The following is a 49,832-nucleotide window of genomic DNA, read 5'->3' on the forward strand; positions in this document are numbered from 1 at the left end:
GAGCTGCGCCGCGCGGTGGCGACCCGCCACCGCGCGGCGCAGCTCCGGCGCTTCTGCAGTCCCGTCATTCGCGCTCGTCGGAGGGTGGACTACACTGTGGTCCCGGCTGCTGCCCGGTTGGGCAGGACCCTGCAGGCGAGACCGCCCGCACGTAGACACCTGCCTGAGGAGAGCGCGACATGCCGGCAATCGTCCTGATCGGAGCCCAGTGGGGCGACGAGGGCAAGGGCAAAGCTACCGATCTACTCGGCGGACGTCTGCAGTGGGTCGTGCGCTACCAGGGCGGCAACAACGCCGGTCACACGGTCGTGCTGCCCAACGGCGACAAGTTCGCCCTGCACCTGATCCCGTCGGGCATCCTGACGCCCGGCGTCAACAACGTCATCGGCAACGGTGTCGTGGTGGATCCGGGTGTGCTGCTCACCGAGCTCGAAGGCCTCGAGAAGCGCGACGTCGACACGTCCCGTCTGCTGCTCTCGGCCGATGCGCACCTGATCATGCCGTACCACGTGGCCATCGACAAGGTCACCGAACGCTTCCTCGGCAAGAAGAAGATCGGCACCACCGGACGCGGTATCGGCCCCTGCTACCAGGACAAGATCGCCCGTGTGGGCGTGCGGGTCGCCGATGTGCTCGACGAGAAGATCCTCACCCAGAAGGTCGAGGCCGCACTGGAATTCAAGAACCAGGTGCTCGTCAAGATCTACAACCGCAAGGCGCTCGACCCGCAGCAGGTGGTCGACGAGGTCCTCACCCAGGCCGAGGGTTTCAAGCACCGCATCACCGACACGCGCCTCGAACTGAACAAGGCGCTCGAGCGCGGCGACACGATCCTCCTCGAGGGATCGCAGGGCACGCTGCTCGACGTCGACCACGGCACCTATCCGTACGTGACGTCGTCCAACCCCACCGCCGGCGGCGCCGCTGTCGGTTCGGGTATCGGCCCGGCGAAGATCTCGACGGTGCTGGGCATCCTCAAGGCCTACACCACCCGCGTCGGCTCCGGCCCGTTCCCGACCGAGCTGTTCGACGACCACGGCGCCTACCTGGCAAAGCAGGGTGGCGAGGTCGGTGTCACCACAGGTCGCGCCCGCCGCACGGGATGGTTCGACGCCGTCATCGCCCGCTACGCGACCCGCGTCAACGGCATCACCGACTACTTCCTCACCAAGCTCGACGTGCTGTCGGGTCTCGACACCGTGCCGATCTGCGTCGGCTACGAGGTCGACGGTGTGCGTATCGACGAGATGCCGATGACGCAGACCGACGTGCACCACGCCAAGCCGATCTACGAGGAGATGCCGGGCTGGTGGGAGGACATCACCCACGCCCGCACCTTCGAGGAACTGCCGAAGAACGCGCAGAACTACGTGCTGCGTCTCGAGGAGCTCTCCGGCGCCTACATCTCCTGCATCGGTGTCGGACCGGGCCGCGACGAGACGATCGTCCGCCGCGACGTCATCCGCTGATCCCACCGGCCCGATCGGGGCCCGGGCCGGTTGCGTGATACTGGACCGGTGATCACACGCGCGATAGGGGCGGCCTCGCTCGTCCGCGATCTCGGCAACTGGCAGGACTCGGGTGGTTCCAGATCTGCCTACCGGGCGCTCGCGGACAGCATCCGTCTGCTCGTGCACGACGGTCGCGTCCCGCTCGGTGTCGCCCTGCCCAGCGAGCGGGAACTCGCCGCCGCGCTGTCGGTGAGCCGCACCACCGTCGCGTCCGCCTATGCAGCGCTGCGGGAAGAGGGTTATCTGCGCAGCCGCCAGGGCGCCCGCAGCACGGTCGCCGTGCCCGCTCGCCGGGGCTCCGAGAACACCGGCTCCCGGATGCCGATCGGCCCGGCGATCGAACTGAGCAACGCCTCACTGCCCGCGCCGGCCGCGGAGATCGAGGCGGCGTATGCGGCGGCGCTGCGGTCGATGTCGACCTATCTCGACTCGCACGGCATGGAACCGATCGGGGTGTCGGTGCTGCGCGAGGTCATCGCCCGTCGCTACCGCGAGCGTGGACTGCCCACCTCGCCGGACCAGATCATGGTGACCTCCGGGGCGCAGCATGCGATGCGCCTGCTGCTCGGTGTGCTCGACGATCCCGGCGACCGGGTGGTCGTCGACCACCCCACCTATCCCAATGCGCTCGAAGCGATCCGCCGGTACGGCGCGCGCCCGGTGCCGGTTCCGGTGCGTCCGGAGAACGGCCCGCACGGCGGCTGGGATCTCGACGGTGTCGCCAGTGCCGTCCGGCAGACCGCAGCCCGCACCGCCTTTCTCGTCCCCGACTTCCACAACCCCACGGGCCTGTGCCTCGACGAGGACGGCCGCATCGAACTGGCCCGCATCATGCGCGACACGCGGACGACGCTCGTCGTCGACGAGTCGATGGTCGATCTGTGGCTCGACGCACCGCCGCCGCCTCCCGTCGCAGCCGTGCCCGCCGGTGCGTCGGTGGTGACGGTGGGCTCGACGGCGAAGTCGCTGTGGGGTGGCCTGCGGGTGGGATGGATCCGCGCCGACCGCGACACGATCGTCCGGCTGGCCGGGGCACGGACCGCGGTCGACCTGGGCACGCCCGTCATGGAACAGCTCGCGGCGGCGCATCTGCTCTCGGACGTCGACGAACTGCTCGAACGGCGGCGCGCCGCGTTGAGGGAACGACGTGGTGCGCTGTGCGACGCCCTGGACCGGCGGTTGCCCGAGTGGGAGTACACGCCGGGTCAGGGCGGGATGTCGCTGTGGGCGCGCATGCCCGAGCCGGTGTCCACCTCGCTGGCCGCGGCCGCGCCGTCCCACGGTGTGCTGCTCTCCGCCGGCCCGCGTTTCGGTGTGCAGGGCGCGTTCGAGCACTTCGTGCGCCTGCCGTACACACAGGACGTCAAGGTCCTCGCCGACGCCGTCGAGGCGATGGCCGCCGCCTACGATCAGGTCGCCTCCGGGCGCACGCCCGACGAGGCGCGGCTCGTAGTCTGACCCTGCCTCTCAGGGCATCTCGATCAGCTCGCGCAGCGCCGCCGACACCTCGCGGGGTCGTTCCAGAGGACCGCAGTGCCCGCTGTCGAAGGTGCGCAGTTCGAGCAGGTTCGGCAGGCGCTCGGCGATCCACTCGGACCGGCCCGGCGGTGAGATCCGGTCGTGGCTGCCCGCGATCACCAGCGTGGGTGCGGTGATCGCGGAGGGATCGACGGTGTCGATCATGTTCACCAGCAGCCGGCCGTAGCCACCGCGACCGCGTGCCGAGGTGCGGCCGAGCATGCGGTCGACGTCGGCGGTGATCGTCGCGGCCGCTCCCGTCCCGACGGCGACGCGGGAGAGCAGGTGCCTGCGCAAGGGCATCCGCTGGGGGAGCGGCATCCGTGCCAGCGGAACGACGGTCTGCGCGACACGGCGTCGCACCTTCGTCAGACTCTGCGGTCCGCGTAGGAACTGTACGTTGTCGAAGATCTCGCCCGGTGTGGTGTTGACCAGACCGACGGCCGAGACCCGTGCGTCGATGTCGCGCGGATACCGCTCGGCCCAGGCCATCACGGCGATGCCGCCCATGGAGTGCCCGGCGACCACGACGGGTCGGCCGTCGGGTGCGGCCGTGCCCAGCACGGCGTGGAGATCGTCGGCGAGATGGTCCATCGTGTACGCCCGGGCGGGGGCGGCCTGGCTGCGTCCGTGACCGCGGTGATCGAAGGCGACCACCCGGTAGTCGTCGCTCAGATCGCGAATCTGGTTGCGCCAGAAGCCGAGTTCGCACAGGATGCCGTGCGCGAGGACGATCGTCGGGGCGTCGGCGGGCCCGTAGGCCTCGGTGTGGATGCGGGTGCCGTCCTTGCTGCGGACGCCGAGCACCTCCGGGACGTGGCCCGGGACCGCGGTGCGTACTCGTGCTCGTGCCGTGGCCGTCGATCGATGGATCGCGGCTCCCACCCCATCACTCATGACGGTGTTGATAGCACACCGATCCCGGCGCGATCGGTGCCTTTCCCGCGGATGGGACGGGCCCGGAACCGTATCGGTAGAACACCGTTACGATCCCGGGCCCGAACGGGACGATCAGACCCAGAGGGTGTCGATGTCGGTGGCCTCGGCCGCCGGACCGACCGGCTCGCCGGCGGGGGTGCGGGAGAAGCGCGGCGCCGGTGCGTGCTGCACGACCCCGTCGATCTCGATCAGCGACCCGCGTGCGACGAGATGCTCGTTCTTCTCCGCCTCGGCCCAGGTGAGGACCGGGGAGACGCAGGCGTCGGTGCCGAGGAAGATCTCGGTCCACTCGTCGCGGGTCTTCGACAGGAACTTGTCGGTGAAGATCTTCTTCATCTCCGCCCAGCGGGAGGTGTCGAGCTGGTGCGGCAGGTCGGCCGGATCGAGCTCGAGTCCCTGCAGCAGCAGCGCGTAGAACTGCGGCTCGATGGAACCGACGGCCATGTACTTGCCGTCCTTGGTCTCGTAGACCTCGTAGAACGGTGCGCCGGTGTCGAGCATGTTGACGCCGCGCTCGTCCGACCACGCGCCGCGACCGCGGAACGCCCACATCATGTGCGACAGCGCGAGGGCGCCGTCGACCATCGCCGCGTCCACGACCTGGCCCTTGCCGGAGGTCTGACGCTCGACGAGGGCGGAGAGGATGCCGAACACGAGGAACATCGAACCGCCACCGAAGTCGCCGACCATGTTCAGCGGCGGCACCGGACGCTCGCCCTGGCGGCCGATGGCGTGCAGGACGCCGGTGAGGGAGATGTAGTTGATGTCGTGACCGGCGGCGTTGGCGAGCGGGCCCTCCTGGCCCCAACCGGTCATGCGGCCGTAGACGATGCGCGGGTTGCGCTCGAGGACCACGTCCGGTCCGAGGCCGAGCCGTTCGGTGACGCCGGGACGGAAGCCCTCGATGAGGACGTCGGCGCGCTCGAGCAGGGTCAGGACCTTCTCGATGTCGGCGGGATCCTTGAGGTTTGCCTCGACGATGCGACGGTTGCGCTGAATCGGATCGCGCTGTCCCTCCTGCGGGATCTCGCCGGGGCGCTGCACGATGACGACATCGGCGCCGAGATCGGCGAGCAGGGTCGCGGCGTGCGGGCCGGGACCGAGACCCTTGAACTCGACGACGCGGACACCCGCGAGCGGACCCTTCTTCTCAACAGCTTCAGCGGACACTCGACGAACCTCACTCCGATACGTAGGGACTGTCGCAACGGAGAGTACCTTAGCGAGCGTTCAGAATATGGTTCCGGTCACGCGGAGCGGATCACTCCTCGTACAGGTCCGCCTCGCTCAGCCCGGTCGCCTCGAAGGCCTCCGCGAGATCGGTGTGCCGCACGACGGTGACCACCTGGTCGTCGACCACCCGGAAGGCGATCGCCTCCTCGCGAGGACCCGGATCGGACGCCCAGGTCGCCGTCTCCTCGACCACCACGATGCCCCGGTGGACGAACAGGCGGCCCGGCTGCAATGTGACGCCCGCCGTCGTCGCCCACTCGCGCAGCTCGTCGAGTCCTTGGTCGGGATCGTCGTCGGGGGTGGGCAGCACGATGTCGTCGCTCGACAACTGCACGAGCGTGTCGATGTCGTTGCTGTTCACGGCGTCGTGCCAGGCCAGGACCGTGGCGATCTCCGAGGTGCTCATGATCGAGAGCCTAGTCGCCGGATCGCGGAGGTGGGGGCGTGAATCCGCCGAATCCACTGTCGCGCTCGGGCGCTCCGGCGCACAGTGGATGTATGACGATCACCGGCCAACTCGTGAGCTTCATCCCGAGCACCGACCTCGACGTCTCGGAGATGTTCTACGTCGACACCCTGCGCTTCCGGAAGCTCTCCCGCGACCCGTTCGCGCTCGTCCTCGACGGAGGCGACGGAGCACCGGTCCGGGTGACCCTCGTGCAGTCGCGCGAGGAGACCGGCTACACCGTGCTGGGCTGGCGGGTATCCGATCTGGACGGCACCGTCGAACGACTGCGCGAGCACGGCGTGGAGTTCATCCGCTACAACGGCATGGACCAGGACGACCACGATGCGTGGACCGCGCCCGACGGCATGCGGGTCGCGTGGTTCCGCGACCCGCACGGCAACGTCCTGTCGTTGCTCGAACACCGCACCTGACGCGGCCTCAGCTCGCGAAGGCACCCCACAGGAAGCCGGCGAACAGCACCGCGAAGCCACCCATCTCACCGACGATCAGCGCGGCCATCGCCAGGCCCGTCCCACGCACAGGATGCGCGAACTGATTCGTGGTGTCGCGCAGCGCGCCGTGCACGGCATAGCTCGCGATCGCGCCGACGAAGAACACCACGATCACCGCGGCCGCGGTGAGGTTCACCGCGGTGGGCCATGCGCTGAGCTCGACGAACACCGCGACCAGCAGCGTCGCGAAGGAGTACATCAGCGCCGACCGGTGGGCGATGTCGACGTACGGGTGCGCGAGGTGGTCGTCGGATGTCGCCATCTGCCGGTACTTCCACACGCCGAGACCGAGCGCGAGGAGGAAGACCGCCCCCGCGGCCGTCAGTGTCAGTTCGGTGTCGACTCCCAGGACCATCGCGCCAGTATGGACGCATCACCTCAGCTGCAGCCGCTGGTGTTCCCACAGGACGGACACGCGTGGCACGACCCGGCCCGCTGCATCTTCACTCCGCACTGCATGCAGTACGGCGCGTCCGGATTCGACGACGACGGAGCGGCGAGACCACCCGGGGAGGACGTGCTCGCACTGCTCGTGTTGTGAGGCGCGGGCGCCGGCGGATCGGGCTCACGCACCGGCGGCGTGCTCGTGTACGGCGTGAGCGTCGGGGTGTCGGGCACCGAACGTTCGGCGACGGTGAGGATGCCCAGCTCCGCTCGCTCGTCGGGCTCGAGATAGTCGACCGCCAGTCGCCGGAAGATGTAGTCGAGGATCGACGTGGCGATCCGCAGATCCGGATCGTCGGTGATCCCGGCCGGTTCGAAACGCGTACTCGTGAAGGCCCGGACGAAGGTGCGCAGCGGAACCCCGTACTGCAGACCGTAACTGACCGACATCGAGAAGGCATCCATGATGCCGGCCAATGTCGAGCCCTGCTTGGACACGCGCAGGAACATCTCGCCGGGACGCCCGTCGTCGTACTCGCCGATCGTGAAGAAGCCCTTGCAGTCGGCCACCCGGAACTCGAACGTCCGCGAGTTGCGGGTGCGCGGGAGTCGCTCACGACGAGGCGCCGCGGAGGGGGTCGCCGCGTCTGCGACGGCAGGACGCGACGACGTCGACAACGGTTGTCCCAGTTTGCAGTTGTCACGGTAGATCGCGAGCGCCTTCACTCCCAGGCGCCACGCGTCGACGTACATGTCGGCGATGTCGTCGACGGTCGCGGACTCGGGCAGGTTCACCGTCTTGGAGATCGCACCCGACAGGAAGGGCTGCACTGCCGCCATCATCGCGACGTGGCCACGCGGCGAGATGACGTTGTCGCCCATCGAGGTCGCGAACACCGGCGCGTGTTCGTCGCGCACGTGCGGCGCACCGGCGAGGTCGTGGTGCAGATCGAGGTGCGCCACGATGTCGGCGACCTCCGACGGGCCGTAACCCAGACGCGACAGTGCACGCGGCACACTGCGATTGACGATCGTGAGGCTACCGCCGCCGACGAGCTTCTTGGTCTTCACCAACGCCAGATCCGGTTCGATCCCGGTGGTGTCGCAGTCCATCGCGAGCCCGATCGTGCCGGTCGGTGCGAGCACACTGACCTGGCTGTTGCGCACACCGTGGGCGGTGCCGTCGGCCACTGCGCGATCCCATGCCTGTCGCGCCGCATCGAGCACGTCGGCCGGCGCGAGGTCGGAGTCGATGTCGTCGAGCGCACCACGGTGCTTGCCCAACACGTCGAGCATCGGCGCGCGGTTCTCGTCGAACCCTTCGAAGGGGCCGAGGCGCCGTGCCATGTCCGCCGACACGGCGTAGGCGTGCCCGGTCATCAGGGCGGTGATCGCCGCAGCCGTCGCGCGCCCGGCCTCGCTGTCGTAGGGCAGACCCGAAGCCATGAGCAGCGCACCGAGATTGGCGTAACCGAGCCCGAGCTGCCGGAACCGCCGCGACGTCTCACCGATCCGCTCGGTGGGGTAGTCGGCGCGGCCGACGAGGATCTCCTGCGCGGTGAGCATCACCGCCACGGCGTGACGGAAACCGTCGACGTCGAAGGTGCCGTCCTCGCGCAGGAAGGTGAGCAGGTTCAGGCTCGCGAGGTTGCACGCCGAATCGTCGAGATGCATGTACTCCGAGCAGGGATTCGACGCGTTGATCCGGCCGGTCGCCGAGGCGGTGTGCCAGGCGTTGATCGTCGTGTCGTACTGGATACCCGGGTCGGCGCACTCCCACGTGGCTGCGGCGATGCGCTGCAACAACTCTCGCGCGCGCACCGTCCGAATCGTCTCGCCGGTCGTCACGGTGCGCAGCGGCCACTCGGCGTCGGCCACCACCGCGTGCATGAACTCGTCGGTCACGCGCACCGAGTTGTTCGCGTTCTGGTACTGCACCGAATGGATGTCGGTGCCGTCGAGCCCCATGTCGAAACCGGCCTCGGCGAGCACCCGCGCCTTGCGTTCCTCGATGGCCTTGCAGTCGACGAACTCCTCGATGTCGGGATGGTCGACGTCGAGGATCACCATCTTCGCGGCCCGCCGGGTCTTGCCGCCGGACTTGATGGTCCCGGCCGAGGCGTCGGCGCCGCGCATGAAGCTGACCGGCCCCGACGCGCTTCCGCCGCCGGTCAGCGGTTCGGCCGACGAGCGGATCCGGGAGAGGTTCACCCCGGCACCCGAACCGCCCTTGAAGATCACCGCTTCCTGCCGGTACCACTCGAGGATCGAGTCGATGCTGTCGTCGACCGACAGGATGAAACACGCGCTGGCCTGCTGCGGAGTGTTCGGCACCCCGATGTTGAACCAGACGGGACTGTTGAACGAGGCCCGCTGGTGGATCAGCAGATAAGTCAACTCGGCGGCGAACGCCTCCGGATCGTCGAGATGGCCGTCGGTGTGCCCCCACGCCGTGATCGTGTCGACGATGCGGGCGATCACGTCGCGCAGCGAGTGCTCACGATCGGGATGCCCGAGCTGCCCGCGGAAGTACTTCTGCGTGACGATGTCGGTGGCGTTCTGCGACCAGAAGGCAGGAAACTCCACGTCCGTCTGCTCGAAGACGACACGTCCGGTGCCGTGGTGGACGATCCGCGCGTCGCGTCGCTGCCACTCCACCGTCTCGGCGGGATCGACACCGGGCGTCGTGAAGTACCGGACGTCGCCGCGCACCGCGGCGGAAGCGGCGTCCGATGCACTCTTCGGGCTGCTGTGAGGCCTGGTACTGCTCATCGCGTCCTCCCGGGGGCGTGGACCGGTGGCACATATAGTCCCACCATGCTGCCACCGCGTCCCGGTACTCCGCTGTCTTCCGCCCGCTCGGCCCGCCCGGTGGCGCCGTGAGTGCCGGCGGCGAACTGCTCGTCGGGCTGGCGATCCTCGTCGGCCTGCTCGGGATCGTGCTGCCGATCCTGCCCGGTGTCCTGCTGATCTTCGGTGCGATCGCCGTGTGGGCGTTCCTCACGGGAGGCACCACCGCGTGGGTCGTGCTGGGCGTGGCGACGGTGGCGCTGCTGGTCACCGGCATCGTGAAGTACACCTGGCCCGGCAAGCGGCTTCAGCAGGCCGGGGTGCCGAACCGGTCGCTGATCCTTGCCGGTCTGCTCGGCATCGTCGGGTTCTTCGTGATCCCCGTCGTCGGTCTGTTCCTGGGCTTCTTGCTCGGCATGTACCTGTCGGAGGTGCAACGGCACCGCACCCACCGTGATGCGTGGGTCTCGACGGTCGCGGCGACCAAGGCCGTGGCGTTGTCGATCCTCGTCGAACTGTTCGGCGGACTCGTCGCGGCCTCGGTGTGGCTGGGCGCCGTCCTGTTCACCTGAGCGCACCCGGAAAGCGAGAGGGACCCATCCGTGCGGATGGGTCCCTCGTCGTTCGTGCAGTTCAGGCTGCTGTCACGCCTTGTGCGGCTCGCTCGCGCGGAACATGTCCTCGCGCTCGACGACCTTCACGCGCTCGCGGCCCTCGGCCTCACCGAGGCTGCGCTCGTGCGCATCGAGGCGGTACCAGCCCTGCCAGGTGGTGTACGGCAGCTGCTTGTCCTCGAGGAACTTCACGATCGCGTCCTCGGACGGATCCTCGGGGGTGTTCAGACGACCGGCGGCCCGGTCCTCGAGCAGGTTCGCGACGGTCTCGTTCGCATCGCCCTTGGTGTGACCGATCAGGCCCACGGGGCCGCGCTTGATCCAGCCGGTGACGTAGGTGTGCGGCATGAACCGGCCCTCGCCCTCGGCGCTCTCGTCGGCGAGCACCCGCCCGGCCTCGTTCGGCACGGTGCCGGCCTGCTCGTCGAAGGGCAGCTTCGCGATGTTCTGCGACAGGTAACCGACCGCGCGGTAGACCGCCTGGACCTCCCAGTCACGGAACTTGCCGGTGCCGCGCACGTTGCCGGTGCCGTCGAGCTCGGTGCGCTCGGTGCGCAGACCGACGACCTTGCCGTCCTCACCGAGGATCTCGTGCGGAGACTCGAAGAAGTGCAGGAACAGCTTGTGCGGGCGGTTGCCCACATCGCGGATCGCCCAGTCCTGCAGGGTGTTGGCGACCATGTCGACCTGCTTGGAGTTACGCCGCGCCTGCTCGGAGCCCTCGTCGTAGTCGATGTCCTCCGGGTCGACGATGACCTCGATGGTCGGGGAGTGGTCGAGTTCGCGCAGCTCGAGCGGGGTGAACTTGGCCTGCGCCGGACCGCGGCGCCCGAAGACGTGCACCTCGACGGCCTTGTTGTTCTTCAGGCCCTCGTAGACATTCGGCGGGATCTCCGTCGGCAGCAGCTCGTCGCCGGTCTTGGCGAGCACGCGGGCGACGTCGAGCGCGACGTTGCCGACACCGAGGACGGCGACCTTCTCCGCCTCGAGCGGCCAGGTGCGCGGCACGTCGGGGTGCCCGTCGTACCAGGACACGAAGTCGGCGGCGCCGTAGCTGCCGTCGAGGTCGATGCCGGGGATGTTCAGCGCGCGGTCCGCGTTCGCGCCGGTCGAGAAGATCACCGCATCGTAGAAACGCTGCAGGTCGTCGAGGGTGAAGTCGCTGCCGTAGTCGAGATTGCCGAGCAGGCGGATCTGCGGCTTGTCGAGCACCTTGTGCAGGGCGGTGATGATGCCCTTGATGCGCGGATGGTCGGGCGCGACACCGTAGCGGATCAGACCGAACGGCGCCGGCATGCGCTCGAACAGGTCGATGCTGACCCCGGGATCCTGCGCAGTGTCGGACTTCATGAGTGCGTCGGCGGCGTAGATACCGGCAGGGCCGGCACCGACGATCGCGACGCGAAGGGGACGAGTCTGATCGGTCATCAGGGGATCAACTACCTCTTCGGTGTGCGGACGGACATATCCAGCTTAAATTAAGGCTGCCCTCAGTGGGCTCGGCGCAGGTCGCGCGGGGATGACGGCGAAGGAGGATGAATCGAGCCGTCGAGCGAATCGCTTCAGCGACAACACATGTGGGCACCCATACGACACAGGTCGACGGCGAGGCGTCGAACGAGCTGCGTGGTGGCCATGCCACAATTCCTACCTCGAGAGGGTTTTTAGGGCAAATGCGGCCGTGACGAGCCGCGACCTCGCGCCCATTAGGATCGGGCGCATGGCCAAGCGCGGAGCCCCCGAACCCGAACCCGATCCCGGCCCGGATCCCGACGGTCCCACCAGTAGCAGCATAGGGCCTTTCCTCGGAGCCCTCGCCGTCCTGGTGGTTCTCGTCCTCGTCGTCTTCGGTGCACAGCTCTTCTCCCCGGCGGGCGACGACCTCACCGAGGACGAGATGGTCCGTCGTGCCGTCACCGACTACGTCTCCGCGCACAACGAGAACGACGGACCGATCCTCGACCGGCTGCGCTGCAGCGATCTGCCCGCCGAAGAAGCGCCGCTCGCGGACGTCGAGGGACGGGTGGAGCTGCAGGCCACGCAGAACATTGCCGTGGACGGCGATCGGGCCACCGTCGACGTCCGGACCGGCCTCGACGGGGAGACGCAAACCGAGACGTGGCAGGTCGTCCGCATCGACGATGTGTGGCGGATCTGCCGGTTCTGACGCGTCGCCGTGCGTATACGACGCGGTGCCCGCGTGTACGTCACAGCCCGACCTGTGAAAACATGTCCGGGTGAGCTACGCAGGTGATATAACGCCGCAGCAGGCATGGGACCTGCTGCAAGGTGATCCGGATGCCGTGCTCGTCGATGTGCGTACCGAAGCCGAGTGGAAATACGTCGGGGTCCCCGAGACCTCGTCGCTCGGTCGCCGGACCGTGTTCGTCGAGTGGGTTCGTTACCCCGACGGCGCCCCCAACCCGAGCTTCGTCGAGGACCTGAGGGCAGCGGGTATCGGCGGCGGACCGGTGATCTTCCTGTGTCGCTCGGGGCAGCGCTCCATCGGAGCGGCCACGGCCGCCACCGCTGCGGGCCTGACCCCCGCCTACAACGTTCTCGAAGGATTCGAAGGCGCTCTCGACGGCGAAGGCCATCGCGGTGCCGAGGGCTGGCGGGCCGCGGGCCTGCCGTGGAGGCAGTCGTGAGTTCCATCCCCCAGGGCGGCGCGTTCGACAAGGCGCTGCCCGACACCGTTCGCCCCGCCACGCTCGGCGTGCGCGGCGGCCTGCTCCGATCCGGCTTCGAGGAGACCTCCGAGGCGCTCTACCTCAACTCCGGGTTCGTCTACGAGTCGGCCGAGGCCGCCGAAGCCGCCTTCACCGGCGACGTCGACCACTTCGTCTACTCCCGCTACGGCAACCCCACGGTGAAGATGTTCGAGGAGCGCCTGCGCCTGCTCGACGGTGCCGAGGGTGCCTACGCCACCGCGTCCGGCATGTCCGCGGTGTTCACCGCGCTCGCGGCGCTGCTCGGCAAGGGCGACCGTCTCGTCGCGGCACGCAGCCTCTTCGGTTCGTGCTTCGTCGTGTGCAACGAGATCCTGCCCCGCTGGGGCGTCGAGACGGTGTTCGTCGACGGTGAGGACCTCGACCAGTGGGAGAAGGCGCTGTCGGTGCCCACCACGGCGGTCTTCTTCGAGACCCCGTCGAACCCGATGCAGACCCTCGTCGACGTGCGACGCGTCTCGGAGATGGCGCACGCGGCAGGCGCGAAGGTGGTGCTGGACAACGTCTTCGCCACCCCGCTGCTGCAGCGCAGCATCGATCTCGGTGCCGACATCGTCGTCTACTCGGGCACCAAGCACATCGACGGCCAAGGCCGCGTGCTCGGCGGAGCGATCCTCGGTCCCAAGGACTACATCGACGGGCCCGTGCAGCAGCTCATCCGCCACACCGGGCCGTCGCTGAGCCCGTTCAACGCGTGGACGCTGCTCAAGGGCCTCGAGACCATGCCGGTGCGGCTGCGCGCCTCCGTCGATTCGGCGCTGCGCATCGCGCAGTTCCTCGAAACGCAGGATGCCGTGCGCTGGGTCAAGTACCCGTACCTCGAATCGCACCCCCAGTACGAACTCGCGAAGTCGCAGATGAGCGGCGGCGGCACGATCATCACGTTCGAGCTCGACGCCCCCGAGGGCGAGGGCAAGAAGCGTGCCTTCGAGCTGCTGAACAAGCTGCGCATCGTCGATATCTCGAACAATCTCGGCGACTCCAAGTCGCTCATCACCCACCCGGCGACCACCACCCACCGGGCGATGGGACCGGAGGGGCGGGCCGCGATCGGTCTGTCCGACGGTGTGGTGCGACTGTCCGTGGGCCTCGAGGATCCCGAGGACCTGCTCGAGGATCTCCAGCAGGCGCTGTCCTGACCTGGGACGCCGTGAGCTACGCTGCGGGTGTCCTGCCGATCCGGTAGGGCACCCGCAGCGTTTTCGGTGAAGCCGGTGAGAATCCGGCGCTGTCCCGCAACTGTGAGCCCGACTTCCGGGTGAGCCAGGTCAGCCGGCGCGGAGGGTCCGTACGTACTGGTCCTCGGACGAAGGACGGTGACGTGCCGCAACCGCACCGTTGCAGCCGTACTGTTTTCGTCCTCCGAACAACGGAGGATGGCTGTGCCCCTCGACAATCACCTACGGCTGCTCGCCGCCGGACTGACCGCCTTCGCGCTTCTCGCCGCAGGGTGCTCGAGCAGCGACGATTCGTCACCGTCCGGTGACACCGACACCACCTCCGCGGACGTCCCGCAGGCCATCGTGTCGTTGAGCCCCACCAGCACGGAGATGCTCTACGCCGTCGGTGCCGGCGATCAGGTCGTCGCGGTCGACGACCGGTCCGATTACCCGGCCGACGCGCCCGTCACCGACCTGTCGGGGTACACCCCCAATGTCGAGGCGATCCTCGGATACGAACCCGACCTCGTCGTCGCCAACGCCGACACCGCCGATCTCGTCGCGGGGCTCGAACAGGCCGGTGTCGAGACGCTGATCCTTCCGGCGGCCGAGAACCTGGACGACACCTACGCGCAGATCGAGCAGCTGGGAGCCGTGACCGGGCACGTCGGCGACGCCGCCGAGCTCGTCGCGCAGATGAAGACGGACATCGACGAGATCCTTGCCGGCCTCCCCGAACGGGAGACCCCGCTGAGCTACTACCACGAGCTCGACAACACCTTCTACACCGTCACCGACGACACCTACATCGGCGAGATCTTCTCGATGCTGGGTCTGACCTCGATCGCGACCGGCGGCAACGGCTACCCGCAACTGTCCGCCGAGTACGTCCTCGAACAGAACCCCGACGTGATCTTCCTGGCCGACGGGCAGTGCTGCGGCGTCACGCCCGAGGTCGTCGCGGAGCGTGCCGGGTGGGGCGAGCTCACCGCCGTCCGGGACGGCCGTGTCTACGTCCTCGACGAGGACATCGCCAGTCGCTGGGGGCCGCGCGTCGTGGACCTGATGCGTGAGGTCGCCCGGATCGTCGGGGCCATCCCCGCGGTCCAGCCCACGCCTTGATCTCCCTGTCGCGAGGCAACACCCGCGCACTGCCACCCGGTGGTGCGCGGGTGGTGCCGCGCAACGTGCTCGTACTGACCGGCGCGGTGCTCGTCCTGTTCGCCGCGATGCTGGTCGGGATCCTCGTCGGGCCCGCCGGCCTCACCCCGGGCGGGGTGCTGCTCGACATCGCCGACCGCCTGCCGTTCGTCGACGTGGACTCCGGGCTGAGCACGCGTCAGCAGGCGATCCTGTGGAACATCCGGATGCCGCGCGTCGTGCTCGGGGTGCTGGTGGGGGCGATGCTGGCCATCGCCGGTGCCGCCTACCAGGGGGTCTTCCGCAATCCGCTCGCCGACCCCTATCTGCTCGGGGTCTCCAGCGGCGCCGGTCTCGGTGCCACCCTCGCCATCGTCGTGGGCGGCGCCGCCGGGTTCGCCGGTGTCCCGATTGCGGCTTTCGCCGGGGGACTGCTCGCCGTCGGCGTGACGTACTCGCTCGGCCGTACCGTCGGCGGCAGCCGCTCGGAAGTCGTCATCATCCTCGCCGGTGTCGCCGTCGCGGCCTTCGCCAACGCGATCCAGACCTTCTTCATGCAGCTGCACGACGACACGCTGCGGCAGGTGTACTCGTGGATGCTCGGCCGCCTGTCCACCGACGGCTGGTCCGACGTCGTCGTGGTCCTGCCGTACGTCGTCGTCACCGTCGCGATCATCGCGCTGCATCGGCGCACACTCGATGTCATGGCGGTCGGCGACGTCGAAGCCGCGAGCCTCGGAATCAACCCGGCGCGCGTGCGGCTGCTGCTCGTGTGCGTCGCGACCCTCGGGACGGCCGCGGTGGTCTCGGCCAGCGGACTCATCGGGTTCGTCGGCATCGTCGTTCCCCACGCGGTCCGGCTGCTCGTCGGACCGGGTCACCGCCTCCTGTTGCCGCTGTCGCTGCTGGTGGGTGCGTCCTTCCTGGTCCTCGCGGACGTCCTGGCCCGCACCGTCATGTCGCCCGCCGAACTGCCGATCGGTGTCGTCACCGCGGCGATCGGGGCGCCCTTCTTCCTCGTCGTGCTCAGACGGAGCCGAGGTGTCCGATGAAAAGCGATGTTCTCACCACCCCGACCATGACGGTCTCGTGCCGGCAGCTCAGTGCCGAACGCGGTGGTGTCGAGGTGCTGCACGGGGTCGACCTGAACGTCACCGCGGGATCGTGGGTGTCGCTGGTCGGACCCAACGGTTCGGGCAAGACCACTCTTCTCCACGTCCTCGCCGGTCTCGTGCCGGCCACCGGTCATCTGCAGGTCGCCGACGTGGCGCCCGGGCGCGCCGGACGTCGGGACATGGCACGCGCGGTCGCACTGATGCCGCAGCGACCGGTGGTGCCGGAAGGCGTCACCGTCCGCGAACTGATCCATCTCGGCCGCACCCCGCACATCCCGCGCTTCGGCTCCGAGACCGCGCACGACCGCGAGGTGGTGGACCGCGTCGTCGAACGACTCGAACTCGAAGCGTTCGCCCCACGCCTCGCGACCGAACTGTCCGGCGGTGAGCTGCAGCGCGTCGTGCTCGCGCGCGCTCTCGCCCAGCAACCGCGGGTGCTGCTCCTCGACGAACCCACCAGCGCACTCGACATCGGGCACCAGCAGCAGGTACTCGAGCTCGTCGACTCGATGCGGACCGAAGGCGACCTCACCGTCATCGCCGCGATGCACGATCTGACCTCCGCCGCGCAGTACGGGGAACGACTCGTGCTCCTCGATCACGGACACGTCGTCGCCGACGGATCGCCCGACGACGTCCTCACCGCCGACCGCATCGCGCAGGTCTACGGCGCCCGCGTCGAGATCCTCGACCGCCCGGCGGGTCGCGCCGTCCTCCCGCTCCGCGACAGCACGAAGGACTGCTGATGGAGGTCGTGCTCCTGGGAACCGGCGCGGCGGACGGGTGGCCGAATCCGTTCTGCACGTGTGCATCCTGCGCAGACGCCGTGCGTCGTGGTGAGGTCCGCGGGCAGACCGCGGCACTCGTCGACGACGTACTGATGCTCGACTGCGGTCCCGAGGCGCCCCACGCGGCCGTGCGGCACGGCAGGTCGCTGGCGAAGGTGCGGCACATTCTCCTGACGCACGCCCATGCCGACCATCTGGGCCCGCAGGCGCTGTTGTTCCGATCGTGGGTCGCTGCCGGTGTCGAGCTCGACGTGATCGGTCCCGCCGACGCGCTCGACACCTGCAGGCCCTGGGTGGCTCCCGACGACCCGGTGCGCTTCGTGCCGGTCGAGGCGGGGGACTCGCTCACCGTCGGCGACTACTCGGTGCGCGTTCTTCCCGCACGGCACAAGGTGTTCCGCGACGGCGATGCGGTGCTGTACGACCTGTCGGGCCCCGGCGGGTCGCGGTTGCTGTGGGCCTGCGACACCGGGATGTGGCCCGCCGAGTGGTTCGAGGCCGTGCGCGACGCCCGGTTCGACGCGGTCTTCCTCGAGGAGACCTTCGGGGACCGTTCGGAACTGTCCGAGGGCCACCTCGGTCTGCCCGAGTTCGGCGCGATGGTGGACGGTCTGCGCGGAGCCGGTGCCGTCACCGAGAACACCGACGTGGTCGCGGTACATCTGGGCCACCACAATCCGCCCATCGACGATCTACGGAACCGACTGCAGCAGTTGAATGCTCGTCCGGGTCGTGACGGTGAGGTGATCCACGTGGGTGAAGAGGCTCCGCTCGTGCCGCATCGGACGTTGGTGCTCGGAGGAGTGCGGTCGGGTAAGTCGCGGCACGCCGAGGAACTACTCGCGTCGTATCCGTCCGTCACCTACGTCGCCACCGGCGGGACGCGTGAAGGCGACGCAGAATGGGCGGAACGTGTTGCGCTGCACAGGGAGAGGCGACCGGCATCGTGGTCGACGATCGAGACCTCGGATGTGGCCAAGGTGCTCCGGGATGCCGACGAACCTCTGCTCGTCGACTGCCTCGGAACGTGGCTCACGGCGCGACTCGACCTCCACGACGTGTGGAACACAGGGAATTCCGCTGTCGTCGACGCCGACATCGACGATCTCCTCGATGCGTGGCGGCAGGCCCGGGTTCCCGTGGTCGCAGTCAGCAACGAGGTGGGCAGTGGTGTGGTGCCGGCGAGTGCGTCGGGGCGGTTGTTCCGCGACATGCTGGGTCGGCTCAATGCGCGGGTCGCCGAGGCGAGTGAGTCGGCGACTCTCGTGGTGGCAGGAATTCCCGTTTCTCTGAAGTCGGATTGATTTCTGTTCTTTCCTGTAACACGTAATTCTAGTGATGGAATTATTGTCTCGAATGCCCGAATAGGGCCTTCCGTTGCGAGTGCGTGGTCGATCGCCCTCGAGTGGACGATCGTCCAGCTCTCGTGGGGTGAAATCATGGGTGAACCTTCAATTACTAGGCGTGAACTGGGAAAACGTTAAAGAAGACCGTCCAGGATGATCTACATCACAGGTCTTGAGTTTGCCTACTTGTCGGTAACATACTTCCGAGTAAGTCCGATGCAACGGACAGAAAACAAGCCATAGATAACTCGCAGAACCCCACTCGATCGAAATTCCATATTCGGTCGTGCGGTAGCCCCATGCCTGATTCGGGGAAGGCGGAGGGGCGGGGCGACAAGCGACACGAGCGGGCACGCAGACTGCCCAGAGGAGTGAGTCATGACGATCGACAACGCTGACAACAAGGCACAGAAGCGTCGTAAGGTCCGCGCGATCCTGGCCTCCGGCCTCGTTCTCGGCGTGGGTGCGGCAGTGACCCTCGCTGCGTGGAACGACTCGGTGTGGGGCAACGCAGAGTTCGGCACGGGTGGAAATACCTGGAACGTCCAAGGAAGCTTCGGCGGAACTGAAGACTGGGACGAGTTCGTGACCAGCGACGAGGCTGGAACGTTCGCGTTCGCGATGAATCCGACCGAGATGGCGGCCGGCGATTCGGTTTATGCCAAGGTCGGTCTGCGGGTGGTGTCCGAGAAGCTCGGCGCCGAGATCGGCATGCCGGCTGCGCAGAATCTGTCGGCTACGTCGAAGTTCGCGGACGTGCTCCAGTTGAAGGTTGCGCCGATCGGGCCCAGCGCGAACTGTAATGCAGACGCCGTGAAGAATGCTTCGGATCTCGTCGCAAACGGCTCCGTTCGGACTGCTTCCATCCCGGCCAAGGGGGTCACGATCCCGGCGAACGGCCAACAGTGGCTCTGCTTTGCTGTGACGCTTCCGAACGGCACAACCCCGACCCAGCTCGGTACCCCGAACGCTCAGGGGGGTTACAACGCCTCGCTCCAGTGGGAATTCCAGGCAGTGAGCCCGGAGGCCTAGCCGCCCTCGTGCGCTGCCCGAGCGGTCCGAAGTCGGGCAGCGCACCCCGTCCTCGATTCCTACTTTCCGAAGAACGGTCCGGTCCGAATGCACGCACTCATTGAGCCGACACGGCAGCAGAAGTCCATATGGTCCCGTCTCGAGAACGGTCTGCTCAATCTCCTTGCGGTGGGCGGGTTGGCGTGCATTGCTCTGGTGATTGCCGCGTTCTTCTTCAACATCTCGTTGATCCTGTTCAAAACGGGATCTATGGCTCCGACCATTCCCCAGGGTTCGATGTCTGTAGTACAGCGCATCTCGGCCGACGACATCGAGGTCGGTGACGTCGTCACTGTCGATCGCGAAGCCGGTGAACTGCCTGTCACACACCGTGTGATCGCTGTGCACCCTCAACGTCCGGGTGAGGCACTCATCGAGATGCAGGGCGACGCCAACCCCAATCCCGACCCCGGTCCGTACCGGGTCACCGAGGTTCGCAAGGTGCTGTGGTCCGTGCCTGGTGCAGCCTCCGTCATCGTTTGGTTTTCGGATCCCCTGATCCTTGCCGGCCTTACTCTCGGTGCCGCACTCCTCGTTCTGTGGGCGTTCTGGCCCCGCAAGGGAGAGTTCGAGTCGGCGTCAACTGCGCCTATTGACCTCAAGGATCAGCAATGAACAACCCCAGATCGTCGCGACTCCTCGTCGCGCTACTCGGTGTGCTGACCGTGGCGGGCGCCGCGATCTTCAATGCCGGCTTCGTCGGGCAGACTCTCGCGAGCTGGAACGATCGCGTCTTCGGGTCGTCGACATTCGGAACAAATTCGGCGGCGTTCGAAGGGTTTGCGCAAGCAGTCGGTGCTCGCTACCACTTCCATAGACGACTGTCGGATTCGAATCTTGGGGGCGCTCAAGCGCAGGTGAAGTTGCCCAAAGAAGATACTGTCAAGAAGAGTTGGGTGTCCCAATCCGGATCCGGAACGGCCGGCATTCTCGCAGCCTCGATGAAGGGCTCTTCGTGTGCGTCCTACTATCGCGGCGGCGGTACGAGTACATGTACCGACAGTCCTGCAAAGCCGGCGATCGGGTATGCGTATGGGGCTGCAAGAGATATCAAAGTTGAGACGGCTACCGTAGCCGGCATCGATCTCCTTACTTCTCAGGATGAGATCTCGACATCGGCAACCTGTCTCGCTGACGGGACGATGATTGCTGGCCCGATCAAACCATCGAATGCATCGCTCAGGCTGGGACCGTGGATCTCCGGGGTGCAGATGCAGTTGCCCCCCGAACCAATCGTTCAAGGTGCCGACCCGGCCGTGACTACGCGATCGGCTAGCCGAAATTCGCCGTTGGTCGGGTACGAATACACAGCGACATTGATCCGCACGAAGCAGGAGACATCGAAGGGGGCACGGTCTGAACTCCGACTGCAGATGATGAGCATCGGTAAGGTGACCGACGAGCAGAAGTGGTCCCTCGACCTCGTCTTGGCGTACGCCGAGTGCGGTGTAGGGATGTCGGTGCCGACACCGGAATGGCCCGTCGTCGACGGATCGAGTGTTCAAGGCGCGGCAGTGAGCTCCTTGGCGTCCTTGATGTTGGGCCCCCACAAAACGTCTCTTTGTTCCGTCACAAGCAAGGGAACGCAGCCGAGAGATAGCTCGCTCGTCGATGAAGGTGATGACGATGTCGGCACGGTGGAAGCGACTCCAACTGAATCCGTCGACTCTCACCTCGTCGAATCTGTCTCTGGAACATCGTTCGGAACTGAACCTGCTGGTCTCGAGATTGGCGCAGACGAGCTGGAAGTAACTGGAGAAACTGACGATCGCGCTGACGAATCAATGTCATGTGAGCTCGATGCGTCAGGACCGAGCGCTACTTCGCCCATTGATTATCTGATAGACGAGAATCTCATAGAGGAAGCCGAAACTCTGCCAGAGCCTACCGATTCTCGAGAGGAAGGCGAAGACGTCCGATTCGGTGCTGACGATGGACGCGTCGGGGGAGACCCTCGTGAATTCGATGGCAGTACCGAAGGATCGACCGGAGCCTCGGATCCGACTCGCGAGGACAACGAGAATGGCAAGGGAGAGGACGGCAAATCACCAGGCGGCAAGACTGCAGACGAGACGAAGGCCGCGGAGGGCGACGACAACTCCGAAACGTCCGACAGCGCGGTCGACGAAGCCCGGGAATCTGAGGTCGATGGCAAGGATATTGGTTCAGTCGAAGACGCGACCTCGACAGCGCCGACGACCATATCCGCCACGCCGCCTGGCGAGCCCGCACCTACACCGGCACCTGTCCAGACGCCGGCTCCCAACGGACCCTCGACTCCGAGTCGCGTGAGTGCTCGAGTTCCGTTCTCGATGGTCGCTTCGGATGGAAGTGTTCTCGGCACTGCGACCGTTCGTGACGTCTCACGCAGCAGCGGATGCGTCGCGGTTCTCCTGGAGGTCGAGACGTCCGATGGTTCGGGGAGCACGCAGCTGAACGGAGTACGCGCCCGGGACTTCCGTGAGGTACTTCCGGACGGAGGTACGGCTCCGGTCGGCTCACCGACCGCGTCGTGTGGCGGTGGTGCCTCGATGCCGGCCTCTTTCTCTCCGAACTCCACCTATACGGGATGGGTGACGTTCGATGTCCTCAACGGTGGAAACGCGGTGATGCTGCGTCCGTCCGGCACGGCCGGTTGGATCTTCACTCTTCCGTCGGCGCCCGCGGTCTCTGTACCGACTTCGGTGACGGCGACTCCTGCGACGACCGGAGCGGACGTGCCGGACGAAGAAGCGTCTACCGAACCGGCAGAGGAAGCCGCGCGCCCAACCGCTGCAACCGCAGCAGACGACAACGTGGACGAATAGCACGCCAGGCAGGAGGTGATCACAGTGCGTGCGGCCGAACCTGCCGGTAGGGGCGCGCGTCTGCTGGTGATCTCTTGCATCGTCGGCCTGGTTTCGGCGTGCGGATTCGGATCGCATCTACATCCGCCGCCGGACCAAGCCGGGATTCAGGGAAACTTCGGCATCGACCAGAGCGAGTCAGGCTCCTGGGGAGAGTACGGGACCCGAGAAGGCGCCGGACGATTCGAGTTCTCCATCGACCCGCTCTCTCTCCAACCAGGTGAGCCGGTCTATGCGCCGGTTGCGTTACGAACGCTTCCGACGGTGACGACGCCGGTAACGATCATGTTGAGACCACCGTTGACGACACCGAACTCGGTTGCGGGGGTTCTGCGGTACTCCGTATCGGAGGCTCCCGCATCGTCCTGCAACGCGGGAGGTTTCGGATCTCCGACTGTGGTCGACGGTCAACCGCTCACGGCGACGGGCGGCAGCCTCATGCTCGAACCGAAGGTTGTGCGGACTCTGTGCTTCCGTGTAGAGATTCCCGCCGGCACGCCACCGCACGACTTCACCGGGCTCGCCGACACCGTGGCGTTGTGGGAGTTCCGAGCCGAGGGCGAGGACCCTCCACGCCCACCGAAGCCTGCCCCCGACCGGTGTCATTCGCACTCCGGGCCCTTCGTATTCGGAGGCGGATGGTACTTCGTGCATTGCTGGTTCCTGCGACGGCATTGGGGGGGCACCTGTGGGTGGGAGCGCGCTGAGGTCGACCGCAGGTCACCACGTTCGCGTCTCTCAGATGACTGCGCTCTCCCGTCCGAAGCGTGTAGGGATCGGCGCGGCTACAGTCTGATGCCGGAGCGGGGTGTTCTCACCGTCTTCGCGGAGACGGGTCAGGCGAGCAGTCGGTACAGGCCGATCAACCCGACCACGACGATCACCGCACGCAGCGCCACCGGCGACAGGCGTCGGCCGTAATGGGAGCCGAGATAACCACCGATCAAGGAGCCCACGGCGATCAGCGCGGCCACGGTCCAGTTGATCCGGTCGAACGCCACCAGGATGTATGCGGATGCGGCCACGATGTTCACGACCAGCGACAGAAGGTTCTTCGCTGCGTTCTGTCGCTGGATGTGGTCGTGCAGCAATGCTCCGAACAGGCCCATCAGCAGAATGCCCTGTGCCGCCGTGAAGTAGCCGCCGTAGATGCCGACGGCGAAGGTGCCGACGACGAGCAACGTCATCCGCACCGGCCCGAGACGGCCGTCGGCGTCGCCCCCTGTCCGGCGAGCCACCCACGCCTGGATCTTCGGCTGGAACACGACGAGAGTGAGTGCCAGGAGAAGCAGGATCGGCACGACCGTCTCGAAGACGGTCTCCGGCAGGTGGAGCAGGAGCCACGCTCCGACCAACGCCCCGCAGAACGACGCCGGGATCTGCCATCGCAACCGTTCCCATTGCCCACGCAGTTCGCGCCGATACCCCCAGGTGCCCGATACGCCTCCCGCGACCAGGCCGATCGCGTTGGACATCGTCGCGGTCACCGGGGGTACACCGAACGCGACGAGCGTCGGGAAGGTGATGAGAGTGCCGGATCCGACGAGGGAGTTGATCGCTCCGGCGCCGAGCCCGGCCAATGCGACGAGGAAAAGTTCGAGCGGGGTCACCGAGGCGAGTCTACGGCGTGCCGAAACCGGCCTTGTTGTCGATGTCGGGGCACCACGTCGACATCTACATCGGTCTCGACGAGGGACGGTATTTCCGCCACGGTGAGAGAAAGCCTGTCCGCGACGCGCTGCACTCCGTAGCTTGAGCGGCGACCATCCAGAGCGACCGAGAGACCTGGCTCCACGACGTCGCAGCAACCCCCCGTGCGCGGGTGCGGGTGCTACCGCCGGGATCGATGGAGGAACGAGCATGACCCGCTGGACCGAGCGCGCCTCGTGGTGCCGCCTGCACATCGACCTGTGCCGCGGTACTTCGCACCGGTGTCGTCGCTGACGTAGACCACCCGTCGTCCTTCGCCGCGTGAGTCCCGGCCCGTCCGCAGGGGGACGGGCCGGGACCCACGTCTGCACCCCTGCTTTCCCGCACCCCCGCATTCCCGAAAGGCCCATCCCGATGGCTCCCGCCCCCAGGACGTCGCCGTGAGCACGTCCACCGATCTCCGCATCCCCGACGCCCCGGCCGACCACACCGACGACGAGGACCTGGTCGTCGCCCGGAAACGGCATCCGTGGCGCTGGGTGATCAGCGCTGCCGTGCTGATCGTCGTCGCCCAGTTCGTGCACGGCCTGGTCACCAACCCCGGCTGGGACTGGGCGACCTTCGCGCAGTACTTCACCGCATCGTCCGTGCTGTCCGCACTGTGGATGACGATCGAACTGACACTGTGGGGCACGGTCCTCGGCTTCGCGCTCGGTGTGCTCCTCGCGGTCGGCCGGTTGTCGAACAATCCTGTTCTGCAGGTGGTCTCGTGGACGTACATCTGGGCGTTCCGATCGATCCCGCTCATCGTCCAGTTGCTGTTCTGGTTCAACATCGCGTACCTGTACAAGACGCTGTCGATCGGCATTCCGTTCGGCCCGGCCTTCTTCGAGTTCGGTGTAGCCGGGGTGATCTCGGGATTCACGGCCGCCGTCATCGGTCTGGCGCTCCACCAGGCGGCCTATTCCGCCGAGATCATCCGCGCCGGCATCATCTCCGTCGACCACGGTCAGATCGAGGCCGCCAACGCGCTCGGCATCCCGCGTTACCGGCAGTTCGTGAAGATCGTTCTCCCGCAGGCCATGCGGGCGATCCTTCCGAACGCCGCCAATGAGGTGATCAGCCTGTTCAAGGGCACCTCGATCGTCTCCACCATGGCCATCGCCGAACTCTTCTACCAGGTACAGGTGATCTTCGGCCGCACCGGACGCGTCGTTCCGATGCTCATGGTCGCGACCGTCTGGTACATCATCCTCACCACGATCCTGTCGATCGGGCAGTACTACGTCGAACGGCACTACGCCCGCGGTTCGGCACGTGCACTGCCGCTCACCCCGTGGCAGCGCGTGGTCGCGAAATACCGCGAGATCCGCGACAGCGCAATCGGTGCGCCCCGAGGAGCGACGAAATGACCGCCACCCGGGACGACGTCGACCACGTCGTCGACGTGCGCGGAGTCCACAAGTCGTTCGGCGCACTCGAAGTTCTCAAAGGCATCGACCTGCAGCTGCGCAGGGGCACAGTTACCGTGATCCTCGGTCCGTCCGGATCCGGGAAATCCACCCTCCTGCGCACCCTCAACCACCTCGAGAAGGTCGACCGCGGCACCGTCCGCATCGACGGTGAACTCATCGGTTACAAGCGTCGAGGGAACAGACTGCACGAGTTGCGTGCCCGCGACATCCTCCGCCAGCGCTCCCGCATCGGCTTCGTCTTCCAGAACTTCAACCTGTTCCCGCACCTGACCGCACTCGAGAACGTCGTCGAGGCACCGGTATCGGCGCAGGGACGCGACCGCGCGGAGGTCGAGGTGGAGGCTCGCGCCCTGCTCGACCGTGTCGGCGTGGGCGACAAGCTCCACGACTACCCGAAACAGCTGTCCGGCGGACAGCAGCAACGCGTCGCGATCGCGCGGGCCCTGGCCCTGCGACCCGCCGTGATCCTCTTCGACGAACCCACCTCGGCTCTCGACCCCGAACTCGTCGGCGAGGTTCTCGCCGTCATCCGCGACCTCGCCGGCGACGGTGCGACCCTCGTGATCGTCACGCACGAGATCGGTTTCGCCCGTGAGGTCGCCGACACCGTCGTCTTCATGGACGGCGGCGTCATCGTCGAACAGGGACCACCCCACGAGGTCCTCGACAACCCGCAGCAGGAACGCACCGCGTCGTTCCTGTCTCGCGTTCTCTGATTCCCCCTCCCCACCACAGCATTCGAGAAGGTAACGATGTTCGCTTCCTCCCGCCGGGTCCGCCTGCTGACCTCGGCCCTGACCGCCGTCGCTCTCCTGGGCGCCGCGGCCTGCAGTTCCGACGCAGAGGCTGGTACCGACACCGACGCCACGGCGGCCGGCTACAACCTCACCGCGGACCAGAACCGCATCACCACCGACCCGGTGGAGGAGATCGCCGCGAAGGTTCCCCAGGAGATCCGCGACCGCGGCACGCTCGTCGTCACCGGCAACGCCGGTACGGTGCCGCCGTTGCGCTTCTACGCCGACGACGACACCACGATCATCGGATCCGAGACCGACTTCGCCCATCTCATCGGAGATGTTCTCGACCTCGACATCGAACTCACCGCCGCGGACTGGGCCCAGAACTTCGTCCGCGTCGACTCGGGTGAGGCCGACGTGTTCATCTCCAACGTCACTGTCACCGAGGAACGCAAGGAGAAGTACGACTTCGCCACCTACCGCCTCGACAGCCTCGCCGTCGAGGTCGGCAAGGACAGCGACATCACCTTCGACGGACCCGAGGACATCGCAGGCCTGACGATCGGCGTCGGCTCCGGAACCAACCAGGAGGCGCTGCTCGTCGAGTGGAACGAACAGAACGTCGCCGCCGGACTCGAACCCGCCGAGATCCTGTACTACCAGAACGCCGTCGACTACTACCTCGCGCTCGGTTCCGGCCGCATCGACGCGTACGTCGGCCCGAATCCGACGTCCGCCTTCCACGCGCTGCAGTCCGGTGAGACCGAGGTGGCCGGCACGTTCTCGGGAGCCGGTCTCGACCTGCAGGGTGAGATCGCGGTACTGACGAAGAAGGACAACGGCCTGATCCAGGCGATCAACGAGGCGATCAACCACGTCATCGAGAACGGCACGTACGCACAGGTTCTCGATCGGTGGGGCATCAGCAGCGAAGCGATCGAGGTCTCGCGGATCAACCCGCCCGGCCTGCCCAAGACCTCCTAGGCCCGAAACGACAGGAAGACAGCATGACTCGCGTCAGCAGACTCGTCGACGTGGTGGTGGTCGGTGGCGGTGTCATCGGTTCCGCAGCGGCGTGGCGACTCGCCGCACGTGGCCGCACGGTGGTCCTGCTCGAACAGTTCGAGCAGGGGCACCACCGCGGTGCCTCCCACGGCAGCTCCCGCATCTACCGGCAGGCCTACGACGGGCAGTTCTACACCGCGCTCGCCGCTCGTGCCCTGCCGCTCTGGCGGCGGCTCGAGGAGACCACGGGCAGCCGGGTCCTCGAGCTCACCGGCGCCGTCGACCACGGGCTGCCCGCGGCCGTCCATGCCAAGGCGACGGCGCTGTATCAGCTCGGTATCGCGCACAGTGTCCTCACACCGGCCGAGGCGCAGCGCCGTTGGCCCGGCATCAGATTCGACACCACGGTGCTGCACCACCCCGACGCCGGTCGGTTGCATGCCGACCGTTCGGTGGCGGCACTGCAGCGGGCCGCCGCGCAGGCCGGCGCGGACGTCCGGCACACCACCCCGGCCCGCACCGTCCGTGAGACCGATCGCGGTGTCGAGATCGTGCTCGACTCCGAGGTGATCACCGCGAGGCACGTCGTCGTTGCGGCGGGAGCGTGGACGCGCATCGTCCTCGACGGGCTGACCGGAGGTACGGCACCCCACCTCCCTGCCCTGCGCACGACACAGGAGCAACCGGCGCACTTCGTCCCGCTCACCGACGCACAGTGGCCGAGCTTCGTCCACCATCGCGGCGCCGAACTCGACGGGGAGGGCATCTACGGTCTCGGTTCCGTCGACGGCATCAAGATCGGTGAACACGGCACCGGTCCGCAGGTCGAACCGGACAGTCGCAGTTTCGTGGCGGATCCGGACGGTGTGCGCCGGCTCGTCGGCTACGCGCGCACGTGGCTGCCGGGCGTCGACGCCGGGAGCGTACGGGTGGACACCTGCCTGTACACGACGACACCGGACTCGAACTTCGTCGTCGACCGCGCAGGCGCCGTCACCGTCGCCGCCGGATTCTCCGGTCACGGATTCAAATTCGCGCCCGCCATCGGGGAACTCGTCGCCGATCTCGCCGACGGCACCGCCACCAGCCCGGAACCGTTCCGATTCGGTGCGCGACAACCGGCGGTGGTCTCGTGAGCGGGACCCGCAGACTCGAGGTCAGGGCGGTGCGACAGGACGATCCTCTCGCAGCACCGCTGCTCGAGGAACTCGCGGTCGAGTACAGCACCCGCTACGAGCATTCCTTCGAGGAGCAGTACGAGAGTCTCGTCGGCTACCCGGAGGACCGGTTCGCGCCACCCGACGGTGCCCTGCTCGTCCTCGTCGAGGACGGAGTACCCGTCGCGGGTGGTGCCTTCCAGCGCTACGACGAGAACACCGCCGAACTCAAACGGATCTGGACGTCGAAGGACCATCGACGTCGCGGTCTCGGCCGCATCGTGGTCGCCGAACTCGAAGCCGAGGCGCTGCGTCGCGGATACACCCGCATCTACCTGACGACAGGGTGGCGGCAACCCGAGGCGGTCGCGCTGTATCTCGCGGCCGGATACACCGCCCTGTTCGACTCCCGGCGACCCGCCGAGGAGATCGGTCCGCATCCCTTCGAGAAGTTCCTGGTCGGAAAGGCGGTCTCCGCATGAAGTTCCTGCTGCTCAGCCTCATCACCCACCATCCCGATCCCGTGACGGGAGAATGGCTCTCGCCGTCCGAACGCATCCGGGAGGTCGTCGACACCGCCGTGTTCGCCGAACAACTCGGATTCGAAGGATTCGCGGTGGGGGAGCGACACGAGAAGCCGTTCCTCGCGTCGGCGCCTCCGGTCGTCCTGGCCAACATCGCGGCGCGGACCAGCGCCCTCGAACTGTGGACCGGTGTCACGACGCTGAGCCTGCTCGACCCTGTTCGCGCGTTCGAGGACTACTCCACGCTCGACAATCTGTCGGGTGGGCGCCTGCAGCTCATGATCGGCAAGGGCAACGGCACCGCCCAGGCCGACCTGTTCCACGTCACCCCCGAGGACCAGTGGGACCGTAATCGCGAAGGGTACGAGCTGTTCCGGGCTCTGTGGGAGAACGAGACGGTCACCTGGGAGGGTCGGTTCCGGCCGTCGCTCACCGATGCCGTCACCGTACCCCGGCCGTTGCAGCCGCGTCTGACCATCTGGCACGGCAGCGCCACCAGCCGCGAATCCGTCGATCTCGCTGCCCGATACGGTGATCCGATCTTCTCTGCCAACGTCACCAACCCGATCGAGCCGTACGCCGAACTCATCGAGCACTACCGTGAACGATGGGCGGCCTACGGCCACGATCCCGCCGAGGCACGGGTGGGAGCGGGGACGGCGGGACTGTACGTCGCGCGCACCTCGCAGGAAGCGATCGACGCCTACCGTCCCCAGTTCGAACAGCGGCTCGAATTCGCTCGCGAGAACGGACTTCCCGTCGTCTTCGAGACCATCGAGGACTTCGTCGAACGCAGCTCCGCACTCGTCGGGAGTCCGCAGCAGGTGATCGACAAGGTCCTCCGCTACCACGAGCGTTTCGGCCACGAGGTCATGCACGTGACCGCCGACCGCGGCGAGTTCTCCGTGGCGGAGCAACGTGCGAGTCTCGAACTGTTCCAGGCGGAGGTCGCGCCTGAATTGCGCGCGACGATCCCGCACCGCGATGCAGTCACCGTCTGAGACCACTGCCCCGGGAACCGTTTCGATCGCAGTGAAAAAAACGGTGTGCCCGATCCTCGAGGCTCCGTAACCTCGGGAAACGAACCATCCAGAGCTGCCGAGATTCGCGTTGACATCCCGTCCCATCAGGGACGACATTCCACCCCCGCCTGCCCGGCGGCATCCGCACGGTGATGCCGCCGGCGCCCTGTCCAGATCACGGAGCCCGTCGTTGTCCATCTCGTCCTCCTCCGCGCCCCGGTTCGTCGTCACGGTCGCCGCCACCGCCGTACTGGGCGCAGCGCTGACCGCCTGCGGAACCGGTGCCGCGGCGAACTCGGAGCCCACCGGCGACCCGCAGCCCGGCGGCACCCTGCGGTACGGGTTGTCGGTCCCACCGACCTGCGCCGATCCCGCGCAGGCCGCCAGCAACCAGACCATCTACGTCGCCCGGCAGGTCGTCGACTCGCTCACCGACCAGGACCCTGCCACCGGCGAGATCGTGCCCTGGCTCGCGGAGAGCTGGGAATCGAACGCCGACGGCACGCAGTTCACCTTCCGGTTGAAGGAGGGTGTGACCTTCAGCGACGGCACCTCGCTGACCGCCGAGTCGGTGAGGAAGAACTTCGACGCGATCGTGAACACCCTCGGCGGGGTGAAGGCGCCGCAGGCCGTCGGATATCTCGCGGGATATGCCGGTACCACGGTCGTCGACGACCGCACTGCACAGGTGAACTTCTCCGTGCCGAACGCGCCGTTCCTGCAGGCCACCGCAAGTCATCAGCTCGGCCTGCTCTCGGAAGCCGACACGGAGAAGAGCGCGGAGGAGCGCTGCGCCGGTGATCTGTCGGGCACCGGCCCGTTCGTCTACGAGGACTACCAGCAGGACAGGTCCGCCACCCTCGTCAAACGCGCGGGTTACTCGTGGGGATCGGAGGCCTTCGACCACGACGGTGAGGCCTACCTCGACCGGATCGAGTTCACGATCGTCCCCGAATCCGGTGTCCGCACCGGATCGCTCGCCTCCGGTCAGCTCGACGCCATCTCCGACGCGTTGCCGCAGGACGCCCCGCAGATCGAAGGGGCCGGGGGCCGCATCCTGACCACCCCGAACCCGGGTATCCCGTTCGGCTTCCAACCCAACGTGAGCCGCGGCGTCCTCATCGACCCGGCCGTGCGCAGCGCGATCGTCCCGGCGATCAACCGGCAGGAACTGGTCGACACGGTCCTCGGACCGGACTTCCGCCCCGCGACCAGCACCCTCGCGTCCGCGACCCCCGGTTACGTCGAACTCGCCGACGTCACCTACGACCCGGCGAAGGCCGAGCAGATCCTCGACGAGGCCGGCTGGGTGCCCGGACCCGACGGCATCCGCGTCAAGGACGGGCAGCGCCTGAGCTTCCCGGTGCTGTTCAGCTCGGTGTTCGCCGGCAACCAGGCCATCCTCGAACTGGTGCAGCAGCAGCTACGCGCGGTGGGCATCGACCTGCAGCTCGACCTCGTCTCCACCCCGGAGAACACCGCACGCCAGAACGCCGGCGACTACGAGGCGTCCTACTACAACAGCACCCGCGCCGACGGTGACATCCTGCGCACCGCTTTCGGTCTGGACGGCCGCAACATCAACCAGCGCGGTCCTCTCCCCGAATTGGACGAGGTGCTGAACCGGCAGCTGTCCACGACCGACCCCGCCGCACGCGCCGAGCTCATCGGTCGCGCACAGCAGCTCGTCCTCGACAACGGCCTGTGGATCCCCACGGTCGAACTGTCGCAGGCGATCGGCGCCGGACCGAACGTCGCCGACCTGAAGTTCGAGGCGTCGGCGCGACTGCAGTTCTTCGACACCTGGCTGAGCGAGTAGACCATGCTGCGCTATCTCGGTTTCCGTGTGCTCCAGGCCGTCGGGGTGCTGTGGGCGGCGTTCACGGTGTCGTTCGCGGTCCTGTTCCTGTTGCCTTCCGATCCGGTCTCCATCGCCGCCGGCGCCGACGCCGGAACACCGGTCGACGCCGCCGCGATCGAACAGCTCCAGGCGCGGTACGGACTCGACCAGCCGGTCGCGGTGCAGTACTGGAACGCGCTGAGCAACGCGGTCCGAGGTGATTTCGGCATGTCCATCTCGACCGGGCAGCAGGTGACCGACGCGATCGCCGCGGCCCTGCCGAGCACCCTCGTCCTGGCGGGCACCGCACTGGTGTTCGCCCTGGTGTTCGGCACGGCGGTCGCCTTCCTCGCGACCTACACGCGGGTCCGCCGGTTCCGCAGCCTGCTGTTCTCACTGCCCCCGCTGGGGGTGGCCGTGCCGACCTTCTGGGTGGGACTGATCCTGTTGCAGCTGTTCTCGTTCCGGCTGCGGTTGTTCCCGGCCTTCGGTGATCAGGGCATCGAGCACGTGATCCTCCCGGCGATCACCCTGGCGCTGCCGACCGGTGCGGTGATCGCCCAGGTCCTCGCGACCAGCCTGCAGACGACCTGGCGGCAGCCGTTCATCGAGGCGGCACGCGCGAAAGGCGCATCCCGCCTGCGCATCCAGACGCGTCACGCCCTGAAGCTGTCGAGCATCCCGGCCTTCACGATCGCCGGCGTCATCGTCGGTAATCTCCTCGCGGGATCCGTGGTGGTCGAGACCGTCTTCTCCCGGGCCGGTATCGGACGTCTCACCCAGATGTCGGTGATGGCGCAGGACATTCCGGTGGTGCTCGGCATCGTTGTGTTCTCGTCCACCGTCTTCGTGCTCGTCAACCTCGCCGTCGACCTGCTCTATCCCTTCATCGACCCGCGGATCACCCACGGCATCGACCGGGGTGGTGCCGCCGCGTCGATCGAGGACGACCCGACCCACGACGACACTCTCCTGGAGGCCGAGGCACGTGTCTGACACACTCGTCCGCGAAGCCCTACCGGCGACGTCGTTGCCGGAAGCACGCTCGCGCAGAAGAAGCCGGATCGCGTCCGTCGCGACAGGGGTGCGACGCAACGCCGTGCTCGGCGTGTCGTCGATCGTGCTGCTCCTCGCGGTGGGCTTCGCGATGTTCCCCTCGCTCTTCGCATCGGGCGACCCGCTGCAGGGTGTGCCCGCCGAGAAGCTGCAGGGACCGAGCGCCGCACACTGGTTCGGCACCGACAATCTCGGCCGCGACGTGTACACGCGGGTCGTGCACGGAGCCGGCCTGTCGCTCACCGCGACGCTCGTCGCGGTCGGCATCGCCCTCGTGGTCGGCTCGCTGATCGGGTTGCTGTCCGGCGCGGTCGGCGGTGCCCTCGACGCGACACTCATGCGCCTCGTCGACGTCCTGCTCTCCATCCCCGCGCTGCTCCTGTCCCTCGCCCTGGTCACGGCCCTCGGCTTCGGCACGATGAACGTCGCGATCGCCGTCGGTGTGAGCCTCGTGGCGAACTTCGCGCGCGTCATGCGCTCCGAAGTGCTGCGGGTACGCAAGGCACTCTACGTCGAAGCGGCGTTCGCATGCGGCGTCCGGTGGCACACCGTGCTGCGCCGGCACGTGCTGCGCAACTCGTACGCGCCCGTGGCGGCCCTCGCCGCCGTCGAATTCGGTATGGCCGTGCTGGCCGTGTCGTCGCTGAGTTTCCTCGGATTCGGTGCCGTGCCACCGACACCCGAATGGGGGTCGCTGATCTCGGAAGGCCGCAACTATCTCGCCGCGGCCTGGTGGATGACGACCCTGCCGGGCCTCGTCATCGTCGCCGTCGTGCTCTCGGCCCACCGCCTCGGCCACGCCCTCGAGGACAGGAGCGCACGATGAGCCTCCTCGAAGTGCGCGACCTGCAGGTCGTCTACGGGTCGTCGCGTGAACCGGTGGTCGCGGTGAACGGTGTCGATCTCACCGTCGGTCGCGGCGAGGTCGTCGCGGTGGTCGGCGAGTCGGGATCGGGCAAGTCCACCACCGCGCACGCGATCATCGGATTGCTCGCAGGTACCGGGCGCGTCACGGCCGGATCGGTGACCTTCGACGGCACATCGTTGAACGACCTGTCCGAGCGCGCGTTCGAACGCATCCGCGGCGCCCGGATCGGATTCGTCCCGCAGGACCCGACGACCTCCCTCAACCCCGTCATCCGCATCGGCGACCAGATCGCCGAGGTGCTGCGCATCCACGGTCTCGCCGACCGGCGCACCGCGCGGATCGAGGCGCTGCGCATCCTCGAGGAGGCCGGGCTCGACGACCCGCAGCTGCGCGCGAAGCAGTACCCGCAGGAACTGTCCGGCGGTCAGCGGCAGCGGGTGCTCATCGGTATCGCCCTCGCCTGCCGGCCCGACCTCGTCATCGCCGACGAACCGACCAGCGCGCTCGACGTGACCGTGCAACGCCGCATCCTCGACCACCTCGACGCGCGGATCGCCGAGACCGGCACCGCGGTACTGCTCATCACCCACGACCTGGGTGTCGCGGCCGATCGCGCCGACCGCATCGTCGTCATGCAGGGCGGCCGGGTCGTCGAGACCGGACCGGCGGCGCAGGTCCTCACCGACCCGCAACACGAGTACACGCGTTCGCTCATCGCGGCCGCGCCGAGCCTCGCGGAACCGGCCGTGCGACCCGCCCTGAAAGCGGCCGCTCCGATCCTGTCGGTGTCGAGAGTGTCGAAGACCTTCCGCATCGACCGCAAGTCCTCGCTGCACGCCGTGCGCGATGTGTCCTTCGACGTTCCCCGCGGCGGCACCCTGTCGCTGGTGGGGGAGTCGGGTTCCGGCAAGTCCACGGTTTCGCGCATCGCGATCCGGCTCGAGACCCCCACCGCCGGATCGGTCCGGTTCGACGGTGACGACATCACCGCGCTCGGGGGCCGTGCGCTGCGGGCACTGCGGCGACGGGTACAGATAGTGCACCAGAATCCCTACGCCTCGCTCGACCCGAAACTGAGGGTCCGCGATATCGTCGCCGAACCCCTCGAGGCGTTCGGCGTCGGCACGAGAACCGAACGCGCAGAGCACGTCGCCCGCCTCCTCGATCAGGTGGCGCTGTCGACGGCACATCTGGACCGCAAACCCGCCGAACTGTCCGGTGGGCAGCGGCAACGCGTGGCCATCGCACGCGCCATCGCCCTGAACCCCGATGTGCTCGTCCTCGACGAACCCGTCTCGGCGCTCGACGTGTCGGTCCAGGCGCAGATCCTCGACCTGCTCACCTCGCTGCAGGCCGAACTCGGGATCGGCTACCTGTTCATCTCGCACGACCTCGCCGTCGTCCGGCAGATCAGCGACACCGTCGCCGTGATGCGCGCCGGACGGGTCGTCGAATACGGCTCCACCACAGAAATTTTCGACAACCCCCAACACGAGTACACGCAGACGTTGCTCGAGGCCATCCCCGGGAAGGTCCACCATGTCCGATAGTTCAGAATTGTTGCTGGCCGTCGACTTCGCCGGCACCGGCATCCATCCTTCGTCCTGGCGACGCGACGATTCGCGCGCCGAGGAACTGTTCACCCCCCGTTACTGGGCCGACCTCGTCGGTGCCGCCGACCGCGCCGGCGTCGACTTCGCGTTCTTCCCGGACACCTTCGGCGTCGTCTCGGACGCGACCACCGTGCGCGGTCGTCTCGAAGCCGTCGGTCTCGCGGCGCGCCTGACCACCGCCACCACGCGCATCGGCCTGATCCCCACGGCCACCGTCACGCACACCGAACCGTTCCACGTCGCCAAGGCGATCCAGACGATCGACCACACCACGCTCGGTCGCGCCGGGTGGGAGGTCGCGGTGACGCCGGGCGCCGCGGAGTTGTTCGGCCGCAAGGACGAGCAGGACACCGCGTCGCTGTGGGCCGAGGCGCACGAGGCCGCCGAGGTCGCGGCGCGGTTGTGGGACAGCTGGGAGGACGACGCCGAGATCCGCGACGTCGCCACCGGCCGCTTCCTCGATCGCGACAAGGTCCACTACATCGACTTCGTCGGCGAGTACTTCTCCGTCAAGGGATCGTCGATCGTGCCGCGGTCCCCACAGGGGCAACCGCTGGTCGCGGTGACGGTGACCGGTGACGAATCCTTCGAATTCGCCGTGCAGCGAGCGGATCTCGTGCGCATCCGCGCCACCGACCCGTCTGCAGCCTCCGGACTTGCCGGCCGCATCCGGGCCGCGGCGGGCGACCGGCGGATCTTCGTCCTGCTCGACATCGACGTCCTGCTCGGCGACCACGCTGACGCGGATCTCACGCAACTCGAGACGTGGGCGGGTGAGCCCTACCGCGCCGACACGCTCGTCCACGTCGGTACGTCCGAGAGCCTGATCGAACTGCTCGATGACGCAACGGGTGTGGACGGGGTGACCCTGCGGCCGCTCGCTCTGCCGTCCACCCTCCACCGGCTCGTCGAGAACGTGCTGCCCGTCGTCCGCCCCGAGGTCGCGCCCGCCACCGGAACCCTGCGCGACCGGCTCGGTCTGCCCCGTCCCGCCAACCGCTTCGCGGCTGCTCACTGAAGGAACGATCATCGTGTCCCGCAACACTGTTCGCAAGCAGATCCACCTCGCCGCGCACTTCCCCGGCGTCAACAACACCACGGTATGGGCCGACCCCGAGTCGAAGAGCCAGATCGACTTCTCGTCGTTCCTGCACCTCGCCCGTACCGCCGAACGCGGCAGGTTCGACTTCTTCTTCCTCGCCGAGGGACTCCGGCTGCGTGAGCACCGCGGCCGCATCCACGACCTCGACGTCGTGGGACGCCCCGACACCCACACGGTGCTCGAGGCCCTCGCCGGTGCCACCACCCACCTCGGCCTGGCCGGCACCATCAACACGACCTTCAACGAGCCGTACGAACTGGCCAAGCAGTTCGCGACCCTCGACCACCTCTCGGACGGTCGCGCTGCGTGGAACCTCGTCACCTCGTCGGATGCGTTCACCGGCGAGAACTTCCGTCGCGGCGGTTTCCTCGAGCACTCGCAGCGGTACGTCCGTGCCGCCGAGGTGGTCGACGTGGTGCGGGAGTTGTGGGACGGCTGGTCGGCCCGCGGTCCCGTGATCGACCGTGAGTCCGGGATCTTCGCTCCCGACGGCGACATCGCGTCGTTCGACATCCGCACCACCCAGTTCGACATCGCGGGTCGCTTCGAGGTGCCGCGCAGCCCCCAGGGGCGTCCCGTCCTCCTGCAGGCCGGCGACTCCGACGAGGGCCGTGAGTTCGGTGCCGCCAAGGCCGACGCCATCTTCAGCCGGCACGGCACGCTCGAGGAGGGTCGCGCGTTCTACACCGACGTCAAGAACCGCCTCGCGAAGTACGGGCGCAGCTGGGACGAGTTGAAGATCCTGCCCGCCGCGACCTTCGTCCTCGGCGACACCGAGGAGGAAGCACACGAGCGGGCCCGGCACATCCGTCTGCAGCAGGTCGGCCCGCAGACGGCCATCGCCTTCCTCGAACAGGTGTGGGGCAAGGACCTGTCGTCGTACGACCCGGACGGCCCGCTGCCGGACGTCGACCCCGAGGACAACGTCACCATCACGCGCGGACGCGTGCGCCACGCCAAGGATCCGCTCGCCGTCGCCCGGCAGTGGAAGGAGAAGGCGGACACCGAGAACCTCAGCATCCGCGAACTCATCATCGAGGTCACCGCCCGCCAGCAGTTCATCGGAACGCCGCAGCAGGTCGCCGACGAGATCGACCTCTATGTCCAGACCGACGCCAGCGACGGGTTCATCCTCGTTCCGCACCTCACCCCCGGCGGCCTCGACGACTTCGTCGACACGGTCGTCCCGCTGCTGCAGGAACGCGGCAGCTTCCGCACCGAATACGACAGCACCACCCTGCGCGGCCACCTCGGCCTGCGCGACCCGCACACCGTCACCGAAGGAGCCCGCGCGTCATGACCGCAACACTCGATCAGTTCGTCGACGATTGGCAGCGGTGGCATGCCGAGCGCAACGACGGCCTGCGGCAGCCGCTCGGCTGGCTGAGCCTGACCGCCTTGCACTGGCTCGACGAGACCCCCACCTCCTTCGACGAAGCGCCGGGCCGGTGGCACGTCGACGGCGAATCGGTGATCCACGAATTCGACGGGGAGACAACCACCTACGAGCCGGTCGAGGGGGCGCCCGGTCTCGAAGCGGAGTTCGATCGCGGCTTCGTCGAGATCATCAAGCGCACCGGACGATTCGGGATCCGTATCCATGACCGCACGGCACCGGCGCTCGCGTCGTTCACCGGTGTCCCGGTCTACGAACCCGACGCGTCCTGGGTGCTGACCGGCCGGTTCGAGGCATTCGACGAACAGCAGGTCGTGACGACCGGTGCCGTCGTCGACGGACTCGAACACCACCACCCGGCGGCGGGTGTGGTCCGGTTCGGATACGACGGTGCCGAACACGAACTCGTCGCCTTCGGTGAAGCCGGCGGTCCGTTGCGGATCCTGTTCACCGACGCGACTTCCGGGGTGACCACCTATCCGGCGGCGCGGATCCTGCAGGTCGAGACGCCTGCCGAGGACGGGACGGTCACGCTCGACTTCACCCGCGCCGCGAACCTGCCGTGCGCGTTCACCGACGCGGCGACGTGCCCGATCGCACCGCCGCAGAACCGTCTTCCGTTCGCCGTCGAAGCCGGTGAACGTACTCCGCGTGTCGGGGAGCCGTCGTGAATGCGGTGAATCCGGTTCCGCTGTCCGTACTGGACCTCTCGCCGGTCAGCGAGGGATCCTCGGTGCCGGAGGCGCTGCGCAACACCGTCGACCTGGCACGCCACGTCGAAGCGTGGGGGTACAAGAGGTACTGGGTCGCCGAGCACCACTTCGTCGCCGTCGCCTCGTCGGCACCCGACGTGCTCATCGGCGCGATCGCCGCCGCGACCCGCACTATCCGCGTCGGTGCCGCCGCGGTTCAGCTCGGACACAACACCGCGATCGGCGTCGTCGAATCCTTCGGCACTCTCGACGCCCTCTACCCGGGGCGCATCGATCTCGGTCTCGGCAGGTCGGGGCAGCGGCGAGCGGAGGCGTTGGCCGGTGCGGCGCCCGAACCCGCACCGCGGGCGACGGAGATCCGCGACGGACTGATCATCCCGCCGCCCTTCTCGCCGGCGAAGCTGTTGTCGTCGTCCCGGTTGGCGGCGAGCTTCGGGATCCTGCAGCAACCCGGCGCGCAGTCGCCTGACTTCGCACAGCAGGTCGAGGACATCCTCGCCTTCCTGGACGGCACCTACACAGCACCGGACGGAACGGATCTGCACGCCAGTCCGGGAGAAGGCGCCGACCTCGAACTGTGGGTGTTCGGTTCGAGTGCCGGACCCTCGGCGGAACTCGCGGGTCGCCTGGGGTTGCCGTTCGGTGCGAACTACCACGTCAGCCCGGGCACGACAGTCGAAGCGGTCGAGGCGTACCGGTCGGCGTTCCGTCCGTCGCCGATCCTGAGGAAGCCCTACGTGGTGGTCTCGGCCGACGCGGTGGTCGCCGACGACGACGCCACCGCACGCGAGTTGGCGTCGACCTACGGGCATTGGACGCACAGCATCCGTTCGGGCCACGGCGCGATCCCCTACCCGAACCCGGAGACCACCCCGCCCCTCACCGACGAGGAGCGAGCCCTCGTCGACGACCGCATCGTCACCCAGTTCGTGGGGTCGCCGAGCACGGTGGTGGAGCGCCTCGACACCCTCCGCCGAGTGACGGACGCCGACGAACTCGTCGTCACCTCGGTCACCCACGGCCACGAGGACCGCCTGCGTTCCTACGAACTCCTGGCCCGCGAATGGGGATTGGCGCGGGTCCGCGCCGCGTGATCGTCCATCGAGACCGGTGTTGTTGTCGATAATTCGCGAGAAATCGACAACAACGCCGGTCTCGATTCGGTGCGTCTGGGGATAACGTCGGAAGTTCTCCACAGACGGCGGATTCGGGGTACCGGAGGGACCGGAGACCGGGCACGCTCGCGCTCATGGTCGACTTCCACGAACCGTTCGCCGGCACCGATGCGCTGGCGGCCGGATCGGTGACGCGGTACCAACTTCGGAACCACTTCGTGAAGCTTCATCGCAATGTGTACGTTGCTCCGGGAGTCGAAGCGACGGCACTTCTACGCGCGAAGGCAGCCTGGTTGTGGGCGGGAGGTGGAGGGGTACTGGCCGGACCGTCCGCAGCCGCCGTGCACGGGACCCGTTGGCTCGACGCGTCGTTGCCCGCGGAGATCGTGCGACCCGGGAAGCTGCACTCGACTCCGGGCATCATCGTTCGCAGCGTCGACGACATCGAATCCTGCGTCGTCGACGGAATGACGGTGACGACGCCTGCCCGAACGGCCTTCGACCTCGCGCGCGGTGCGGACCTCGATCGGTGCGTCGAAATGGTGGACGCGCTCTGCAATGCGACCGGAACGAAGGCCCACGAGATCGAAGCGGTGGCCGCTCGGAACAAGGGCGCTCGGCACCTCGCGTCCGTACGGAAGGTTCTCGAACTCGTCGACGGCGGTGCCGCGTCACTACCGGAGACGCACACGCGGCTGCTGATCGTCCGATCCGGTCTGCCCGTGCCGGAGACGCAGATCGAGATCTACGACGGTGGGCGGTTCGTGGCACGCGCGGACATGGGCTGGAAGCAGTGGAGGGTCCTGGTCGAGTACGACGGCGCGCAGCACTGGACCGATCGGGTGCAGCGGACCATCGACATCGACCGCTATGCGCTGCTCTCGGAGCTGGGTTGGACCGTGGTGCGCGTCGGCGCGGACCTGTTGTACCGACGACCCCAGGTCCTCGTCGAGAGGGTGCGACGCGCTTTGCATCGCGCCGGTGCCCTCGGGTGACTCGTCGAGACCGGTGTTGTGTGCGATTTTTCCGCGAATCTCGCACACAACGTCGGTCTCGACCGACGACGAGCGTCCGGTGGGCATACTCGGGGACATCGGAAACGTGAACGGTCGGAGGAATCTGTGGCTCAGGGTGTGAAGTTGGGGTACAAGGCGTCGGCGGAGCAGTTCGGTCCGCGCGAGCTGGTCGAGCTGGGTGTGCTGGCCGAGGCGCACGGGATGGATTCGGCGACGGTGTCGGATCATTTCCAGCCGTGGCGGCACAACGGTGGGCACGCCCCGTTCTCGTTGGCGTGGATGACCGCCGTCGGCGAGCGCACCGAACGGCTGCAGCTCGGGACCTCGGTGCTGACCCCGACGTTCCGGTACAACCCGGCGGTGATCGCGCAGGCCTTCGCGACGATGGGGTGCCTGTATCCGGGGCGGATCTTCCTCGGTGTCGGCACCGGTGAGGCGCTCAACGAGATCGCCACCGGATATGCCGGCCAGTGGCCGGAGTTCAAGGAACGCTTCGCCCGGCTGCGCGAGTCGGTGCGGTTGATGCGCGAGCTGTGGCGCGGGGATCGGGTGGATTTCGAGGGCGAGTACTACACGACCAAGGGGGCGTCGATCTACGACGTGCCCGAGGGCGGCATTCCGGTCTATGTCGCCGCCGGCGGCCCGGTCGTGGCACGCTATGCCGGGCGCAGTGGGGACGGGTTCATCTGCACCTCGGGTAAGGGCATGGAGCTCTACACCGACAAGCTGCTGCCGGCGGTGGCGGAGGGTGCGGAGAAGGCGGAGCGGGATGTCGCGGGGATCGACAAGATGATCGAGATCAAGATCTCGTACGACACCGACCCGGACAAGGCGTTGGAGAACACCCGCTTCTGGGCGCCGTTGTCGCTGACGCCGGAGCAGAAGCATTCCATCGATGATCCGATCGAGATGGAAGCGGCGGCCGATGCGTTGCCGATCGAGCAGGTGGCCAAGCGGTGGATCGTGGCGTCGGATCCGGACGAGGCCGTCGAGAAGGTCAAGGCGTATGTCGATGCCGGGTTGAATCATCTGGTGTTCCACGCGCCGGGTCATGATCAGAAGCGGTTCCTGGAACTGTTCGAACGCGACCTCGCGCCGAGGCTCCGCGCACTCGCCTGACATCCGACATACAAGGTGCCGCTTCTCCGCGATGGAGGAGCGGCACCTTTTCTGTTCGACGAGCGATGTCGATGTTGTTTCACAACGGAACAGCGACGGGGCTCGGTGCCCTCCTACGTTTGTTCCGACGCGGTGGCAACCGTCACACACTCTGCCCGCCACCGCCGGACATCACAGCTCGGACGAGGCACACGCCGACCCCGATCCGAATCGACCCCAACGAGGCACCGTGATCACCGACAAATCTGCATCGACCATGCCGCAGTCAGAAGCGAAACCGGAGATGAACCCCCGCCGCGCATCGATCGCCGCGCTCCTCGGAGGGGCACTGGAGTACTACGACTTCTTCGTCTACGGCGCTGCCGCCGCGCTCGTCTTCAACGTGCTGTTCTTCCCGGGCGGCAACCCCACCGTCGCCCTCATCGCATCCTTCGCCACCTTCGCCGTGGGCTACGTGGCACGACCCGTGGGCGCCGTCGTCATGGGTCACTTCGGCGACCGGCTCGGCCGCAAACGCGTCATGCTCGCCACCGTCGTCCTCATGGGCGTTGCGTCCTTCGTCATCGGATGTCTTCCCACCTACGAGCAGGTGGGCATCCTCGCACCGATCCTGCTCGTGGCGATGCGTGTCCTGCAGGGCTTCTCGGCGGGCGCCGAATCGGCCGGGGCGTCGACGTTGACCGTCGAACATTCGCCGGTGGGCCGCCGTGGTTTCTTCACCAGTTTCGTAATGGTCGGCTACGCCGTGGGCTGCTCGCTCGCGACCGTCGTCTTCGTGCCCGTCTCGCTCCTTCCCGATGACGCGCTCTACAGCTGGGGCTGGCGGATCCCGTTCTGGCTCAGCGCAGTTGTCGTCGTCGTGACCTACTACGTCCGCAACCACCTGGACGAGACGCCGACCTTCACCGAGGTGAAAGAGGAGAGCGTCGTCCGCAAGCTTCCCCTCGGCGACGTGTTCAAGTTCCACTGGCGCTCGGTGATCCGGGTGGCCGGCGCGTCCCTGATGGCATCGGTCCAGACCCTCTTCGCCGTGTTCAGCCTCTCCTACGCCACCTCGGTGGGTGTCGAGCACAGCGTGATGCTCACCGTCATCTCCGTCGCCATCGCACTGTCGATGTTCACCATCCCCGCGGCCGGCTACCTCTCCGACATCATCGGCCGCAAGCCGACCATGCTGATCGCCTCCGTCGGCTGCGCGGTGAGCCTCGCCGGATACCTGTGGGCGATCTCGACGACGAACATCCTGCTGATCTCCGTCACGGCGTTCGTGAACATGTCGCTGTTCTTCAGCTGCTACAACGGCGTGTGGACGTCCTTCTTCGCCGAACAGTTCCCCGCGACCGTCCGCTTCACGGGCATGGCCGTGAGCAACCAGCTCGGCAACCTGCTGGCCGGTTTCTCGCCGATGGTCGCCGCGCTGATCCTGCTCCCCGGCGCGACGGGCTGGGTCCCGGTCGCGATCTTCGGTGCGGTCGCGTGCGGCATCGCCGGTGTCGCGGTCCTCGGACTGCGGGAGACGGCGAAGACCCCGACCGACCTGCTCGGACTGTCGGCCGACACCGAACCGGTGGAGGTCGTGGCGGACGCCGAGCAGCCCGACACCCCGCGTGTGCTGCAGACCCAGTCCTGACATCCCGCGACTCCCACATGCCCGGCCGGACACCTCCGGCCGGGCATGTGCGCGGGTACACCGGACGGAGCAAAGTTTGCAGTTAGGGTGGAATCCATGAGTGCTGCTGCAGGGTCCGTCTCGAGCATCTACATCGCAGCTCCGGAAGGGGACACCGGGAAATCGACCGTCGCCCTGGGGGTGCTGCAGACGCTGTGCGCGTCCACCGCCCGCGTCGGTGTCTTCAGGCCCATCGCGCGCTCCGACAGCGACATCGACTACATCCTCGAACTGTTGCTCGAACACACCACCGTCGACCTCTCCTACGAGGACTGCATCGGTGTCACCTACGACGACGTCCACGAGGACCCGGACGCCGCGCTCAGCGACATCGTCGGCAAGTACCACGCGGTGGCCGACCGCTGCGACGCCGTCGTCATCGTCGGCAGCGACTACACCGAGATCGCCAACCCCAGCGAACTGTCGTACAACGCCCGCATCGCAGCGAACCTCGATGCCCCGGTGCTGCTCGTCCTGCGCGGTTCCCGCCGCACCCCCGCAGAGATCGCTCAGCTCGCCGGCGTGTGCGCGAACGAGCTGGCCGGTCAGCACGCGCATCTCGGTGCGGTGGTAGTGAACCGCTGCGACCCCGACGCACTCGACGAGATCGCACAGGCACTCGGCGACCGCACCGAACCGGTGTGGACGCTCCCGGAGGTGCCCGCCCTGGTCGCGCCGACGATGGCGGAGCTGCAGACCGCGATCGGAGGCGAGCTCTACAGCGGTGATCCCGACCTGCTGCAGCGGGAAGCGCTGCGCATCATGGTCGGTGGCATGACAGCCGAACGGATCCTCGAGCGCCTCACCGACGGCATCGTCGTGATCGCCCCCGCCGACCGCTCCGACGTCATCCTCGCGCTCGTCAACGCCAATGCTGCCGAAGGCTTCCCGACGCTCGCCGGCATCATCATGAACGGTGGTCTGCTGCCGCATCCGATGATCGCGCAACTCGTTGCGGCCCTGAAGCCGTCGTTGCCGATCCTCACCACCGAACTCGGCACCTTCGACACCGCCTCGGCAGCCGACCGCACCCGCGGCCGCATGGCCCTCGGTGCGCAGCGCAAGATCGATACGGCTCTCGCGCTCATGGAACGGCACGTCGACTCCCGTTCCCTGCTCGACCGGCTGCGACTGCCGCGACCGTCCGTGACCACTCCGCAGATGTTCGAATACCAGCTCATCGACCGGGCGCGGGCCCAGCAGCGCCACATCGTGCTGCCCGAGGGTGAGGACGACCGCGTCCTCCGGGCCGCAGGTCGGGTGCTCCAGCGCGGCATCGCGAAGCTGACGATCCTCGGCGACGAGGCAGCCGTCCGCCAGCGGGCGTCGGAACTCGGGGTGGATCTGTCGGAGGCGCAGATCCTCGACCCGCGCACCTCCGAGCACGCCGACCGGTTCGCGGAGGAGTACGCGCGGCTGCGTGCCCACAAGGGCATGACCGTCGAACGCGCACGCGAGATCATGCGCGACATCTCGTATTTCGGCACGATGATGGTGCACCTGGGTCTGGCCGACGGCATGGTCTCGGGTGCGGCGCACACCACCGCCCACACGATCCGTCCCGCCCTCGAGATCATCAAGACCGAACCGGGTGTGTCCACGGTGTCGAGCATCTTCCTGATGTGCCTCGCCGACCGCGTGCTCGCGTACGGCGACTGCGCCGTCGTCCCCGACCCGACCGCCGACCAACTCGCCGACATCGCGATCTCGTCCGCCGCGACCGCCGCCCGGTTCGGCATCGACCCCCGGGTCGCGATGTTGTCGTACTCCACCGGCGAATCCGGTTCGGGCGCCGACGTCGACAAGGTCCGCTCGGCCACGACGTTCGTGCGCGAGCGACGATCCGACCTGCTCGTGGAGGGGCCGATCCAGTACGACGCGGCGATCGAACCGACCGTCGCGAGCGCGAAGCTACCCGACTCCGACGTCGCCGGACGCGCCACGGTGTTCATCTTCCCGGACCTGAACACCGGCAACAACACCTACAAGGCCGTGCAGCGCAGCGCCGGTGCCGTCGCCGTCGGACCGGTCCTGCAGGGCCTGAACAAGCCGGTCAACGACCTCTCCCGTGGCGCCCTGATCCAGGACATCGTCAACACCATCGCCATCACCGCAATCCAGGCGCAGGAGGAAGACGCGTGAGCAGCCCGAACCCGGTCACCGCAGGCACCGTACTGGTCCTCAACTCCGGATCGTCGTCGATCAAGTTCCAGCTGATCGAACCGGAGAGCGGAAAGTCGCTGGCGCACGGGCTGATCGAACGCATCGGCGAGCCGGAGGGCCGGATCGTCTTCCATCACACGACGGGTGTGGACGAACGCAACGACGCCATCGCCGACCACCGGACCGGACTGCGTGCGGTGCTCGAGATGCTCGAAGGGCTGGGCCGTCCGCTGCACGAGGTGGGCATCGTTGCCGTCGGACACCGACTCGTGCACGGCGGCAAGGTCTTCTACGAACCCACCCTGATCGACGACGACGTGGTCCGCGCCGTCGACGAACTGTCGATTCTTGCGCCCCTCCACAATCCGGCGAACGTCGTGGGAATGGAGGTCGCGCGGGAGGAACTTCCCGACGTCCCCCACGTGGGGGTCTTCGACACCGCCTTCTTCCATGGTCTTCCTCCGCACGCGGCGACCTATGCGATCGACCGTGACATCGCGCACGAGCACGACATCCGGCGGTACGGATTCCACGGCACCTCGCACGAATACGTCTCGGGGCGTGCCGCGGAGTTCCTCGGGCGCGACATCGCGGATCTGAATCTGGTTGTGCTCCATCTGGGTAACGGCGCGTCGGCGTCGGCTGTCGCGGGTGGCAGCCCGATCGACACCTCCATGGGACTGACCCCGCTCGAGGGTCTCGTCATGGGCACGCGCAGTGGCGACATCGATCCGGGTGTCGTCATGCATCTCAACCGCGCGGCCGGGCTGAAGGTCGACGCCATCGACGACCTGCTCAACCGGCACTCGGGCCTGAAGGGGTTGTCGGGTGTCAACGACTTCCGGGCCCTGCTGAAACTCGTCGGCGAGGGCGACGAGGACGCACGACTCGCGTACGAGGTCTACGTGCATCGCATCCGGAAGTACGTGGGCGCCTACACCTTCGAACTCGGAGGCGTGGACGCGATCGTGTTCACCGGCGGGGTGGGGGAGAACAACGTCGACGTCAGGCGCGACAGTCTCGCCGGCCTCGACCGGCTCGGCATCCTCGTCGACGACGCGCGCAACACCGCCGACGACGACGGGGAACGCCGGATCTCGGCCGACTCGTCGCAGGTGGAGGTGCTCGTGATCCCCACGAACGAGGAACTCGCGATCGCCCGCGCGGCCGTGCAGTTCGCGCGGCGCTGAGCCGTCGGGTCGGGCTACACGTACCTGATCTTCGATCAGGTCAAACTACGCGGCCGGATCGCGTTCGCGAGGTCGACGAGGGTGTAGCGGTGGGTGCGCGAGGGGGCGTTGCGCGCCAGTTGCCGCAGCGCCGACTCGGTGCCCAGGCGCAGTCCCTTCTCGGTGAACGGTACGTCGAGGATGCGGTCGTACTCGCGACTCGACGCCCGTCCGCTGCGCACCCATTCGAGGGCGGTCCCGAGTACCAGCGCACGCATCTGCAGGGCGCGACCCTCGTCGGGAGGCAGTGACGCGATCCGGTGTGCAGCCTCCCGCAGGTCCGCCTCGCAGATCTCCTCGACGCGACCGCCCCGCAACAGGACCAGGGCGGCGGTCATGGTCGCGGCACTGTGGTGCCGGGAGGTGGTGGGGACCTCGTCGAGCACGTCGACGGCGGCACGGATCTCGTCGCGGGCGGTGAGTTGGCGTGCCAGCCCGAAGGCCGCACTGACGACGGCGTGGTCGGTGCGCCACACGACCCGGTAGGACTCCTCGCAGAAGCGTCGCCACGCGTCGGGGTCGTCGCTCTCCCAGTGCTGCAGCGTCAGTTCGGCGGTGGCGCCGAGTGCGATCTTCGGGGCGATCTCACCCGGAAGAGCCTGCAGTACCTTGTCGAACCGGGCGAACGCTGCCTCGTAGTCGTCCTGCAGCAGTTCGGCGATACCGGCGTACCAGTCCATGCGCCAGTCGTCGCCGAACTCGCGTTCGAGGCGGGCGAGGATCTCCACCGCGCTGTCGACCTGTCCGAGGTCGAGATAGGCGCGGACCTCGGCCAGGGTGATCTCCTTGGAGAACGACACATCGGACGCTCCGACGACCCGCCCGACGCCGTTCTCACGCGCGTGCCGGAGCGAGTCGAGGGTCTGCTGCGGTTCGCTGTGTACGGCCGCGGCGAGGAGCGCGGCACTCGGGTCGTTGGGGTCGAGCAGCGGGACGGGCAGTGCCGCCGCGACATCCTGTCCCCGCAGTTTGGGGTCGCGCTCGATCCCGTCGGCGTACACGTCGGTGGGGACGAGCGCCTCGTCGGTGCCGAAGGTCGTGCGGGGCGGGCTGAACAGCCGGGACAGTCCGGGATGTTCGGTGCCGAGCTTCTTCGACAGGATCTCGCGCAGCACACCGGTGAGCTGTCCCTGCAGCTCGTCGGCGGACGAGAAGCGCTGCTGCGGATCGGGGTTCGTGGCCCGCAGGAGCAGGCGGTGGAAGGAGTCGAACTCGGCGAGCAGGGGAGCCTGTTCGGGGGTGGGCAGACCGTCGCGGTACCGGCCCTTGTCCGAGGGCATGTCGAGCGTGAGCACCGCGAGTGTGCGTCCGACCGTGTAGATGTCGCTCGCGACCGTCGGTCCGGTCCGGACGATCTCGGGTGCCTGATATCCAGGCGTCCCGTACAGATAGCCGTATCCTTCGACCGCGGAGACGGCACCGAGGTCGATGAGTTCGATCTGCTCGTCGGTGACCATGATGTTCTCGGGTTTGAGGTCGTTGTAGACCAGTCCGATGTCGTGCAGATACTGCAGTGCCGGAAGCACTTCGAGCATGTATCCGATGGCCTGCTCGACCGGGATGCGGTTCGGCGGGGGATAGTTGTCGAGCACGGTACGCAGGGTGTGACCACCCAGGTACTCCATGACGATGTACCCCATCGGGGTGCCGTCGGGTGAGGGGTGCTCGACGAAGTTGTAGATCTGCACGATGCTCGGATGGCTGACCTCGGCCAGGAACTGGCGTTCGGCCACCGCGACCGCCTGGGCCTCGGCGTCGCCACCCTGCAACAGGCCTTTCAGCACCACCCAGCGGTCGCTCACGTTCCGGTCGATCGCGAGGTAGATCCACCCGAGTCCGCCGTGTGCGAGGCAGCCCTGCACCTCGTACTGCCCGGCGACGAGATCCCCGCGGTGGAGGGCCGGAGTGAACTGGAAATGTGTTCCGCACTTGGGGCAATCGCCTTCGGTGGGACCCGGCCCCGACGGGGTGCTGCGTCCCACCGGTTCTCCGCACTTCGAGCAGAACCTCTTGCCCTCGGAGACGTGGGGATCGCGGAGGACGGCGTCGACGGGATCCTTCGCGGTGGGGACCGGCACGTCGACGAGGCCCGCGATGCGGCGACGCTGGGTTCCGCGCGGCCGGATCCGGCGGCTCGACGAGCGTTGGGAGGACGAGCGCTGGGAGGACGAGCCGGACCACATCGAGGACCGCTGGGTGGATTCGGGCTGCGTGGTAGGTGCGGGGCGGCGTTCGGTGGCGGGCCCGGTCTCCCCGGACGCCCGCGCGGTGGCGGGCCCGGAGTCTCGGGCCGACGGTTCGGTCGCGGGTCCGGAATCCACCGCGCGCCTGGTGGCGGGTCCGGAATCAGCCCGCTGGGTGGCGTGGCCGGAATCGACCGACGGCGTGTCGGCCGGTTCGGGTTCGTCGGACATGGCCGTCACTCCCGGTAGTTCGGTGTCGGGGGTGACGGAGTGGGACCGAGCACCCGCAGGTACTTCTCGTACAGCGCCGTCCACGTCCCGTCGGAACGGATCCGTTCGAGGGTGGCGTTGACGAAGCGTACGAGCTCGTCGCTGCCCTGCCGGATTCCGATGCCGTACGGCTCCGATCCCAGGGAGGGGCCGACGAGTTCGAGATAGGGGTCCTGCGAGGCGAGGCCGGCGAGGATCGTGTCGTCGGTGCTCACGGCGTCGACCTGCTGTTGCTGGAGGACGACGAGGCAGTCGGCCCACGACGGAACGGTGAGGATCGACGCCGACGGCTGCACCTCTCGCATCCGGAGCAGCGAGGTTGTGCCCTCGACGATGCACACGCGCCGGCCGGCGAGGTCGGCGGCGGAGCGGATGTCGGACCCCCGCACGACGAGCACGCGCTGCTGGGCCCGGAAGTACTCGGTGGAGAAGTCGACCTTCTCGCGTCGGGCGCACGTGATGCTCATGGTCTTCGCGACGATGTCGACGGTGGAGTCCTGCAACGCCTTCTCGCGTTCGGCCGAGGACAGGATGCGGTAGTCGACGAGGTCGGGATCGCCGAGGAGGTCGCGGGCGATCTCACGGGCGATGTCGACGTCGAAACCGGTGATGCGCCCGGTCGCGGTGTCGCGGTAGCTCATGAGGTTGCTACCCGTGTCGAGGCCGACGATCAGCCGGCCGCGCTTGCGGATCCGATCGATCGCAGGTCCGGTGGCGTTCGGGTCCGGGGGCAGCGAGGCGGTGGGATCGCCGCAGTCGGGGG

42 protein-coding genes and 2 riboswitches are annotated in these 49,832 nt (G+C 67.5%); of the genes, 33 read left to right on the plus strand and 9 right to left on the minus strand.

The window, feature by feature from the left end; all coding sequences use genetic code 11:
• The first annotated feature begins 179 nt into the window (after window positions 1–179).
• Window positions 180–1,469 carry an adenylosuccinate synthase gene (locus B9C99_RS22200; protein WP_006552940.1) on the plus strand — a complete coding sequence of 430 codons (1,290 nt, stop codon included), beginning with the start codon at window positions 180–182 and terminating at the stop codon, window positions 1,467–1,469.
• A 48-nt stretch (window positions 1,470–1,517) separates the two neighbouring features.
• On the plus strand, window positions 1,518–2,969 hold the full coding sequence (locus B9C99_RS22205; RefSeq protein ID WP_088899372.1) for a PLP-dependent aminotransferase family protein: 1,452 nt from the start codon (window positions 1,518–1,520) through the stop codon (window positions 2,967–2,969).
• 9 nt (window positions 2,970–2,978) lie between these two features.
• Here B9C99_RS22205 and B9C99_RS22210 read toward each other — a convergent pair whose 3' ends face one another.
• The 3 genes from B9C99_RS22210 to B9C99_RS22220 form a co-directional block, all read right to left on the minus strand.
• The gene (locus B9C99_RS22210) at window positions 2,979–3,926 is read right to left on the minus strand and encodes an alpha/beta hydrolase (RefSeq protein WP_088899373.1); all 948 of its coding nucleotides are present in this window, start codon (window positions 3,924–3,926) and stop codon (window positions 2,979–2,981) included.
• Between the two features lie 114 nt (window positions 3,927–4,040).
• A complete protein-coding gene (locus tag B9C99_RS22215; protein WP_088899374.1) occupies window positions 4,041–5,138 on the minus strand; it encodes a CaiB/BaiF CoA-transferase family protein in 1,098 nt (365 codons plus the stop codon).
• A gap of 91 nt (window positions 5,139–5,229) precedes the next feature.
• Window positions 5,230–5,607, minus strand: coding sequence for a nuclear transport factor 2 family protein (locus B9C99_RS22220; RefSeq protein WP_016691542.1), 378 nt, complete (start codon window positions 5,605–5,607; stop codon window positions 5,230–5,232).
• A 92-nt stretch (window positions 5,608–5,699) separates the two neighbouring features.
• On the opposite strand from B9C99_RS22220, the gene B9C99_RS22225 reads away from it, so the two are divergent.
• A complete protein-coding gene (locus B9C99_RS22225) occupies window positions 5,700–6,080 on the plus strand; it encodes a VOC family protein (protein ID WP_088899375.1) in 381 nt (126 codons plus the stop codon).
• 7 nt (window positions 6,081–6,087) lie between these two features.
• Here the strand turns inward: B9C99_RS22225 and B9C99_RS22230 are convergent, their stop codons facing one another.
• Together B9C99_RS22230 and B9C99_RS22235 are read right to left on the minus strand one after the other, a co-directional pair.
• On the minus strand, window positions 6,088–6,516 hold the full coding sequence (locus B9C99_RS22230) for a hypothetical protein (RefSeq protein ID WP_088899376.1): 429 nt from the start codon (window positions 6,514–6,516) through the stop codon (window positions 6,088–6,090).
• Window positions 6,517–6,539: 23 nt separating this feature from the next.
• Window positions 6,540–9,317: a vitamin B12-dependent ribonucleotide reductase gene (locus B9C99_RS22235; RefSeq protein WP_253250162.1), complete on the minus strand. Its 2,778-nt coding sequence runs from the start codon at window positions 9,315–9,317 to the stop codon at window positions 6,540–6,542.
• Between the two features lie 107 nt (window positions 9,318–9,424).
• Between B9C99_RS22235 and B9C99_RS22240 the strand changes: the two genes are divergently transcribed.
• Entirely contained in the window at window positions 9,425–9,907 is a 483-nt protein-coding gene (locus B9C99_RS22240; RefSeq protein ID WP_088899378.1) for a DUF456 domain-containing protein, read from the plus strand.
• Between the two features lie 72 nt (window positions 9,908–9,979).
• On the opposite strand, the gene B9C99_RS22245 is transcribed toward B9C99_RS22240, so the two are convergent.
• Window positions 9,980–11,377 carry an FAD-dependent oxidoreductase gene (locus B9C99_RS22245; protein WP_088899379.1) on the minus strand — a complete coding sequence of 466 codons (1,398 nt, stop codon included), beginning with the start codon at window positions 11,375–11,377 and terminating at the stop codon, window positions 9,980–9,982.
• Between the two features lie 292 nt (window positions 11,378–11,669).
• Between B9C99_RS22245 and B9C99_RS22250 the strand changes: the two genes are divergently transcribed.
• The 10 genes from B9C99_RS22250 to B9C99_RS25680 all read left to right on the plus strand — a co-directional run bounded on the left by B9C99_RS22250 (window position 11,670) and on the right by B9C99_RS25680 (window position 22,105).
• The gene (locus B9C99_RS22250; protein WP_006552930.1) at window positions 11,670–12,116 is read left to right on the plus strand and encodes a membrane protein; all 447 of its coding nucleotides are present in this window, start codon (window positions 11,670–11,672) and stop codon (window positions 12,114–12,116) included.
• A 70-nt stretch (window positions 12,117–12,186) separates the two neighbouring features.
• Entirely contained in the window at window positions 12,187–12,597 is a 411-nt protein-coding gene (locus B9C99_RS22255) for a rhodanese-like domain-containing protein (protein ID WP_172415055.1), read from the plus strand.
• Entirely contained in the window at window positions 12,594–13,817 is a 1,224-nt protein-coding gene (locus B9C99_RS22260) for an O-succinylhomoserine sulfhydrylase (RefSeq protein ID WP_088899401.1), read from the plus strand. Before B9C99_RS22255 ends, B9C99_RS22260 begins: the two co-directional genes overlap by 4 nt.
• Window positions 13,818–13,836: 19 nt before the next feature.
• Window positions 13,837–13,970: riboswitch (cobalamin riboswitch) on the plus strand.
• Window positions 13,971–14,054: 84 nt separating this feature from the next.
• On the plus strand, window positions 14,055–14,960 hold the full coding sequence (locus B9C99_RS22265; protein WP_172415056.1) for an ABC transporter substrate-binding protein: 906 nt from the start codon (window positions 14,055–14,057) through the stop codon (window positions 14,958–14,960).
• Window positions 14,961–15,067: 107 nt separating this feature from the next.
• Window positions 15,068–16,030, plus strand: coding sequence for an iron ABC transporter permease (locus tag B9C99_RS22270; RefSeq protein WP_253250165.1), 963 nt, complete (start codon window positions 15,068–15,070; stop codon window positions 16,028–16,030).
• Window positions 16,031–16,056: 26 nt separating this feature from the next.
• A complete protein-coding gene (locus tag B9C99_RS22275) occupies window positions 16,057–16,839 on the plus strand; it encodes an ABC transporter ATP-binding protein (RefSeq protein ID WP_172415059.1) in 783 nt (260 codons plus the stop codon).
• The gene (cobU, locus tag B9C99_RS22280; RefSeq protein ID WP_088899383.1) at window positions 16,839–18,185 is read left to right on the plus strand and encodes a bifunctional adenosylcobinamide kinase/adenosylcobinamide-phosphate guanylyltransferase; all 1,347 of its coding nucleotides are present in this window, start codon (window positions 16,839–16,841) and stop codon (window positions 18,183–18,185) included. Before B9C99_RS22275 ends, cobU begins: the two co-directional genes overlap by 1 nt.
• A 420-nt stretch (window positions 18,186–18,605) precedes the next feature.
• Complete coding sequence (locus tag B9C99_RS22285; RefSeq protein WP_088899384.1) at window positions 18,606–19,259, plus strand: SipW-dependent-type signal peptide-containing protein; 654 nt, start codon at window positions 18,606–18,608, stop codon at window positions 19,257–19,259.
• Between the two features lie 87 nt (window positions 19,260–19,346).
• Window positions 19,347–19,913, plus strand: coding sequence for a signal peptidase I (locus tag B9C99_RS22290; protein ID WP_253250163.1), 567 nt, complete (start codon window positions 19,347–19,349; stop codon window positions 19,911–19,913).
• Window positions 19,910–22,105 carry a hypothetical protein gene (locus B9C99_RS25680; protein WP_143543584.1) on the plus strand — a complete coding sequence of 732 codons (2,196 nt, stop codon included), beginning with the start codon at window positions 19,910–19,912 and terminating at the stop codon, window positions 22,103–22,105. Before B9C99_RS22290 ends, B9C99_RS25680 begins: the two co-directional genes overlap by 4 nt.
• Before the next feature lie 875 nt (window positions 22,106–22,980).
• Here B9C99_RS25680 and B9C99_RS22300 read toward each other — a convergent pair.
• Window positions 22,981–23,754, minus strand: coding sequence for a sulfite exporter TauE/SafE family protein (locus tag B9C99_RS22300; protein WP_088899386.1), 774 nt, complete (start codon window positions 23,752–23,754; stop codon window positions 22,981–22,983).
• Between the two features lie 150 nt (window positions 23,755–23,904).
• Window positions 23,905–23,997: riboswitch (SAM riboswitch) on the plus strand.
• A gap of 261 nt (window positions 23,998–24,258) precedes the next feature.
• On the opposite strand from B9C99_RS22300, the gene B9C99_RS22305 reads away from it, so the two are divergent.
• The 19 genes from B9C99_RS22305 (at window position 24,259) to B9C99_RS22395 (ending at window position 46,577) form a co-directional block, all read left to right on the plus strand.
• On the plus strand, window positions 24,259–25,206 hold the full coding sequence (locus B9C99_RS22305; protein WP_037190024.1) for an amino acid ABC transporter permease: 948 nt from the start codon (window positions 24,259–24,261) through the stop codon (window positions 25,204–25,206).
• Window positions 25,203–25,985 (plus strand): amino acid ABC transporter ATP-binding protein, encoded by a 783-nt coding sequence (locus B9C99_RS22310; protein ID WP_016691567.1) that lies wholly within the window; start codon window positions 25,203–25,205, stop codon window positions 25,983–25,985. Before B9C99_RS22305 ends, B9C99_RS22310 begins: the two co-directional genes overlap by 4 nt.
• A gap of 36 nt (window positions 25,986–26,021) precedes the next feature.
• Window positions 26,022–26,993 (plus strand): ABC transporter substrate-binding protein, encoded by a 972-nt coding sequence (locus tag B9C99_RS22315; RefSeq protein ID WP_088899387.1) that lies wholly within the window; start codon window positions 26,022–26,024, stop codon window positions 26,991–26,993.
• A gap of 23 nt (window positions 26,994–27,016) precedes the next feature.
• Window positions 27,017–28,150 carry an FAD-dependent oxidoreductase gene (locus tag B9C99_RS22320; protein ID WP_016691569.1) on the plus strand — a complete coding sequence of 378 codons (1,134 nt, stop codon included), beginning with the start codon at window positions 27,017–27,019 and terminating at the stop codon, window positions 28,148–28,150.
• Window positions 28,147–28,653: a GNAT family N-acetyltransferase gene (locus B9C99_RS22325; protein ID WP_016691570.1), complete on the plus strand. Its 507-nt coding sequence runs from the start codon at window positions 28,147–28,149 to the stop codon at window positions 28,651–28,653. Before B9C99_RS22320 ends, B9C99_RS22325 begins: the two co-directional genes overlap by 4 nt.
• The gene (locus B9C99_RS22330) at window positions 28,650–29,696 is read left to right on the plus strand and encodes an LLM class flavin-dependent oxidoreductase (protein WP_088899388.1); all 1,047 of its coding nucleotides are present in this window, start codon (window positions 28,650–28,652) and stop codon (window positions 29,694–29,696) included. The genes B9C99_RS22325 and B9C99_RS22330 overlap by 4 nt, the downstream gene beginning before the upstream one ends.
• Before the next feature lie 211 nt (window positions 29,697–29,907).
• The gene (locus B9C99_RS22335; protein WP_088899389.1) at window positions 29,908–31,536 is read left to right on the plus strand and encodes an ABC transporter substrate-binding protein; all 1,629 of its coding nucleotides are present in this window, start codon (window positions 29,908–29,910) and stop codon (window positions 31,534–31,536) included.
• Window positions 31,537–31,539: 3 nt separating this feature from the next.
• Window positions 31,540–32,553: an ABC transporter permease gene (locus B9C99_RS22340; protein ID WP_088899390.1), complete on the plus strand. Its 1,014-nt coding sequence runs from the start codon at window positions 31,540–31,542 to the stop codon at window positions 32,551–32,553.
• A gap of 34 nt (window positions 32,554–32,587) precedes the next feature.
• The gene (locus tag B9C99_RS22345; RefSeq protein ID WP_253250166.1) at window positions 32,588–33,439 is read left to right on the plus strand and encodes an ABC transporter permease; all 852 of its coding nucleotides are present in this window, start codon (window positions 32,588–32,590) and stop codon (window positions 33,437–33,439) included.
• A complete protein-coding gene (locus B9C99_RS22350) occupies window positions 33,436–35,031 on the plus strand; it encodes an ABC transporter ATP-binding protein (RefSeq protein WP_088899392.1) in 1,596 nt (531 codons plus the stop codon). Before B9C99_RS22345 ends, B9C99_RS22350 begins: the two co-directional genes overlap by 4 nt.
• The gene (locus tag B9C99_RS22355; protein ID WP_088899393.1) at window positions 35,021–36,112 is read left to right on the plus strand and encodes an LLM class flavin-dependent oxidoreductase; all 1,092 of its coding nucleotides are present in this window, start codon (window positions 35,021–35,023) and stop codon (window positions 36,110–36,112) included. The genes B9C99_RS22350 and B9C99_RS22355 overlap by 11 nt, the downstream gene beginning before the upstream one ends.
• 13 nt (window positions 36,113–36,125) lie before the next feature.
• The gene (locus tag B9C99_RS22360) at window positions 36,126–37,496 is read left to right on the plus strand and encodes an NtaA/DmoA family FMN-dependent monooxygenase (protein WP_088899394.1); all 1,371 of its coding nucleotides are present in this window, start codon (window positions 36,126–36,128) and stop codon (window positions 37,494–37,496) included.
• Window positions 37,493–38,263: a DUF1684 domain-containing protein gene (locus B9C99_RS22365; protein ID WP_088899395.1), complete on the plus strand. Its 771-nt coding sequence runs from the start codon at window positions 37,493–37,495 to the stop codon at window positions 38,261–38,263. Before B9C99_RS22360 ends, B9C99_RS22365 begins: the two co-directional genes overlap by 4 nt.
• The gene (locus tag B9C99_RS22370; protein ID WP_088899396.1) at window positions 38,260–39,399 is read left to right on the plus strand and encodes an LLM class flavin-dependent oxidoreductase; all 1,140 of its coding nucleotides are present in this window, start codon (window positions 38,260–38,262) and stop codon (window positions 39,397–39,399) included. Before B9C99_RS22365 ends, B9C99_RS22370 begins: the two co-directional genes overlap by 4 nt.
• A 155-nt stretch (window positions 39,400–39,554) precedes the next feature.
• Window positions 39,555–40,415: a DUF559 domain-containing protein gene (locus B9C99_RS22375; RefSeq protein WP_016691580.1), complete on the plus strand. Its 861-nt coding sequence runs from the start codon at window positions 39,555–39,557 to the stop codon at window positions 40,413–40,415.
• 126 nt (window positions 40,416–40,541) lie between these two features.
• The gene (gene fgd / locus B9C99_RS22380; RefSeq protein WP_088899397.1) at window positions 40,542–41,555 is read left to right on the plus strand and encodes a glucose-6-phosphate dehydrogenase (coenzyme-F420); all 1,014 of its coding nucleotides are present in this window, start codon (window positions 40,542–40,544) and stop codon (window positions 41,553–41,555) included.
• A gap of 256 nt (window positions 41,556–41,811) precedes the next feature.
• Entirely contained in the window at window positions 41,812–43,185 is a 1,374-nt protein-coding gene (locus B9C99_RS22385) for an MFS transporter (RefSeq protein WP_253250164.1), read from the plus strand.
• A 96-nt stretch (window positions 43,186–43,281) separates the two neighbouring features.
• The gene (gene pta / locus B9C99_RS22390; RefSeq protein WP_088899398.1) at window positions 43,282–45,366 is read left to right on the plus strand and encodes a phosphate acetyltransferase; all 2,085 of its coding nucleotides are present in this window, start codon (window positions 43,282–43,284) and stop codon (window positions 45,364–45,366) included.
• Window positions 45,363–46,577, plus strand: a complete 1,215-nt coding sequence (locus B9C99_RS22395) for an acetate/propionate family kinase (protein ID WP_088899399.1) — start codon at window positions 45,363–45,365, stop codon at window positions 46,575–46,577. The genes pta and B9C99_RS22395 overlap by 4 nt, the downstream gene beginning before the upstream one ends.
• Before the next feature lie 35 nt (window positions 46,578–46,612).
• On the opposite strand, the gene B9C99_RS22400 is transcribed toward B9C99_RS22395, so the two are convergent.
• Window positions 46,613–49,030, minus strand: a complete 2,418-nt coding sequence (locus B9C99_RS22400; protein ID WP_080597638.1) for a serine/threonine-protein kinase — start codon at window positions 49,028–49,030, stop codon at window positions 46,613–46,615.
• A gap of 5 nt (window positions 49,031–49,035) precedes the next feature.
• Window positions 49,036–49,832, minus strand: a 797-nt coding sequence (locus tag B9C99_RS22405; protein ID WP_088899400.1) for a glutamate ABC transporter substrate-binding protein, incomplete at its 5' end; no start/stop codon positions are given.

The sequence above is a fragment of the Rhodococcus sp. BUPNP1 genome (genome assembly GCF_002215235.1).
Lineage (GTDB): Bacteria > Actinomycetota > Actinomycetes > Mycobacteriales > Mycobacteriaceae > Rhodococcus.

Excerpts from the sequence above, each read along its gene's own strand:
- B9C99_RS22200 (WP_006552940.1), top strand. The coding sequence starts at position 180 with ATGCCGGCAATCGTCCTGATCGGAGCCCAGTGGGGCGACGAGGGCAAG.
- B9C99_RS22210 (WP_088899373.1), bottom strand. The coding sequence starts at position 3,926 with ATGAGTGATGGGGTGGGAGCCGCGATCCATCGATCGACGGCCACGGCA.
- B9C99_RS22220 (WP_016691542.1), bottom strand. The coding sequence starts at position 5,607 with ATGAGCACCTCGGAGATCGCCACGGTCCTGGCCTGGCACGACGCCGTG.
- B9C99_RS22225 (WP_088899375.1), top strand. The coding sequence starts at position 5,700 with ATGACGATCACCGGCCAACTCGTGAGCTTCATCCCGAGCACCGACCTC.
- B9C99_RS22230 (WP_088899376.1), bottom strand. The coding sequence starts at position 6,516 with ATGGTCCTGGGAGTCGACACCGAACTGACACTGACGGCCGCGGGGGCG.
- B9C99_RS22235 (WP_253250162.1), bottom strand. The coding sequence starts at position 9,317 with ATGAGCAGTACCAGGCCTCACAGCAGCCCGAAGAGTGCATCGGACGCC.
- B9C99_RS22245 (WP_088899379.1), bottom strand. The coding sequence starts at position 11,377 with ATGACCGATCAGACTCGTCCCCTTCGCGTCGCGATCGTCGGTGCCGGC.
- B9C99_RS22250 (WP_006552930.1), top strand. The coding sequence starts at position 11,670 with ATGGCCAAGCGCGGAGCCCCCGAACCCGAACCCGATCCCGGCCCGGAT.
- B9C99_RS22265 (WP_172415056.1), top strand. The coding sequence starts at position 14,055 with ATGGCTGTGCCCCTCGACAATCACCTACGGCTGCTCGCCGCCGGACTG.
- B9C99_RS22270 (WP_253250165.1), top strand. The coding sequence starts at position 15,068 with ATGCTGGTCGGGATCCTCGTCGGGCCCGCCGGCCTCACCCCGGGCGGG.
- B9C99_RS22275 (WP_172415059.1), top strand. The coding sequence starts at position 16,057 with ATGACGGTCTCGTGCCGGCAGCTCAGTGCCGAACGCGGTGGTGTCGAG.
- cobU (WP_088899383.1), top strand. The coding sequence starts at position 16,839 with ATGGAGGTCGTGCTCCTGGGAACCGGCGCGGCGGACGGGTGGCCGAAT.
- B9C99_RS22285 (WP_088899384.1), top strand. The coding sequence starts at position 18,606 with ATGACGATCGACAACGCTGACAACAAGGCACAGAAGCGTCGTAAGGTC.
- B9C99_RS22290 (WP_253250163.1), top strand. The coding sequence starts at position 19,347 with ATGCACGCACTCATTGAGCCGACACGGCAGCAGAAGTCCATATGGTCC.
- B9C99_RS25680 (WP_143543584.1), top strand. The coding sequence starts at position 19,910 with ATGAACAACCCCAGATCGTCGCGACTCCTCGTCGCGCTACTCGGTGTG.
- B9C99_RS22310 (WP_016691567.1), top strand. The coding sequence starts at position 25,203 with ATGACCGCCACCCGGGACGACGTCGACCACGTCGTCGACGTGCGCGGA.
- B9C99_RS22315 (WP_088899387.1), top strand. The coding sequence starts at position 26,022 with ATGTTCGCTTCCTCCCGCCGGGTCCGCCTGCTGACCTCGGCCCTGACC.
- B9C99_RS22320 (WP_016691569.1), top strand. The coding sequence starts at position 27,017 with ATGACTCGCGTCAGCAGACTCGTCGACGTGGTGGTGGTCGGTGGCGGT.
- B9C99_RS22330 (WP_088899388.1), top strand. The coding sequence starts at position 28,650 with ATGAAGTTCCTGCTGCTCAGCCTCATCACCCACCATCCCGATCCCGTG.
- B9C99_RS22340 (WP_088899390.1), top strand. The coding sequence starts at position 31,540 with ATGCTGCGCTATCTCGGTTTCCGTGTGCTCCAGGCCGTCGGGGTGCTG.
- B9C99_RS22350 (WP_088899392.1), top strand. The coding sequence starts at position 33,436 with ATGAGCCTCCTCGAAGTGCGCGACCTGCAGGTCGTCTACGGGTCGTCG.
- B9C99_RS22355 (WP_088899393.1), top strand. The coding sequence starts at position 35,021 with ATGTCCGATAGTTCAGAATTGTTGCTGGCCGTCGACTTCGCCGGCACC.
- B9C99_RS22365 (WP_088899395.1), top strand. The coding sequence starts at position 37,493 with ATGACCGCAACACTCGATCAGTTCGTCGACGATTGGCAGCGGTGGCAT.
- B9C99_RS22375 (WP_016691580.1), top strand. The coding sequence starts at position 39,555 with ATGGTCGACTTCCACGAACCGTTCGCCGGCACCGATGCGCTGGCGGCC.
- B9C99_RS22385 (WP_253250164.1), top strand. The coding sequence starts at position 41,812 with ATGCCGCAGTCAGAAGCGAAACCGGAGATGAACCCCCGCCGCGCATCG.
- pta (WP_088899398.1), top strand. The coding sequence starts at position 43,282 with ATGAGTGCTGCTGCAGGGTCCGTCTCGAGCATCTACATCGCAGCTCCG.
- B9C99_RS22400 (WP_080597638.1), bottom strand. The coding sequence starts at position 49,030 with ATGTCCGACGAACCCGAACCGGCCGACACGCCGTCGGTCGATTCCGGC.